48 protein-coding genes and 1 pseudogene (1 of these 49 running past the window's edge) are annotated in these 57,671 nt (G+C 44.6%); 28 read left to right on the forward strand and 21 right to left on the reverse strand.

What is annotated here, in order from left to right; genetic code table 11:
* Positions 1-190: 190 nt before the first annotated feature.
* From BCT49_RS22065 to xsc, 4 genes are all read right to left on the reverse strand, one after another.
* The gene (locus BCT49_RS22065; protein ID WP_102438189.1) at positions 191-1,657 is read right to left on the reverse strand and encodes an NAD(P)/FAD-dependent oxidoreductase; all 1,467 of its coding nucleotides are present in this window, start codon (positions 1,655-1,657) and stop codon (positions 191-193) included.
* A 48-nt stretch (positions 1,658-1,705) separates the two neighbouring features.
* A complete protein-coding gene (locus tag BCT49_RS22070; RefSeq protein ID WP_102313822.1) occupies positions 1,706-2,143 on the reverse strand; it encodes a nuclear transport factor 2 family protein in 438 nt (145 codons plus the stop codon).
* Between the two features lie 265 nt (positions 2,144-2,408).
* Positions 2,409-3,224, reverse strand: coding sequence for an FRG domain-containing protein (locus BCT49_RS22075; protein WP_102438191.1), 816 nt, complete (start codon positions 3,222-3,224; stop codon positions 2,409-2,411).
* 360 nt (positions 3,225-3,584) lie between these two features.
* Complete coding sequence (xsc, locus tag BCT49_RS22080; RefSeq protein ID WP_004731917.1) at positions 3,585-5,396, reverse strand: sulfoacetaldehyde acetyltransferase; 1,812 nt, start codon at positions 5,394-5,396, stop codon at positions 3,585-3,587.
* Between the two features lie 262 nt (positions 5,397-5,658).
* On the opposite strand from xsc, the gene BCT49_RS22085 reads away from it, so the two are divergent.
* Both BCT49_RS22085 and BCT49_RS22090 read left to right on the forward strand, forming a co-directional pair.
* Positions 5,659-6,642 (forward strand): AAA family ATPase, encoded by a 984-nt coding sequence (locus tag BCT49_RS22085; protein WP_198595892.1) that lies wholly within the window; start codon positions 5,659-5,661, stop codon positions 6,640-6,642.
* Positions 6,643-6,645: 3 nt separating this feature from the next.
* Complete coding sequence (locus tag BCT49_RS22090; RefSeq protein WP_102438193.1) at positions 6,646-8,367, forward strand: cobaltochelatase CobT-related protein; 1,722 nt, start codon at positions 6,646-6,648, stop codon at positions 8,365-8,367.
* A 51-nt stretch (positions 8,368-8,418) separates the two neighbouring features.
* Here the strand turns inward: BCT49_RS22090 and BCT49_RS22095 are convergent, their stop codons facing one another.
* Both BCT49_RS22095 and pta read right to left on the reverse strand, forming a co-directional pair.
* A complete protein-coding gene (locus BCT49_RS22095) occupies positions 8,419-9,186 on the reverse strand; it encodes a sulfite exporter TauE/SafE family protein (protein WP_102438195.1) in 768 nt (255 codons plus the stop codon).
* A 78-nt stretch (positions 9,187-9,264) separates the two neighbouring features.
* Complete coding sequence (pta, locus tag BCT49_RS22100) at positions 9,265-10,338, reverse strand: phosphate acetyltransferase (protein WP_102438197.1); 1,074 nt, start codon at positions 10,336-10,338, stop codon at positions 9,265-9,267.
* Positions 10,339-10,492: 154 nt separating this feature from the next.
* Between pta and BCT49_RS22105 the strand changes: the two genes are divergently transcribed.
* Both BCT49_RS22105 and BCT49_RS22110 read left to right on the forward strand, forming a co-directional pair.
* Positions 10,493-11,275, forward strand: a complete 783-nt coding sequence (locus BCT49_RS22105; protein ID WP_016790487.1) for an IclR family transcriptional regulator — start codon at positions 10,493-10,495, stop codon at positions 11,273-11,275.
* A gap of 147 nt (positions 11,276-11,422) precedes the next feature.
* On the forward strand, positions 11,423-12,850 hold the full coding sequence (locus tag BCT49_RS22110; protein ID WP_102438199.1) for an NAD-dependent succinate-semialdehyde dehydrogenase: 1,428 nt from the start codon (positions 11,423-11,425) through the stop codon (positions 12,848-12,850).
* 194 nt (positions 12,851-13,044) lie between these two features.
* Here BCT49_RS22110 and BCT49_RS22115 read toward each other — a convergent pair whose 3' ends face one another.
* Together BCT49_RS22115 and BCT49_RS22120 are read right to left on the reverse strand one after the other, a co-directional pair.
* Entirely contained in the window at positions 13,045-15,231 is a 2,187-nt protein-coding gene (locus BCT49_RS22115) for a malate synthase G (protein ID WP_102438201.1), read from the reverse strand.
* Between the two features lie 155 nt (positions 15,232-15,386).
* Entirely contained in the window at positions 15,387-16,340 is a 954-nt protein-coding gene (locus tag BCT49_RS22120; RefSeq protein ID WP_009845781.1) for a LysR family transcriptional regulator, read from the reverse strand.
* A 141-nt stretch (positions 16,341-16,481) separates the two neighbouring features.
* On the opposite strand from BCT49_RS22120, the gene BCT49_RS22125 reads away from it, so the two are divergent.
* Both BCT49_RS22125 and BCT49_RS22130 read left to right on the forward strand, forming a co-directional pair.
* Positions 16,482-18,080, forward strand: a complete 1,599-nt coding sequence (locus BCT49_RS22125; protein ID WP_102438203.1) for an isocitrate lyase — start codon at positions 16,482-16,484, stop codon at positions 18,078-18,080.
* Between the two features lie 222 nt (positions 18,081-18,302).
* Positions 18,303-18,896 carry a hypothetical protein gene (locus tag BCT49_RS22130; RefSeq protein WP_102438205.1) on the forward strand — a complete coding sequence of 198 codons (594 nt, stop codon included), beginning with the start codon at positions 18,303-18,305 and terminating at the stop codon, positions 18,894-18,896.
* Positions 18,897-19,013: 117 nt separating this feature from the next.
* Here the strand turns inward: BCT49_RS22130 and BCT49_RS22135 are convergent, their stop codons facing one another.
* Positions 19,014-19,415 (reverse strand): cystatin domain-containing protein, encoded by a 402-nt coding sequence (locus BCT49_RS22135; RefSeq protein ID WP_102438207.1) that lies wholly within the window; start codon positions 19,413-19,415, stop codon positions 19,014-19,016.
* 257 nt (positions 19,416-19,672) lie between these two features.
* Positions 19,673-22,132 (reverse strand): M9 family metallopeptidase, encoded by a 2,460-nt coding sequence (locus tag BCT49_RS22140; protein WP_102438209.1) that lies wholly within the window; start codon positions 22,130-22,132, stop codon positions 19,673-19,675.
* A 439-nt stretch (positions 22,133-22,571) separates the two neighbouring features.
* Here BCT49_RS22140 and BCT49_RS22145 point away from each other — a divergent pair, with 439 nt between their 5' ends.
* Together BCT49_RS22145 and luxN are read left to right on the forward strand one after the other, a co-directional pair.
* Positions 22,572-23,807, forward strand: a complete 1,236-nt coding sequence (locus BCT49_RS22145; RefSeq protein ID WP_102438211.1) for an acyl-homoserine-lactone synthase — start codon at positions 22,572-22,574, stop codon at positions 23,805-23,807.
* Entirely contained in the window at positions 23,800-26,445 is a 2,646-nt protein-coding gene (gene luxN, locus BCT49_RS22150) for a quorum-sensing autoinducer 1 sensor kinase/phosphatase LuxN (protein ID WP_102438213.1), read from the forward strand. The genes BCT49_RS22145 and luxN overlap by 8 nt, the downstream gene beginning before the upstream one ends.
* Positions 26,446-26,546: 101 nt before the next feature.
* On the opposite strand, the gene BCT49_RS22155 is transcribed toward luxN, so the two are convergent.
* A complete protein-coding gene (locus tag BCT49_RS22155) occupies positions 26,547-27,848 on the reverse strand; it encodes a serine hydrolase domain-containing protein (protein ID WP_102438215.1) in 1,302 nt (433 codons plus the stop codon).
* Positions 27,849-27,952: 104 nt separating this feature from the next.
* Here BCT49_RS22155 and BCT49_RS22160 point away from each other — a divergent pair, with 104 nt between their 5' ends.
* A complete protein-coding gene (locus BCT49_RS22160; RefSeq protein WP_102438217.1) occupies positions 27,953-28,861 on the forward strand; it encodes a LysR family transcriptional regulator in 909 nt (302 codons plus the stop codon).
* Between the two features lie 34 nt (positions 28,862-28,895).
* Here BCT49_RS22160 and BCT49_RS22165 read toward each other — a convergent pair whose 3' ends face one another.
* Together BCT49_RS22165 and BCT49_RS22170 are read right to left on the reverse strand one after the other, a co-directional pair.
* Positions 28,896-29,819 carry a LysR family transcriptional regulator gene (locus tag BCT49_RS22165; RefSeq protein WP_102438219.1) on the reverse strand — a complete coding sequence of 308 codons (924 nt, stop codon included), beginning with the start codon at positions 29,817-29,819 and terminating at the stop codon, positions 28,896-28,898.
* Between the two features lie 146 nt (positions 29,820-29,965).
* Complete coding sequence (locus BCT49_RS22170; protein WP_102438221.1) at positions 29,966-30,169, reverse strand: hypothetical protein; 204 nt, start codon at positions 30,167-30,169, stop codon at positions 29,966-29,968.
* Positions 30,170-30,410: 241 nt separating this feature from the next.
* Between BCT49_RS22170 and BCT49_RS22175 the strand changes: the two genes are divergently transcribed.
* Positions 30,411-31,568 carry a DUF1254 domain-containing protein gene (locus tag BCT49_RS22175; protein WP_102438223.1) on the forward strand — a complete coding sequence of 386 codons (1,158 nt, stop codon included), beginning with the start codon at positions 30,411-30,413 and terminating at the stop codon, positions 31,566-31,568.
* A 195-nt stretch (positions 31,569-31,763) separates the two neighbouring features.
* On the opposite strand, the gene BCT49_RS22180 is transcribed toward BCT49_RS22175, so the two are convergent.
* From BCT49_RS22180 to kduD, 4 genes are all read right to left on the reverse strand, one after another.
* On the reverse strand, positions 31,764-32,957 hold the full coding sequence (locus BCT49_RS22180) for an MFS transporter (RefSeq protein WP_198595893.1): 1,194 nt from the start codon (positions 32,955-32,957) through the stop codon (positions 31,764-31,766).
* 100 nt (positions 32,958-33,057) lie between these two features.
* Positions 33,058-33,780 (reverse strand): helix-turn-helix domain-containing protein, encoded by a 723-nt coding sequence (locus BCT49_RS22185; RefSeq protein WP_198595894.1) that lies wholly within the window; start codon positions 33,778-33,780, stop codon positions 33,058-33,060.
* A 375-nt stretch (positions 33,781-34,155) separates the two neighbouring features.
* On the reverse strand, positions 34,156-34,794 hold the full coding sequence (locus BCT49_RS22190) for an RpiB/LacA/LacB family sugar-phosphate isomerase (protein WP_102438230.1): 639 nt from the start codon (positions 34,792-34,794) through the stop codon (positions 34,156-34,158).
* A gap of 52 nt (positions 34,795-34,846) precedes the next feature.
* Positions 34,847-35,608, reverse strand: a complete 762-nt coding sequence (kduD, locus tag BCT49_RS22195) for a 2-dehydro-3-deoxy-D-gluconate 5-dehydrogenase KduD (protein ID WP_102438232.1) — start codon at positions 35,606-35,608, stop codon at positions 34,847-34,849.
* Between the two features lie 318 nt (positions 35,609-35,926).
* Between kduD and BCT49_RS22200 the strand changes: the two genes are divergently transcribed.
* From BCT49_RS22200 to BCT49_RS22240, 9 genes are all read left to right on the forward strand, one after another.
* Positions 35,927-37,258 carry an MFS transporter gene (locus BCT49_RS22200; protein ID WP_102438234.1) on the forward strand — a complete coding sequence of 444 codons (1,332 nt, stop codon included), beginning with the start codon at positions 35,927-35,929 and terminating at the stop codon, positions 37,256-37,258.
* A 143-nt stretch (positions 37,259-37,401) separates the two neighbouring features.
* A complete protein-coding gene (locus tag BCT49_RS22205) occupies positions 37,402-38,283 on the forward strand; it encodes a DMT family transporter (RefSeq protein ID WP_102438236.1) in 882 nt (293 codons plus the stop codon).
* A 199-nt stretch (positions 38,284-38,482) separates the two neighbouring features.
* Entirely contained in the window at positions 38,483-38,728 is a 246-nt protein-coding gene (locus BCT49_RS22210; RefSeq protein WP_102438238.1) for a hypothetical protein, read from the forward strand.
* 225 nt (positions 38,729-38,953) lie between these two features.
* Positions 38,954-39,853: a LysR family transcriptional regulator gene (locus BCT49_RS22215; RefSeq protein WP_102438240.1), complete on the forward strand. Its 900-nt coding sequence runs from the start codon at positions 38,954-38,956 to the stop codon at positions 39,851-39,853.
* 179 nt (positions 39,854-40,032) lie between these two features.
* A complete protein-coding gene (locus tag BCT49_RS22220; RefSeq protein ID WP_102438242.1) occupies positions 40,033-40,341 on the forward strand; it encodes a DUF3302 domain-containing protein in 309 nt (102 codons plus the stop codon).
* Positions 40,341-41,459, forward strand: coding sequence for an HlyD family secretion protein (locus BCT49_RS22225; protein WP_102438244.1), 1,119 nt, complete (start codon positions 40,341-40,343; stop codon positions 41,457-41,459). The genes BCT49_RS22220 and BCT49_RS22225 overlap by 1 nt, the downstream gene beginning before the upstream one ends.
* A 69-nt stretch (positions 41,460-41,528) precedes the next feature.
* Positions 41,529-41,771: a hypothetical protein gene (locus tag BCT49_RS22230; RefSeq protein ID WP_102438246.1), complete on the forward strand. Its 243-nt coding sequence runs from the start codon at positions 41,529-41,531 to the stop codon at positions 41,769-41,771.
* Between the two features lie 125 nt (positions 41,772-41,896).
* Entirely contained in the window at positions 41,897-42,685 is a 789-nt protein-coding gene (locus BCT49_RS22235) for a phytanoyl-CoA dioxygenase family protein (protein ID WP_102438248.1), read from the forward strand.
* Between the two features lie 119 nt (positions 42,686-42,804).
* Positions 42,805-43,146 (forward strand): hypothetical protein, encoded by a 342-nt coding sequence (locus BCT49_RS22240; protein WP_102438250.1) that lies wholly within the window; start codon positions 42,805-42,807, stop codon positions 43,144-43,146.
* 167 nt (positions 43,147-43,313) lie between these two features.
* Here BCT49_RS22240 and BCT49_RS22245 read toward each other — a convergent pair whose 3' ends face one another.
* Positions 43,314-44,525 (reverse strand): B12-binding domain-containing radical SAM protein, encoded by a 1,212-nt coding sequence (locus BCT49_RS22245; RefSeq protein WP_102438252.1) that lies wholly within the window; start codon positions 44,523-44,525, stop codon positions 43,314-43,316.
* A 30-nt stretch (positions 44,526-44,555) separates the two neighbouring features.
* Complete coding sequence (locus tag BCT49_RS22250; protein WP_102438254.1) at positions 44,556-44,831, reverse strand: hypothetical protein; 276 nt, start codon at positions 44,829-44,831, stop codon at positions 44,556-44,558.
* Between the two features lie 89 nt (positions 44,832-44,920).
* On the opposite strand from BCT49_RS22250, the pseudogene BCT49_RS26400 reads away from it, so the two are divergent.
* Positions 44,921-45,007 (forward strand): annotated as a pseudogene (locus tag BCT49_RS26400) (phytanoyl-CoA dioxygenase family protein); the annotation flags it as partial.
* 20 nt (positions 45,008-45,027) lie between these two features.
* A complete protein-coding gene (locus BCT49_RS22255; protein WP_102438256.1) occupies positions 45,028-46,017 on the forward strand; it encodes a zinc-dependent alcohol dehydrogenase family protein in 990 nt (329 codons plus the stop codon).
* 129 nt (positions 46,018-46,146) lie between these two features.
* Here BCT49_RS22255 and BCT49_RS22260 read toward each other — a convergent pair whose 3' ends face one another.
* Positions 46,147-46,368: a hypothetical protein gene (locus BCT49_RS22260; RefSeq protein ID WP_102438258.1), complete on the reverse strand. Its 222-nt coding sequence runs from the start codon at positions 46,366-46,368 to the stop codon at positions 46,147-46,149.
* A 477-nt stretch (positions 46,369-46,845) separates the two neighbouring features.
* Between BCT49_RS22260 and BCT49_RS22265 the strand changes: the two genes are divergently transcribed.
* The 4 genes from BCT49_RS22265 to BCT49_RS22280 all read left to right on the forward strand — a co-directional run bounded on the left by BCT49_RS22265 (position 46,846) and on the right by BCT49_RS22280 (position 52,587).
* Entirely contained in the window at positions 46,846-48,009 is a 1,164-nt protein-coding gene (locus BCT49_RS22265; protein WP_102438260.1) for an efflux RND transporter periplasmic adaptor subunit, read from the forward strand.
* 3 nt (positions 48,010-48,012) lie between these two features.
* On the forward strand, positions 48,013-51,150 hold the full coding sequence (locus tag BCT49_RS22270; RefSeq protein WP_102438262.1) for an efflux RND transporter permease subunit: 3,138 nt from the start codon (positions 48,013-48,015) through the stop codon (positions 51,148-51,150).
* Positions 51,151-51,240: 90 nt separating this feature from the next.
* The gene (locus BCT49_RS22275; protein ID WP_102438264.1) at positions 51,241-51,981 is read left to right on the forward strand and encodes a DUF1499 domain-containing protein; all 741 of its coding nucleotides are present in this window, start codon (positions 51,241-51,243) and stop codon (positions 51,979-51,981) included.
* A gap of 45 nt (positions 51,982-52,026) precedes the next feature.
* Complete coding sequence (locus BCT49_RS22280) at positions 52,027-52,587, forward strand: ricin-type beta-trefoil lectin domain protein (RefSeq protein WP_102438268.1); 561 nt, start codon at positions 52,027-52,029, stop codon at positions 52,585-52,587.
* 128 nt (positions 52,588-52,715) lie between these two features.
* On the opposite strand, the gene BCT49_RS22285 is transcribed toward BCT49_RS22280, so the two are convergent.
* A complete protein-coding gene (locus BCT49_RS22285; protein WP_102438383.1) occupies positions 52,716-53,222 on the reverse strand; it encodes an AAA family ATPase in 507 nt (168 codons plus the stop codon).
* A gap of 424 nt (positions 53,223-53,646) precedes the next feature.
* On the opposite strand from BCT49_RS22285, the gene BCT49_RS22290 reads away from it, so the two are divergent.
* The 3 genes in view from BCT49_RS22290 to BCT49_RS22300 are tightly spaced (each overlapping or abutting the next) and all read left to right on the forward strand, a layout consistent with a single transcriptional unit that may run on beyond the window.
* On the forward strand, positions 53,647-54,363 hold the full coding sequence (locus BCT49_RS22290) for an ABC transporter ATP-binding protein (protein ID WP_102438270.1): 717 nt from the start codon (positions 53,647-53,649) through the stop codon (positions 54,361-54,363).
* On the forward strand, positions 54,350-56,893 hold the full coding sequence (locus BCT49_RS22295) for an ABC transporter permease (protein ID WP_102438272.1): 2,544 nt from the start codon (positions 54,350-54,352) through the stop codon (positions 56,891-56,893). Before BCT49_RS22290 ends, BCT49_RS22295 begins: the two co-directional genes overlap by 14 nt.
* Positions 56,893-57,671 carry the 5' portion of a lipocalin-like domain-containing protein gene (locus tag BCT49_RS22300; RefSeq protein WP_102438274.1) on the forward strand. It continues 355 nt past the right edge of the window, so 779 of the gene's 1,134 nt are visible here — the first part of the coding sequence; it begins with the start codon at positions 56,893-56,895; its stop codon lies off the right edge, out of view. Before BCT49_RS22295 ends, BCT49_RS22300 begins: the two co-directional genes overlap by 1 nt.

Here is a 57,671-nt window from a genome sequence, read left to right on the forward strand (position 1 = left end):
GAATTACGCAACAAAGCCTCGCTGTTGCTACAATTGTGACGCCAGCAATAATTTTATTTTTAATAAATTTCATAGTCTTAACCTTTCATATCATACAGACGTCCTGCCTGTACTTTGCTCACAAGGTGACCTGGTACAACTTTCCTGGTCGTAGTTCTATTTCCCTATTTTGGAAACAATGTTCGAGTAGTTAAAGCACTTCATCCTTTAACGAATACCACTGATAAAGGAACTGTTGCCCTACTCTTCGAAATGGTGCAAACATCTCAGATTCCACCACTTCCCTCACGTTAGGGAACGGAAGTTTTGATTCAAATATTGGCAAGTCAAGCTTATGACCTTCACCTGCGATCCACTGGGCAAGGCGCTTGCCTGCTTGAGCGGAGTACATCACACCATTGCCGCCATACCCTAGTGCGTAGAATATGGATTGCTTTGGATTCGGCTGATAGATTCTTGGCATCATGTCGTGGCTAACATCCACCCACCCCCACCATGAATAATCAATTTTGATCTGATCGAGAGAAGGGAATTTTCGGGTTAAATCCGCTCTCAACATGTCTTCGTATTTCTTTTCAGGTGCATTCTTGCCACTGATAGCACTGCGTGTACCTATCTGCACTCGGTTATCGGGTAACAAACGGTAGTAATGACGCAGGATTCTGGTATCAGTAATCACCTGATTGGTTTTGAAGTTACACGCAGCAATTTCGTCTTGAGTTAACGGACGCGTCACCATCGAGTTAGAAAGTACTGGTAATAGGCGATTTTTAAGCTCTGAATGCAAACCTTGGCTGGTATACCCACCGGTACAAACACCAACAGAGCGAGCCTTTACAACACCACCTGGCGTTTTCAGGTAATGCACACCGTTACGTGTTTCCCAACCCATCACAGGGCTTGCTGGGTGAACTTTTACGCCGAGTGCTCTCGCCTTTCTTAGATAGCCAAACGCCAGTTTCCCTGCATGGATACCAATACCTTCTGGCTCATGCATTGCGCCTGCCGCTTCTTGATCACCAACGTAATCACGTTTTACGGTTTCCGCATCTAAGATCTGCGCATCGTAATCGAACGTGTCACGCAGCAACTTGGCTTCTTTCTCGAGTGTTGCCATCACTTTTGGACGATGAGCAACGTATAAGTGGCCACCCGGCTGCGGGTCACAATCAATGTCTTTGATTAGAGACTTAAATGTGTTCATGCCATCGACGCATTCGCGGTGCATTTTTAGCGCGGTTTCGAGTCCCCAGCGTTCAATCCACTGAGAACGCTTCAAACGTCCTGACGCACACTGAGCCTGACCACCATTTCGGGTACTGCAGCCCCAACTCATACGGTTAGCTTCAATCACAGTCGCTTTAATGCCGTACATTTCAGCAAGGTGTATCGCGGTACTTAGGCCTGTGTAGCCTGAACCGATTATCGCCACATCGACATCCATATCCGATGTAATTGGACCATCATCTTCAGGTGGTGCGCCTGCGGTATCTACCCAATAAGTCGGGGCGTATTCCTTACCGTGACCTGGGCTCTTGTCTTTAAGTGGATCGTATTTTGGATCGTATTTATCTTGTGCTTGGGTGCTTTCTTTTGCTTGGGTGCTTTTCACCTTTGGCGGCACATCGGCTGCCGGTTGTTCCATTACTAAACTCATAAGTCGACTCTCCTAGTCATAACACGTGGACTGATCTTGATTTCGTGTCTAGCTCTTGGGAGTATTGCTGGGAGTCAAAAGAGGTCGTGTTTTACGGAAGGCATTTTTTACGCTGATTTTTCCATCTTTCAGGGTAAACACATCAACCATACGAGCTTCGATGACAGTGCCATCAGGGTTAGTCGCAGAGAACGTTGATTCACTCACTGCGCGGTCACCACACACAAAGTGGACAGGGTCGCTCCAGGCTGCATCTGGAAAGTTCTGCCAAACCAATTCAAAGCTATTGCGAACGGCTTCGTACCCTTCGATAGTGTTTCCAAGTTCGCCTTCTCCTGCCACGGTGTGGAAGACACAGTCTTCGGTCATAAACGACATTAGCGCTTCAATATCATGGTTATTCCATGCATCACTAAAAGACTGTAAAAAGGCGGTGTCGACTTGGTTTTCCAGCACGAACGTCGCTGCATTGGTTTGCATATTCATATTCCAGAATCCTTTATGTTTTCGTTATTGGTTTAAATTTCAGTAGCTTTGCGCCACTTTTTTATTAGAGTGTTTAAACTAGATCTGTGAAAATTTAACAACTTGATAACAAGCTTCGCCACTCTAACTTCGAGTTACTTTATAAACAATCTTTAAGCTCACAGATTTCATCTTTTTATACATTAATTGGTGTTCTAATTTTATTTATCCTGTAACTCACTAGATTTATATGAGCTCTAAATAAAATCAGGAGAAATATTAGACTTTAGTCGAAATCAAAATCTTGATGATACTTTCGGCCATACTGCTCAAGCTGGCGATCATGAGTATTAACTTGTAATTCGATATTACCCTCACCTTTATTAATTGCTTGATTGCTATCTACATGGGCTTCATTTTTCAAATCAGCCAGTTTCTCTTCAATATATTCTGTCGGTTCATTTAAAACATTCATGGAGATTAATTCCTTTATCAGATTTACTTTCGCTGATGGAAGAATATGAACGGAGACTAGACCGTTTGAATATTCTTTCTCATCGTACAAAGGCTGAATGGCATCATTGCCACCTTCCTTAAATGGGTGAATGGAATACCACTTGTCTTTTCGTGGCTCTTGCTGATCACAATCAGCCACATTGAATATCTGAGTTCTATTGAGGTCACATGGTGAGTTAAAAACACTAACCTTATGATAATCAATAGCTTTGATAATATTGATACAGTCTTTACTTTGGCTGCGACATACAGACCACAGCGCATTAATCAGGTTATCTGTCCATTCAAGTAAACGGGTTGGAAACCCCTGTTTCTTTGCTAAACACATCAGTAACCAATCGTTTATCTCGTGTGCACTCAACGAATGCCCGCCATAAACTCTCACAGTCGATAGAAGCTCTTGTTCGACACGGCGAATGTTCTTTCGATTTGATCGACCTAAGCTTGGCATCAGGTTATTATTTTCATAATCACACACGTTATAAATCAAACCACGATGCCCACTACACTCAGCAATTAGCGAATCGATTATTTCATACAGTTCTTCTATTGAACTTATATAACGTTTATTTTTCACAACATGCATGTAATAGGTCACTTAATTTAAATTCGGTACAATCCAAGTATCAACACTTATGATTATAAAATTAACATCGTTAGCTATAACTTCCCAAAATGATAATAGGTATATATCTTCGTCAAAGAACTATTTGTGGATCCATTAGTTAATGGATCGATTAATAATAACGAGTGACAAAGTGTATATATCTAAAACCACTTATATACTTATGAGTCATTTAATTAGTGTTCTAATGTTTAACTAGAGATTATTGAACTAAACGTTTACGTTCTTCACCTAAGCACTTGCCAATACCCGTTAATATTGCCCGACCATGCGCTCGATAATATTCTCGATGATGCGCTGGCCGGACAAACTTCCTATGACTTATACGTAATCTTTGTATTTATCTAAGAAACGAACCGGTGTTGATAGTGCATCTCGGCGGAACGGGTCGCCCAATTCCTGAGTACACATGATTTCAATGATGGTTGTTTTGCCTTCGTTCATTTGCATGTCGATGGCTTTTTGCAAGGTTGGACCTACATCTTCTAGCTTATCAACTGTGATACCTTCAGCGCCCATCGCTCGTGCAATCTCTGCAAAGCTTTGGTTTTCAAGTTCACCGGCAACAAAGCGTCGGTTGTAGAAGTCGACTTGGTTCTTCTTCTCTGCACCCCATTGACGGTTGTGGAATACCACGGCTGTCACTGGAATGTTATGGCGAACACATGTCATGGTTTCCATCAAGCTCATGCCCCACGCACCGTCGCCTGCATATGAAATAGCTGGACGATGAGGTGCCGCTGCTTTTGCACCAATGATGGTCGGGAACGCGTAACCACAGTTACCGAAACTCATTGCAGCAAAGAAGCTACGTGGTTTTTCAAAGCGTAAGTAGCTGTTTGCCACTGAGTTGATGTTACCGATATCCGTCGAGACCATTACGTCTTCAGGCATCGCTTTTTCGAGCTCACGTAGAACTTGGCGTGGGTGTAGGTATTCACCACCAGAGAACGGAGTCTCGTGCGAGTTTTCCTCAATCATATCTAAGCTGAAAGAATCACGTTCGTGTGTCCACTCATCAAGCTCTTTTTCCCAAAGTGCTTTCTCTGTTGCGACTGTATCCTGACGAGCGCCTTTGTTGTCATCACACAACAGTGCGCGGCCTTCCAATCTTTCAGATAGAGCAACCGCAGCTGCTTTCGCATCACCACAGATACCAACAGAGATCTTCTTAACCAAACCTAGCATCTTGTTGTCTGCGTCAATCTGAATGATTTTCGCGTTCTTCGGCCAGTAGTCCATGCCATGTTGAGGCAAAGTACCAAATGGACCGAGACGTGTACCCAAAGCAATAACCACATCTGCTTGAGCCATCAACTTCATTGCTGCTTTCGAACCTTGGTAACCTAGAGGGCCACACCATAATGGGTGGCTCGCAGGGAAAGAGTCATTGTGCAGGTAGCTGTTCACTACAGGTGCACCTAGTCTTTCTGCTAATGCTGCACACTCTTGAACTGCATCTGCCATTACCACACCGCCACCAGAAATGATGACTGGGAATTTCGCTTCAGCAATTAGGTCTGCTGCTTCATTCAGAGATTTCTCGCCACCTGGACCACGGTCTAAACGCGCTGGCTTAGGGATCTCGGTTTGAGTTTCACCGTAGAAGTAGTCACGTGGAATATTCAGCTGAGTCGGACCCATTTCGCTCATCGCACGGTCGAAGCATCGGCCTGTGTATTCCGCCATACGGTCTGGGTGCGTTACGTGTCCTTGATACTTAGTAAACTCTTGGAACATTGGAAGCTGGTTACACTCTTGGAAACCACCTAAGCCCATTGTTTTTGTACCTGTCTCTGGCGTCACAATGACGACCGGGCTATGTGCCCAGAACGCCGCAGCAATCGCAGTCACACAGTTACTAATACCTGGGCCATTTTGCCCGATAACTACACCATGACGACCAGATACACGAGAGTAACCATCTGCCATGTGAGCAGCACCTTGCTCGTGAACCACTGGGACCAATCGAATGCCAGCAGGAGCAAAGATATCCATTGCGTCCATAAATGCTGACCCCATGATGCCGAACATATCGGTAACATCATTAGCAACCATAGTTTCAACGAACGCTTCTGATGGTGTCATTGTTACTGTGCCGGAAACAACCGTACGTTTTTCTTGCTCGCTCATTCTTCCATTCTCCTTGAGTTAACCAAAATTTCATTTTTCGGAATGAATTGTCTCTTTTTCGAATTCAATTTCACCTTAGTAGTAGAATTTTTGCACGTCAACTTTTTATATTAAATTGGAACAATTCATTCTAATTAATAAAACTGGATCACATTATTGGTAGTTTTTCGTACAAAAAGTGCCATTAACTTAAGAGGAGCTGTTAATAATCGATGACATATCGCGATAGCAGCGACAAGTGATGAGCTATATAGAGGGAAATATGATGAAAGAGGCGGAATTGATACCAACGCAACCGGTAAGTGTGAGAGAACGCTTTGGGATCGACAGCAACCTAACCGTAATGGCATTTGAACATGCGGGCGAATACGTTCCTAAAGTCGATCCTAACTACTGTTTTGACCCTGAAGTAACGCTAGCGATATTGGCGGGTTTCACCTCTAATCGACGCACGCTGATACAAGGTACACACGGGACGGGCAAGTCTTCTCACATTGAACAAATCGCCGCGAGATTGAACTGGCCATGCTTGAGGATCAACCTAGACGGGCACTTAAGTCGCTTGGATTTCATAGGTAAAGACAGCATCGTCATTAAAGACGGAATGCAGGTAACAGAGTTTAAAGAAGGCATTCTTCCTCAAAGCATTCAACAACCCATCGCACTGGTCTTAGACGAGTACGATGCAGGACGACCAGATGTGATGTTTGTGATTCAACAACTGTTAGAACAAGACGGCAAATACACCTCTTTAGAACAAAACCGAGTGATCACGCCTCACCCTTCTTTCCGCCTGTTTGCTACCTGCAACACGCTTGGCTTGGGTAACTTCTCCGGTTTGTATTCTGGCACTCAAGTGCTTAACCACAGTCAGTTAGATAGATGGAACATCATCGCTACGCTCAACTATTTAGATCCACAACATGAAACTAAGATCGTGTTATCCAAGCTTCCAAAGCTGAATAATGAAAGCGGCCGACAACTGGTCGAGAAAATGATCGCGACCGCAGGATTAACGCGTAACGGGTTTCGGGCTGGCGACCTTTCTACGGTGATGTCTCCACGAACGGTGCTCACTTGGGCTGAAAACATCCAAATATTCGACGATGTAGCGACAGCATTTAGACTGTCATTCTTGAATCGCTGTGAAGACGAAGAGAAAGAACTGGTTAGCGAATACTATTTCCGTTGCTTTGGTGAAGATTTAGAAACGCATACTCAAAACTATTCACACTCGGAGTCGTAAACCATGGCCAATGTTTCTTCTCAGCAGAAAAAGATCCTCGATCTTGGCGTGTCTGTCGCCAGAGCGATCAGCGGTGAGTTGAGTCTGAATTATCGGGGAGAGCGTCTCTATAAAGGCAATAGCCCCTGTTATTATCAGTCTGCGCATACTAACGATCTCACCTTTGTTTCTCGCCACGAGTTGAAAAACAGCAAGCTTTCAATGCAAGGCAAGATCGATTCATCGGCACTGCGACTCTTGCTTTCAGATGCAGATCTTCATTACTCATTGCGACCGAAAAACGAAGTCGAACGTCTGTTATATGATTTCTGCGAACAGGTACGAATTGAATCGCAAGTTCCATCTTATCTAAAAGGTGTAACCACAAGTATTCAGTTCAACTTTGCGTATTGGAGCGACCAATATCATCAGAATGGCTTCACCGAATCACGAATCGGCATGTTGTTGTTTACTCTGATGCATGTCATCCACACCCGCTTAACTGGTGTTCCCGTTTCGGAACCGATTGCTGAAACCATTGAATCGACTCGCGCCGGCATCGTGCCTATTTTTGGACACAGCCTAAAACGTTTGAAGGAACATCGAGCCGACCAAGAACAGTTTGCACATTGCGCCAATGAGCTTGCAGCCCTTGCACAAGAGTTAATCATCCAAGAACAAGAGAGTGATAACTCGCCCACGCCAACGGTCGAAGAAGACATTAAAGTCCTCGCGCAGCTTGCATTGATTGTTGATGGCGACATTCAAGATGAAGATGTCGATACTGACATCACGGGCAGTAGTAAGGTATTCGAGCTTTCGGGCGCGAATTATCAGGTCTTTAATTCAGAATTTGACCAAGTAGTCTCAGCAGATAAGCTCGTCAGGCGCGCCCTATTACTCGAACTGAGACAGAAACTCACCGATGACATCATGGCGAGACAAGTAAACATTCGCCGTTTAGCCGCTATGCTCACCAGCTTTGTCGCCACGCCACAAAGGAACCGACGTCAGGACCATTTAGAAGAAGGCATTGTTAACGCCACTACCATCACTAAGCTCATCACTTCGCCATTGGATCGCACTGTCTTTTATCAACCTGACATCGGCGCATCTCATCAATGTGCCATCACGTTTTTGATGGACTGCTCAGGTTCAATGCAAAAGCACAGTCACAAGTTAAGTTTGTTGATGGATACGATTCTCAAATCCGTTGGGCTGGCCAACATTCCTTTTGAGATTATTGGCTTCACCACCAATAACTGGAACGGTGGCAAAGTTTATCGACAGTGGCTCAAGCAAGGTCAACCAAAACACCCAGGCCGCTTAAACGAAGTTCGACATATTGTGTTTAAGGATTTTGATACCCATTGGAGACGCTCTCGCCTTGGCATTGCCAGCCTTCGGAAAGCAGACATCTTTAAAGAAGGGATTGATGGCGAAGCGGTGCAGTTCGCTAGCCAGCGGTTGCAACAGCACAATGCACAGAGAAAGGTTTTAATCGTGTTCTCAGACGGCTGTCCGATGGATACCGCCACCAGCACCGCCAACGATCAGTTCTATTTGGATAACCATCTCAAACAAGTCATTGAGCGTGAATCAACCAAAAACGGTATCGAAATTCATGGTGTGGGGATGGGTGTCGATTTGAGCCCATACTACCGCAGTAACATCACTTTAGATGTGCAGGAGAGCTGCTTGTTTGGGTTATCTAGGAACATCTTCGAGATGCTAAAGCGTGTTTAAACAGGGAAGCTTAGGCTAGCGAATCACTAGCCTCCTTTGTCGAGAATGGTTTTACGAAGAGCCAAACAACGACCATGCAGAGACAGCCATCAAATACCCACCAATCAACATCAGCACAATAAACACCAGCTTTCTGAGTTGATCATTGGACAACGGCGGTGGGAAGCGCCGAGCAAACATAGTGACAAGCGCCACCAAAGGGACAGCGATCGCAGATAACCACAATATGCTCGGTTCCATGTCGCCTGCAGCGTAGACATTGACAGTACGGGACATCGACGTACAAGCGAAAACCATCAGCAGTGTGCTTCGCACCAGATCAAGCGTAAAAGGTTGTCGATAGAGATGATAAACAATCGGTGGACCTGCCATCCCAAACAACCCTCCCGCTAACCCAGAGCTAAAACCAGACAACAAAAACGATACGGTTGCCGAGCGATCCTTTCTGGTTTTAGGTTTGAACATAAAACTCACACCGGCGAACAACACCATCGCACCCAATAGTCCTCGGAGAATATGCGTTGCCGAATCGCTCAACTCATCCAGCAAGAACACCCCCATCGATACGCCGGGGATAATACCGATCACTAACACCACCAGTATCTTGAGTTCACCAAGCAGTGGCTTACCCATCAACGCAACCAAGCAATTGAACAAGGTCACAATACTGACCACAGCGGCTATGACGGGTAAAGAAACCAGATTAAGGCTGACCGTCAAACCAATCACGATGATACCAAGCCCAAAACCCGTGACGGTTTGGAAATAAGTACCTACCGCGATGGTGGCAAGAATGGCGAGTAAAACAGGTAACTCCATTAGCTATCCTAATTAGGTTGTTTTGGGTTTGATTTGAATGTGAGTGCGAATTTGAGTACTAGATACTAGAGTGAGATGTTAATACCGGAACTCAAATGCCGACTCTTCTTTTTCTTCAACATTAGCTTCAGTATCAGCCATAGAGCTAGACACTTTCCCTTGCTGAGCTTGTACGGCAGTCACCGCAATTACATTAAAGATATCCTCTGCGCTACACCCTCTGGATAAGTCATTGGCTGGCTGATTCAATCCTTGCAGTAACGGGCCAATCGCCACCGCGCCACCTAGCCTTTCTGCGAGTTTGTAGCCTATGTTCCCCGCTTCTAAGTTAGGGAATATCAACACATTCGATTGGCCTTTCACTTCGGAATCGGGCAGCTTTTTTGCGGCAATTTCAGTCACAATCGCGGCATCGAGTTGAACGTCCTGATCGACGGCGATTCCGGGACAGCGTTGCTTCACTAACTGAGCGGCATTACGAACCTTATCGACCGATTCGTGTTTAGCGCTGCCGTTGGTAGAAAATGACAACATTGCGACTTTAGGTTCTTCCATCAGCAGCGTTTGAGCACTGTTTGAGGCGGCTACTGCAATGGAGGCCAGCTCGGTTTCATTGGGGTTAATCACCAAACCACAATCACTGAAAATCATGCCACCTTTAAGGTTATGGAAAGGCTCACACAACATCATCAGAAAGAAGCTGGATACTAATTCACTGTCTGGTGCTGGCCCAATAATCTGCAGCGCCGCTCGTACTACATCAGACGTAGTGTAAACCGCACCATTCACGGTGCCATCTACTAACCCTTCCCTTACCATCAAGTTGGCAAAAACAAGCGGGTCTTTGACCATTTCTAAAGCATCGTCGTACGACATGCCTTTGGCTTTCCTTAACTGATGAAGCCGCTCGGCTAACACTTCTTTAAGTGCGGATGCCTCAGGTGAAACAATGTGAATGCCGGCGAGATTAATGTGGTTCAACTGCGCTGCTTCGATAATCGCCTTTTCATCACCGACCAGCGTGATGTAAGCGAGCTGTTTATCTATCGCCAATCGCGCCGCTTTGAGTACACGAGGGTCTTCTGCTTCGCTCAAAACCACTCGCTTACGATCTAGGTGAGCCTTATCAATAATCCGTTCAATCGCCTTCATTTTAAAATTCCATTTATTGAGATTAATTGTTCCATAATTTATATTTATATTATTGAAATAATAAAAAAGGTCAAATTTTATTCAGATAATTGAAGATTTTTAATTTGCTATGTACACTCTTATACATAGACATATCGCAAGGATGAATCACTGTATGCAAACAGAAACACCACAAGTTCAAGGAGATACGCCCACGCTCCGACTTTTTGCACTATTAGAGGTGATAGCGCAAAAAGATGAGTTTATTTCTCTTCAAGGGCTCGTCGAAGAAACCGGACTACCGAAACCCACTCTGCACCGCATGCTGCAACAATTGGAAGCCGCGGGCATCATTCAAAGAGATGGTGACGAAAAGCATTACAGCTCTGGTATTCGACTCAGAAAGCTTGCTGAAAATCTGCTGTTCAATAGCACCATGCACAGTGCACGACGCACTATTCTTGAAAACCTTCGAGCAGAAGTCGGCGAAAGCTGCAACCTAACGGCACTGTCGAGCGGTGAAATCATCTATCTTGATCGCGCAGAAACCGAAGCCCCGCTGCGCTTCCATCTACAGCCCGGCTCTCGCGTACCCGTGCATTGCTCAGCCACAGGCAAACTGTTTTTGGCACACATGTCGAAATCACAACGCAGAAGACTGATCGAAAGTGTGCCACTCACTCAATACACAGTGAAAACCATTACCGACTATTCGACATTAGAGAAAGACATCGAAGAAGCGAAGATCCAAGGTTTTGCGATTGATGATGAAGAGTTCTTACCAGGGCTAGTCTGTATCGCCGTATTGATACCGTCTTCTACTGGCCAATCCAATCTTGGCTTAGCAATACAAGCACCAGTGATTCGAGTAAAACCAGACGAAGCGATCAAGTTTCTGCCAGCTCTTCAAAAAGCAGCCAAAGCGCTCGCGAAGATAGAGTCTGATAACTGGGGCTAGTGAGAAGATTTATCTCAGAGAATAGCCAAGATTAGAGAATTAACATCCATGCCCTTCGACCAATGAACATTTGGTCGAAGTCATTTGAACACTCGCCAACCCGCACATAAGCAACACGTCTAAAGTAATCACAACAAAGGAATCACGATGCTAAACATTAAGAACCAGCACTTACTCTCTTTTATGGTGACAGAAGCGAACAACGCAGTTGCAGTCACAAACCCAGCAACGGGTGAGCTTATTGGGCATGCGCCAATCTCATCCGAGGCGGAGTTAGAGAGCGCTATCGAGCGCGCTCATGTTGCGCAGAAAGAGTGGGCAAAAATTCCCGCGAAATCCCGTGCTGCATTGCTAAGTGGTTGGCATCAACTGATCCTTGAAAACAAGGAGGATCTTGCTCGCCTAATGACCATTGAACAAGGTAAGCCGTTAGCAGAAGCAACGGGCGAAGTGGTGTATGGTGCGAGCTTTATTGAATGGTTTGCAGAAGAAGCCAAGCGCACCTATGGTGACTCCATTCCTAGCACAGTCGCTGGCAAACGCTTAGTGACCATCAAGCAGCCGATTGGAGTCGCGTGTGCGATTACGCCATGGAACTTTCCGATTGCGATGATCACTCGTAAGGCCGCTCCAGCCCTTGCTGCTGGCTGTAGTTTTATAGTGAAGCCCTCAGACGAGACGCCGCTTTCTGCATTTGCTGTGGTTGAACTGGCTTATCAAGCGGGCATTCCTAAAGATCTACTTCAAGTGGTGCTAGGTGATAGCCCAGAACAGATCGGTGAGCTTTTCACATCACACCCACTGATCAAAAAGATCTCTTTTACTGGTTCGACTCGAGTCGGTAGTATCTTGATGGCTCAAGCTGCAAAAGGCATTAAGCGCACTTCAATGGAACTGGGTGGCAACGCACCGTTTATCGTGTTTGACGATGCGGATATCGACGCTGCCGTTCAAGGCGCAATGGCTTCAAAATTCCGTAATGCAGGCCAAACCTGTGTTTGTGCGAACCGTTTCTACGTTCATAGCAAGGTGCATGACGAGTTTGTAGCAAAATTCGACCAAGCCGTTCAGCAGCTCAAAATTGGCAACGGCTTAGATGAAGGTGTCACTATTGGCCCTGTTATCAGTGAAAGAGCGAAACAGAACATTCAAGGTTTGATTGACCGAGCGATTGAACAAGGTGCGCAGCCTGTCACCCCAACTCAAGCGCTTAATGGCTTGTTCATTCAGCCTGTGGTTCTTAAAGATGCGAAACACAGCATGGACATCGTTCAACAGGAAATCTTTGGCCCAGTCGCGCCTGTGATGAAATTTGAGACTGATGAAGAACTCATCGAGATGGCGAACGACACCATTTATGGTTTGGCGTCTTACTTCTACAGCCAAAATATCCACCGCGTATGGCAGGTCGCAGAAGCACTTGAATACGGCATGGTTGGCATTAATGACGGCATGATCTCAACTGAGGTTGCACCTTTTGGTGGGGTTAAGCAGTCAGGTATTGGCCGTGAAGGCGCTAAAGAAGGCATCGATGAGTACATGGATATCAAGTACCTGTGCTTTGGTAGTAACTAGGTCTCGGAAATAGTTAGGCTTGGTCGTAACTAAGCCTGACTCTTAAACATCAGCAAGCTTAAACATCGAATATCCCAACTAACACCTTTCTTCTGAGCTTCGCCCACACACCCAAAAAAGCCAAAAAAAAGCCGCGCTAAATTAGCGCGGCACCTTGGGCTCGGTTCAAATAGGGGTACTTCTTTTTTTATTATTTATTGTGCGGTTCCTTTCAGCTTCAGTCGCATCGCATGCAACACAGGCTCGGTGTAACCACTTGGCTGAACACAGCCTTCAAATACCAGCTGGCAAGCCGCTGAAAAAGCGATGCTGTTTTCAAAATCTGGCGCCATATTACGGTAGCTAGAATCACCTGCATTCTGTCCATCAACCACTGCCGCCATACGTTTCATGGTTTTCATTACTTGGGCTTCATCGCAAATGCCATGGCGTAACCAGTTAGCGATGTGTTGGCTCGAAATACGCAATGTCGCGCGGTCTTCCATTAAGCCTACATCGTTAATATCTGGCACTTTTGAACAACCGACTCCTTGGTCAATCCAACGAACTACGTAGCCAAGAATACCTTGAGTATTGTTGTCCAATTCATTTTGGATATCTTTCGCAATCAGCTTTTGATTGCCTAGTAGTGGGATAGTCAGAATATCGTCAACGTTCGCTCTCACACGCTCGCGAAGCTCTTTCTGACGGCTTGGTACACTCACCTTGTGATAATGAAGAGCATGCAAAGTCGCGGCAGTTGGAGAAGGAACCCAAGCAGTATTTGCGCCCGCTTGAGGATGTCCGATTTTCGCGTCCATCATCTTGGCCATGTTGTCCGGCTCTGGCCACATACCTTTACCTATCTGGGCTTTACCTTGCAAGCCACAAGCCAAACCAAGATCAACGTTTTGATCTTCGTAAGCGCCAATCCAAGTCATGGTTTTCAGCTGTGTTTTCGGAGCAAATGGTCCTGCTTCCATGCTGGTGTGAATTTCATCACCGGTTCGGTCTAAGAAACCGGTGTTGATAAACACGACACGGTCTTTAGCCGCGCGGATACATTCTTTAAGGTTGACTGAAGTACGACGCTCTTCGTCCATGATGCCGACTTTGATCGTGAATCGGTCTAAGCCTAATGCATCTTCAATGCGACCAAACAGTTCATTGGTGAAGGCGACTTCTTCAGGACCATGCATCTTAGGTTTTACAATATTGATGCTGTTCGCGGTCGAGTTTTGGTACGCGCTGTTGCCTTTTAAATCATGCATCGCGATTAGCGAAGTGATCATGCCATCCATAATACCTTCAGGCACTTCATTGCCTTGAGCATCAATAATGGCAGGGTTGGTCATGAGGTGACCCACGTTGCGGATGAACAACATGCTGCGACCTTTCAGCGAGATCTCGCCACCCGTCACACTGGTGTATTGGCGATCTGGATTGAGGTTACGAACGATGATTTTGCCGTTTTTCTCTAGCGACTCTTGTAAGTCACCTTTCATTAAGCCTAACCAGTTACGGTAAGCCAATGCTTTGTCTTCACCATCGACCGCAGCTACTGAGTCTTCGCAATCCATAATGGTGGTGAGAGCCGATTCCACCAGCACATCTTTAATACCAGCCACATCAACGCTGCCAATTGGTGCGCTCGGGTCAATTTGAATTTCGATATGTAGATTATTGTGCTTAAGCAAAATGCTTGAAGGCGCACTTGCATCACCTTGGTAACCAATGAACTGGTTGCGATCAATGAGAGTGACTTCTTCGCCGTTATCTAAGGTCGCTGTCAGTGTATTGCCAATGCTGACGTTGCTGATGCTGTATTTGGTTACGTCTTTGTGGGAGACACCGTTGAGAGGTGCCGCGTCATCAAGGAAACCTCGAGCGTAGCTCACTACTTTAGCGCCACGAACAGGGTTAAAGCTGCCACCTTTTTCTGCACCATCACTTTCGCTGATGACATCGGTTCCGTAGAGCGCATCGTATAAACTGCCCCAACGCGCATTAGCCGCGTTAAGTGCAAAACGTGCATTCATAATAGGTACAACAAGCTGCGGGCCCGCTTGTGTTGCAATTTCAGGCTCAACGCTTGCGGTGGTTACTTGAAAGTCTTCACCCTCAGGGACTAAGTAGCCAATCTGTTGTAAGAATTGTTTGTACTCGGCCGCATCTAGCGTTTGTCCAGCACGCTCTTGGTGCCAAACGTCAATTTGATGTTGAAGATCGTCGCGCTTAATAAGCAATGCGCGGTTCTTTGGAGCCAAATCTTCAAGGATGGTTGCAAATGATTGCCAAAAGTCTTCAGCGACAATGCCTGTTCCAGGAATGACCTGATCATTAATTAATTGGTAGAGGGTGCTATCAATGTTCAAGCTTCCCTGTTGAATACGACTGCTCATAAAATCTCTCTCAAGCTAACTGATGACTACTCAATATATTTACTTAACTGACTTAAATTTAAATAACTAGTTTAAACTTACTTAACGGGCGTAAATTTAGCTAATTTATGCCAGTTATACTGGATATTCATACAAAAAATACCCTACAAACTGTGTTATTCCGTCACGCCACTCTCTATTTCATTGGCGACACTTTTAATCAATCGACGCATCCACTGATGGTCAGGATTGGTTTGTAATAATGGACTCCACGCCATTTTCACCTCAAAGGGTTCAATAGCGAATGGCGCAGGTTTGATTAACAACCTAGGGTTATTGCGCTGTAATTGCGCGGCTTTGGTTGGGATGGTCAGGATCAGGTTCTTCTGTTGAGCGAAAAGAATCGCCGACAAATAGTGTCGTGTGAACACCGTGATATTACGTGTTTTACCAATGCGCATTAGTGCTTCATCAATCCACCCGAGCTTTTGTGCTTCGCTTGGGTTGATCCCAACACCGGTCCCCATACCCGTCTTACTTACCCAGATATGTTGCGCCTTTAAATAAGACAAAATATCGAAGTTATCGGCTATCGGGTTATCACAACTAAATAAGCAAGAGAACCCGTCGTGCCAAAGGCTCATTTGGTGGAACGACTGTGGAATGTCGTCAAATCGGTTAATAATAATATCAACAGTGCCTTGCTCCACATCCTGATAACTCACGTCACTTGGCGTCATGATATCCAGGCGTATTTTCGGTGCTATCTCGCTCAACTTTTTCAATAACGGCTGAATAATGGTCGACTCAGCATAGTCGCTCGCCATGATACGAAACACACGCTCGCTGTCTTCAGCATTAAACTCCGTGGTCGGCTGCAATGTCTTTTCTACATTCGCCAAGATGTTTCGAATCAGTGGCTGCAGTTTATGTGCTCGCTCGGTCGGTATCATCCCTTCACTGGTTCTCACCAATAGCGGATCTTCAAACAGATCACGCAATCGACGCAGGCCATTACTCATGGCGGGCTGAGTTATTCCTAATTGATTTGCTGCTCGTGTAACGTTTCTTTCACGTAGCAACATGTCTAAATACACAAGTAAATTAAGGTCTATACGAGCAATATTCATAAGAAAAATACCGAATATAATAACTATAAATTAACAAAATTATCACATACATGGTTATTCTTTGTCCATGGTTAGATTTAATCCAAATCGAATGACCTCGCCAAATTGGCCAACATGTCCACGTGAAACTAAGGAATAGTTATGTCGCAAATTACACAAGATATCGAAAAGATTGAAGTTGCAAAAAGCGCTGCTGGTGCTCCATGGGATGCAATCAACCCTGAATCTGCAGCTCGTATGCGAGCTCAAAACAAATTCAAAACAGGTCTGGATATTGCGCAATACACGGCAGATATCATGCGTGCAGACATGGCGGCTTACGACGAAGACAGCTCTCAATACACTCAGTCACTGGGTTGCTGGCATGGTTTCATCGGCCAACAAAAGCTGATTTCTATTAAGAAGCACTTTGATGGCAAGACAGACCGTCGTTACCTATACCTTTCAGGTTGGATGGTTGCAGCACTTCGCTCTGACTTCGGTCCACTTCCAGACCAATCTATGCATGAGAAAACGTCAGTTGCTGGCCTAGTGGAAGAGCTATACACCTTCCTACGCCAAGCGGATGCTCGTGAACTAGGTGGCCTATTCCGTCAACTAGATGCGGCACGTGAAGCGGGTGATGTTAATCAACAAGACCTTATCCAAGACAAAATCGACAATCACGTAACACACGTAGTACCAATCATTGCCGATATCGATGCAGGTTTCGGTAACGCAGAAGCGACTTACCTAATGGCTAAGCAGATGATTGAAGCGGGTGCATGTTGTCTACAAATCGAAAACCAAGTAGCCGATGAGAAGCAATGTGGTCACCAAGACGGCAAAGTGACGGTTCCTCACGCTGATTTCCACGCAAAACTTCGCGCACTTCGTTACGCTTTCCTTGAACTAGGCATCGACAACGGCGTTATTGTTGCTCGTACCGATTCACAAGGTGCTGGTCTAACAAAAGAAATCGCAGTAGTGAAAGAACCTGGCGACCAAGGTGATATCTACAACTCATACCTAGATGTTGAAGAAATCGATGTTGCAGATATGGCTGAAGGTGATGTTTGCTTCAACCGTGACGGTAAACTAGTTCGTCCTAAGCGTCTGCCTTCAGGCTTATACCAATTCCGCGAAGGTACAGGTGAAGACCGCTGTGTATTTGACTGTATCGAAGCAATCAACGCAGGTGCTGACCTTCTTTGGATTGAGACTGAGAAACCACACATCGGTCAAATCAAAGAGATGATGGACGGCGTACGCGAAGTACACCCTAATGCGAAACTGGTTTACAACAACTCTCCATCATTCAACTGGACGCTAAACTTCCGTCAACAAGCATACGATGCGTTGGCAGCAGAAGGTAAAGATGTATCAGCATACGACCGTGCAAGCCTAATGAGTGCGGAATACGATGAAACTGAACTGTCTGCAAGCGCTGACGAGAAGATTCGTACATTCCAAGCGGATGCATCTCGCGAAGCGGGTATCTTCCACCACTTGATTACTCTGCCGACTTACCACACAGCAGCACTGTCTACCGACAACCTTGCAAAAGAATACTTCGGTGACCAAGGCATGTTGGGCTACGTTGCTAATGTTCAACGTAAAGAGATCCGCCAAGGTATTGCATGTGTTAAACACCAAAACATGTCTGGTTCAGACATGGGTGATGACCACAAAGAGTACTTTGCTGGTGAAAATGCACTAAAAGCAGCGGGTGAAGCGAATACGTCTAATCAATTTGATTAATCGTTAACAGCGTTTCCCCCTCTAGAATCTCCCCTTCCCTTTTCCCTGTTAGGTGCTGGGAGGGAGGAGGTTTTGGGATGAAGCTTGTACTGCCGGCTTCATCTCAAAGCCTCAAATTTGTGTTCCACACCACTGTGACCCTGAAAAATTCTGTTTAAACTGATCACATTCCTATTTGTTGATTTTCCTATTTATTGATATGCCTATTTATTGAGAGTGCCTATGACTTCAATACCGACACACCTACAAGATGCTAAAACACTGCTGTCAGAAAATGGTTTCGCTACTGGTGATACTTGGTATCACGGCACATCTTCAGCCTTGCTCGCTTCAATCCAAGGCCAAGGGCTGAAACGCTCAGGAGACAAAGCACTCAATGAAGCCGCGTCAAAAACCATGGCAACGATTGGCAATAATTACACAGAATCCGTTGAGCCAGTCTTCTTAACTCAGAGCAAAGAACTGGCCTACTACTGGGCTCAGCAAACTATTCGTGAGCGCAGCACTCGTTTTGAGGGTGAAGAGCGCCCTATCGTATTAGCAGTCAATCTATCTGAAAAACAACAAGCCAAAGTAAGACCGGATGTTGGTGCAATGAGCCTATTAATGATGAGTGTTGGCGAGCAATTCATGGCCCACTTAACTGGGATCTACCAAGAGAACAACATCGCAGGCCCAGACATCGAACTGCGCACTGCGGATCGTATGGACTATCTCAATAAGCTTGGAATGGCCTACATTGATGAAGACATCAGCCGTGCTTGTGTGCAAGAGCTTTATGAACCAGAGCTGTCAGAGCCGGAACTAACCAGTTAATAAAGTTAATTACTTAAGCAATATTCAGAATAAAAAATGGCTCCTAAGTAGGAGCCATTTTTATGTGTGCGATGTTATTTACATGCTCGTTGATCAATAGACAAATAAATCAACGGACTAGTTGACCAATGGGCACAGGCGACCTTGTTGCGCTTCTTGCGTCATTATCATCTCACCCTGCAACGAACGATACACAATGGTGTTCCAAACTTCGCCATTATCCATCTCAAAATCGATAGCATAGTTCAAACCACTGACAACCTGAGTTCGAACACTCAAGATTTTATCAAGCTTCGCAGCGGTATTCATTTGTCCCAGAACCACATCTAAAGCTTGTTTTGCTTCTGGCGTGATATCACTTTGTGACCAACCACCTGTTAGGTTTTTAGTACTACAGATCGGATTCGCTTTCTCTTTCGGTTGAGCAGGAACATCAGATTCCTGACTACATCCAGCTAACGCAGCGACACTAAACACGGCTGCTAATCCAAGTAATGATGTTAATCGTACTTTTTTCATGAATCCTCTCTACATCGTTCATTCAGTCATTTACGAGAGATTACTCGTAATGATGTTTCATATGCAGGCAAGCATAGACCTTAAATGTCATTACTTCATCAGAGATTATGGTGTAACTACTCTATAAATACAGAGCACTGTCAGAAAAACAAAGCCGGACACTGCTGCCGACTTTTTACCCATCTATTCAATTGATATTTAGGTCATTTAGATTGGGTGGCGTTATCGTTAGTGCTTTTTAATTGCTGCCTGTTTTGCTAGTGAAAGAACACCAACATCTCGACATCATCCCCTTGCTGTTCTGCACTCAGTAAAAAGTGCAAATAGCCTTCTTCTGTTACAGGAATTTGCAGATACTCGTTGCTGCCTCGATAATCCGATGCATAGTCATGTTGTCCTGCTGTTGGCCAATATACATGGCTGGCGAACAGATCAACGTTGCCTCGATTTGGTTGCTCAGTACTCTTATCATTCAGCCACACTCGCACCTCTTGCACGCCCTGTGGAACATAAACCGCCGCATAACGGCGTTGGTGCACAGTCAATACTTGAGCCTGACCGGATTCCAATACTATTGGCGTTAAGTCATCTTGTTCTTGTGATGGAGGTGTCGGCGTTTCTGTCTCTAGTGATGCCAACAGTGTCACGTCATTAAAATCGGTGCGTCCTGCAATACTCATGTAATAGCGACCCGGCTTGATGTAGCCCGATGCCTCTGGCTCAAACGTCACCATCTCATTGCTTCCATCACCGTATTGGCTGAATTCAAAATCATAGTAATGCGCCTCTTTGTTGTAGCTCATATAAAGATCTGCATCACCTTGGCTTTTGCCTAAAGCATGACCTTCAACTTCTCCTTCAATCGAAACCTCAAAATACGTGGTGTTCTCTGGTACATCGACGTAGAACAACTGCTCGCTGTACGCCTTGCCGCTCAGCACCACACTTTCGTTCACTGTAAGCACCATGGCTTGGTCTGTCGGATTTGTAGGGTCGGTCGGTTCTGTGGGATCAGTAGGCTCTGTTGATTCACTTGAAACGGTGTCTAGCCAACGCTCAAACTCACCATTGTATTGCTGGCCAAGCACTTTCACTTGTTGCGCCCATTCGGAAAACTGACCAGTACGAGACAGTGCCAACAAGCTCTGCACCTCTTGAGGATGTTCTTCCATCATAAAACGCACAGCCAAGTAGCCCCATCGATAGATACAATTAGAATCATGAGAGTAAGTAGTTGCAAGCACATCCGATAGGCTCATCTTCCCGCTGTTAATCAAGCTTACCGCAGCATCGTAGCCTTGCTTGTAATGCATGAATTCGGCAAAACCTTCTAACCACCACACCACATAACCGTGTGCCAAGTTGTCGCTATAGGAACCGTATTGGTTAAAGCGCGCATCGAGATAGTGAGTGTACTCATGCTCTAAATTGAGAATTGAAAGGTCATCGCCATTGGCGTAACGGTAAGCTACGAAACGCGCCACGTTCCCCACCTCTGCAGGGTTGCCCTCTAAGTACTGACCGCCGTTATCTGTGGTATTACCAAACAGGAACGACGAGTAATCGATATAACTGCCTTTGCTGCCGAACACCGCCACTTCAACTCGGTTATTGTTATCGTCGGCGACAGGTTGTTGACCCGTGTTCGCGACTTGGTGGAATTCGGCCTCTTTGTCGGCCAGCACATTACAAGCTTCCATCGCTTGTGCTTGCGTTAAATCTTGTGAGCGAATAATCGCTGGCCCTTGGCATTCATGACGATTGGGAAGTACACGCATTGCTAAATCACGTTTTGCTTGCTCTAGATCTAGCCCATTTAGGCCTTCCGGTGCGAAATAACTCATCATCTCGACCGCCGCTAACCATAGCTTATCGTGCTCGCTGCCCAATGGATTTTGCACCATCACTTGCTGCATGACTTGCAGAGCTTTGTTTTTGGTGGCTTTGTCTGGGCTTGCCAACAAACGACCTGTTTCGTGCACGGCGTTATAAACAAGGAAGCTCGCATCAGTATCTAAAGCCCACGAGTTATCACGAGCGAATGCAGCCAGCGTATCAATGTGTTGAGTATGACTGGCCATGTAATCGTAGAAGTCATCTCTAGCCGCGTGTCCTGCCATTGCTCGGAACAGATTATTTAGCCCGTCTACCCATTGTGAGTCTTGCGCTGTTTCACGGTTAAAGTGATTCAATGCCGCAAGTTGCGCATCCATGGTCAGTGGTAGTTGCTTTACGTTATCGACCATCAGCGTCAGGCTTTTCATTACCCCAACTTGCTCTCGCCCTTGGTCCAGCGCATTAGGGGTCGCTAGAAAAGCATTGGTAGATTGAGCAAATCGTTGGCTTAACGCCTCAGAGAAATCCTGCGCTTGCGCGTTATAGCGAACGTAATAAGCCGCGCGAACAAACTCACCAAGGTTTTCAAGTTTACGTGCTTGTTCAGCCTCACCTCGATAACGGGTGATCTCTAAGTTCAGCGCCACTTGAATACGGCTTAGGCTTGCTTCGCTATAGATACTGTCTAGTGAATTATCCGATGCAGAGAACCAAGAACTGTAGCAACGGTTGTCTGCCGAAGAGACAGCGAGTGCAAGATCGGACGCCTGTTGAAGATCAAGCACCTCACACTGATTTTGAGCAAAAGAGAAATTGGACACACTGGCAAGCATGCAAGCGAGCGCCAAACGATGACGTGGAAATAAACGGGTATGAGACATACAACACTCATTAGTTAATTATATATTTTGGCTCGCCGTTATATTCCTTACAATTAGCAAGGTGAATGCAGTTGCGTATGATTTATGAGCTTGGTTCAGAAAATAGATATTTTACGTTAATTTATAAACCTAAAGGATTATGCTCGGATTGAATAAATAGAACTCGATTCATGAGCAAAGCATATAAGTGATTGAGAGGGCTCTAATTTAGGGATTCATTAATTAATTCGTACATGACTAACCCATATTGTTAAGGGTAAGCACAAGTAGTAAACTTGCGCTCGATTATGCAACTTGTTTTTAAAAACAATAGACACAATTAGAGTTATGATTGTTCACCAAAGTAACTTTATATCAAATACTTACTATAAATCCGTGTCGAGTTGACTGGTGCAAATCAAATAAAAATAATTATATAAACCTAGGCTAGGTTCACACCATGAAATTAACGTCGTCTTTAGACTCACTGTTGGCTAGCAGTCTGTCTATCGAAAAGAAACAACAAGCGCTGATCGAGCTCATGATCAACTCTTATCAGCCACAAGAACGTACCGCTTTGTTTCAAACCGTCACAGACTATCGTAGACGACTATTGGAATCGTTCTTCCCAGAACACCAAAACAAAAGCCTCTCCGTTTTATTTGAATTGATGGACTATCGCGATCTCATTCAACGCTATCCAAGTTCTCTATCGACAGAGATGGCATTGTTAGAGGAAGCAGCAGGCCAATGTTACATGCATTGGTTGGACTTTTGGTGCGAGTGCGAGATTGCCGCCATCAAAGCAAAATCTCCGTTGGATATTAGCTCGCTCCTTTATATCGATCTGCCTATCAAAGACAGCGCTTACTATGGTGCAATCATTGAACAGATTGAAGATGATCCGCTTGTAGTGCAAACACCCAGTCACCCACAAGGAATGCCAATCGGTGATGCCATCGCTTTGAGCAACCTTGAGGTTTTCATCAAGGGTGAGAAATGGTTTGAGATGTTGCCTTTACTGCACCTTTCACAAACCGGTAAGCACTTCATTCTACTTAAACATCCAATTGATGAAGCCTTCCCGACTCTGGTTTCTTCAGCGTTGATTCAAGGTTGGTCAAAGAATGAAACATGGTTAAGCTATGCGCCGCCGTTTAGCAATGAGCAATGGCAATACTGTTTACCCAAGCACGGTTACGATGAACTCGCTGGACTGCAGCTTTTCACACCGTCGGCACTGTCAAAATGTTACTCTCTCCCAGAATTCGATAATCAATTCCAGTTACAATTGTCTGATACACAAGCCATTTGTGAAGTGTTGCGATTAACAGTCAGCGGTAACACCCAACAAAAACTCTACTTCCTTTATCTTGCTCAAAAAGAGCTGATGAGCGTATTACATCAAGTTGGGTATAAGATCGGCTTCACTATTATCGAGCAACCTTTCATGCTTCAGTTTTATCAAGCCATTGACCCCAAAGCATATTTCCACTCTGGATATTGCGAACTAAACGATGATGGCACCACCATTTATCGTGGATTCTGGAATTTTGAATTGATGGTCAAGGTATTCAACGACACCGATTTTCGCCGCTACAAACACGCAGTGCGCGCGATCAGAAAGCTAGACTCAGCAGAAAACACAAGCTCGGTAGAAAAACCAAGTTCAGTAAAAAAGGATGAACATGTTTGATTTCGGCCTAGAGGCAATCGTCTATGCCAAAGCAATAACACTGCTGGCAACGGTGGCCATCGTCGTGATGTGGTTACTCTACTATTGCTATCGCCTTAAACTCAAAAATGAAGCGATCGCGGGCACACACCATGTCGCGTACATCGCCTATTCTGTCTGTATTGTTGCGTGGATCAGCAGTAATGCTTACTTCCATACCGACTTACTGCCAGAACTTGGGGCATCAACGGCTGTGTTGGCTGCGAAATTTGCCAACCTCGCCTCTTTCTTTGCATTTGCCTTTGCTTATTACTTCTCGTGCCAGCTCGCCGCAGAGCAACGCAATGGTAAAGTGCATGTGTGGCAACAAGCTATTTTCGTCACCCTAACTGTCTACTCCTTCTTTATTAATTTAAGCCCGGGGTTAACCGTTGAAGACGTTACCATTGTAGGCCCAAGCCAGTTCATCATTGAGTTCGGCCCGCACACGTCATACTTCTTCATTGGTATGATTAGCTTTGTTGTTCTGACTCTCGTCAATCTAGTCGCGATGCGTGCCAACAGCAACAAGCTAACACTCACCAAAACCAGTTACATGATTGCGGGTATCTTGGTGTTCATGCTGTCGACGGCAACGATTCACCTTGGCATGACCTTCTTCTTACGTGATTTCTCACTCACTTGGCTACCACCCGCCTTGTCTATTAGTGAGATGTTGTTCGTAGGCTATGCTCTGCTGACGTCTCGTTTTTACAGCGTGAAATATCTGGCGTACATGAGCCTCAATGCACTTCTGGTGTGTGCTATTTTGGTGATACCTTTCGGCGCGATTTTTATCCCGCTGACTGACGACAACCAATGGTTAATCGCAATCCCCATCTGTGCACTGATTGGGGTGACTTGGCACGTACTCTATAAACGTGTGAGCCGCTATGCCTCGTTCTTTGTGTACGGAAACAAGAAAACACCCGTCCAACAAATCCTTGCATTGGAAGAAGATTTCAAACTATCAATTGATGATGCAATGCGTCGTTTGGGTAGCCTACTGCAAATCCCAGAAGACAAGCTGCGCCTCGTGAATAGTAACTACAACGAGACCTTCTACGAAGATTACCTGTCGACGAACAAGTCTGTTTTGGTGTTCGACGAACTGTCTGAAGAGTTAGATTACACCGCGCCTGCGAAAAGCTCGATCAAGGCTCTGTATGAAAAGATGAGTTCGAACAACACCGCCTTAGTGATGCCTTTGTTTGGTCAGGGTAAGTCCGTTACGCACTTATTGGTTTCATCGCACAAGAGTAACGACCAGATGTTCTCTAACGAAGAGATCTCTGCGCTGCAAACCTTGTTAACGCGTGTACAAAGCACGATTGAAGCAGATAGACGCATACGTCAAAGCCGTGCATTGGCTAACTCAATTGCCCATGAAATGCGTAACCCGCTAGCTCAAGTACAATTGCACTTTGAAATTTTGAAGCAGCATATTGATAATCAGGCACCAGCGAAGCAGATCCTACTTGATATTGAGAACGGCCAAGCTGCGATTCAACGCGGTCGACAGCTGATTGATATCATCTTGCGAGAAGTCAGTGACAGCTCACCTGAGCACGGGCCAATCACCATGACCTCGATTCACAAGGCCGTGGATCAGGCCGTCAGCCACTATGGCTTTGAGAACGAGAAGATCATTGAGCGAATTCGTCTACCACAACACGCTGATTTTGTGGCAAAACTGAATGAGACCTTATTCAACTTCGTTATTTTCAACCTGATCCGTAACGCGATCTACTACTTTGATTCCTATCCAGATAGCCAAATCGAGATCAGTACTAAAGCCGGCTCTTACGAGAATGTGCTCGTTTTCCGAGATACCGGACCAGGCATTGATGAAGCCATTGCTCACAAGATCTTCGATGACTTCTTCTCTTATCAAAAGAGCGGCGGTAGTGGTTTAGGTTTAGGTTATTGCCAACGTGTAATGCGTTCATTTGGTGGTCGAGTTGAATGTAAATCTAAGCTTGGTGAGTTTACAGAATTCCATCTGTACTTCCCAGTTGTGCCAAATGCTCCGAAAGCAGATGCTCTACGTACGCCTTATTTCAACGATTGGAAACACAACCAACCGACAGAAGATAAAGCCGAAGCTGAAACAAAGTCAGAGAAGCAAACGCCAAGTGCTGATAACGATCCTGAGCCAGCACCTGCACCTGCACCTGAGCCAGAAAAGGCGCAAACAGTAACTCCACCAGCATCAAATCATCTCGCACCCACCGTGCTGATCGTTGATGACAAAGAGGTACAACGCACACTGGTTCAGATGTACTTGAGCCGACTCGGTGTTAACAGCCTACAAGCAAAGAACGGTGAGAATGCCGTTGAGCTGTTTAGAACGCACCAAGTCGACTTGATTTTGATGGACGTGCAAATGCCAGTCATGAACGGCTTTGACGCAAGCCAGATCATCAAGGCACGCTCGCCGAATACGCCGATCATTGCTTTGTCTGGTGAATCAGGACAACGTGAGCTAGACATGATCAGCAAGCTGATGGATGGCCGCCTAGAGAAACCAACCTCATTGGATGCGCTGCAACACGTACTTGATAACTGGTTGAAGACAGAAACGACACCCAACGCTTCTAAAGAAGCTGAAAGTGAATAGTTGGTCGCTAATTTTCGATGGCTGACAACCGCATCAATGGTTAATAAAAAATCCCCTAAAGAGGTTATCTTGAGGGGATTTTTATATTCAGCAACCTATAGCTAAAGCGACTTAGCTAACGACTCAAAAGCTTCCACTCTCGCTTTTGATTCTTCACGTGCAGCATTCGAAGCACTCTCTGCTGAAGAGAACGTAGCAATGACGACATTCTTGTCTTGGTTGATATACAAGAACTGACCAAACACCCCTCGATACGTCGCAATATTTTTGTCTGAGTCATGTACCCAAAGGAAGTTTTTGTAGCCCTCTAAGTGCGAATCAAAGACTTGAGCCTCAGTATCTTTGTAGACACTGTTCATCATGTGTCGATTTTCTTCCGGCGTAATATTGAAGCTATCTTTGACCCACTTTTCAGAGAAGACTTGTTGGCCGTTGTATTCGCCATTGTTAACCATCGCCAGCCCAACACGTGCAAAATCTCGAAGCGTCGTATTGAAACCACCAGTTGCGACTGGGTTGTAGTTCATGTCCGTCATGAAGAAGGCATCATGCTCTGTGCCAAGTTTGTTCCAAATGTTGTCAGCAATAAATTGGTCAAGCGTTTGACCGGAAACGCGAGCGACAACCCAACCAATAACATCAACGTTCGGGCTGTGGTATTCAAACTTATCGTTCACCTTTAAATTTTCATTCTGCTCAAACATCGCAGAGAAGCTCAGCAAATCACGAGGCTTATCTGTCTTTGTTGGGTCCAATGCCAGCAAGTCGTACGCTGGAATAAAACCTAATCGGCGGAAGTATTCGAAATGCACATCCCCCGGAGCCATGTTTACATAATCTTCGCTGTAATCAATCGCAGAGGTCATGTTCAGCAAAGTACGCAGAGTCTGCTCACCAAAGTGTGTTCCTTTAAGCTCTTCGATGTATGTGCTGACCTTTTTCTCAACATCAACCTTACCTTGCTCAACCAACAAACCTAAAGCCTGACCAACCAAAGATTTGGTACTTGAAGCCCACAGGTGGTGATCTCTTGCTGTGAAGTCACCAAAGTATTCTTCATGCAATATCTTTCCGTCTTGGATAATAATGTAGCCATCGGTGTGATCATTAATCATCGCATCACGAAAAGTCAGCTCTTCTCCGTCATAGGTAAATTTGTGTTGAGCGACTTCAGCGTTTAACGCTTGTGGTATCTCGTTGATCGCACCATCTCGAGAAACCATAACCGTTGGGTGAATGCCTATGTTCTGGAAAGCCCATTTATTGAATGGCGCATGTGTCCAGTTCTCCAGTGTGACTTGCTCATTCGCTTTTGCTGGCACTGTAGACATAGGCTTGATATCCGCCATTGCGGTTGTCGAAAATAAGCCCGCAGTGACCAATGAAATAATCGACTTTCTCATCTGAAATCTCCGTTAACAATCTTGTGTGTACGGATGTAGAGTACTTTGCTAAGTTCAAACATATAAATCCAAAATGTACGTCCAAACAGTACAAAGGTAATCAGATGATGATTTCGAATGAACAGGTGGCATGCTTCACCAGTGTCTATGAGCTTCAAAGCTACAGTGCTGCCAGTAAAAGATTAAATAAAGCTCGCTCTACGGTGCGAGAGAGAATCAATGCATTGGAAGATTTGATGGGAATGGAGCTGTTTTCTATAGAAGGAAAAAAGGCAGTTGCAACGGACATTGCTCATCGTCTTTACCCAAGAGCACGGTTACTAGCGAGACAATCGTTAGAGTTCGAAAACATAGCCTTATCTGCTTACAAAGGCGAGCTCAACAACATTACCGTTTATCACGATAGCTCGATCCCTTGTCAGCTTTTGCTTAGCATTGAGTCTGAGATCAAGGCTCTTCATCCTCACATGCTTATCAATTGGCTGCAACGAGACAGAAACCACTGTTTACAGCAGATAGAAGATGGAGATGCCCTGTTTGCCATTATGCCTGGGATGGGCAACTTACACCCAAGTGCGGGTATCGGTAATATCAACCTTGGATCTTTTCAGCTGAGCCTATTCACGTCTGTTCACTCCAGCATTCCAAACCGGTCGATTTCGATTGCTGAACTGGCCACCTTTCGTCAATTAATCACTGAGAATGACATTGCAAACGAGCTTAGGCACACCAAGATCAGTAGCGAGTTTGAAGTAGTCACATCACAAAGCCTGCTCATCGAAAAGCTAAAGCAAGACGGATGGGTTGTGTGTCCTAAGGAGAACCTAGCCCAATACATCAAAAGTGGTGAGGTACGTGAAATCGAGCTCCAAGAAGCGCCAAATATGATTCAGCAAGATTGCATTATGTTTTACAACCTATCCTCTAAAGCGTCTGAACAAGAATCTCAAATCATCGAAGTGGCCGCTAAAGTAATTAAGAATCAAGTACTTCGTAAAAATCAGTCATTCTGATGACAGGGCGATACAGTGCGGTATTAGCCGAGACTTAAAACGACTCGCTGAGCAACTCAGCACTAGAACACTTCTTGATGGTCTCGTTTAACCATTGTTGAAGCGGGTGTCGCCGAGCTTGGTTTGAAACAACGGTAGCAAAGTCTCCACCGGGAATCGTTATCTCGTCATTAATTGGGAAATATTTAAATTCTGATGGTAGGTGAACCGCTAGCGATTTCGAGCACGGGAACAACAGGTCGGTGACTAACATGGTATCTAAAATGATATTGAGGTGGCTACTGCGTAGCTGCACTTTCGGAACGATTGCAAAAGGCCTAAGCGCCTCTGTTGTAAGGTTACTGACCTCATTCCAACTTGGAATTAACTGTGATGCGATTGGATAAGTTATAAAGTGTTCCGCGGTAATGTCTTTAGCTGCTAATGGATGATTTTTGCGTGTAACGACCACAAAACTGTCCGTTCCCATTTTTTGCTGCACAAGCTGTTTAGACAAATTAAGTGGGAAGTAATTAACTCCTATATCTATATTGCCTTGAGTAATCTGACTCGGAGTATTGGCTTCCCAATTAGTAATATGGAGTTCGATATTAGGAGCAGCATTAACGATAGACTTAATAAGTTTTGGTGCCAACCATTGTGCTAAAAAGCCATTTATCGCGATAGACACCTTCTCATTGATCTGTGCTGGGTCAAACTCATCGTCTCCTTCAATTGCAAACATCAAATTGTCTAAAGCTGTTGGTAACCGAGCACCAATTTCTAGTGCTTTGCTTGTTGGCGCTAAACCATGAGCGGTGCGAACAAAAAGTTCATCTTCAAAGTAATCTCGTAACCGACTCAATGCTCGACTTACTGCGGGTTGGCTGATGTGTAGCAATTCGCTCGCTTTACGAGTGTTCTTCACTTCAATCAGTACACGTAACACTTTTAATAAATTAAGATCTAACTGACTCATTTACCAACCCCATCAACAATGCGTATCAATGAGCCTACCATGCTGTTTAGCAATAAGGAATATTGGTGCTCGTCATAGGGTAACCGTGTGCTTGAGTTAACAAGTTAGTTTTAAAATTCCTTTTCCGACGGTGTTAATACTGGTAATTAGGACTGGTAGTTAAATTCCAAGCTCTTAAAGCATTCTTCTATACGTTCTCCTTTCACAATCTCAGTAACCTGGGACAGGTCAGCAATTTCAAGACTTAAATAGTTATCTAAGCTCGCCTCATTGGCTTCAACCAATGCAGGTAGAATCAATAACGTAGCAAAGCTAGTAATTATAAGAGCAGCAGCGGTGGTTTTTTTCATCTTAGAATCTCCTGTTGGGATACATCACCATCCTATTTCCCAAAAGAATACTTTTGAAATGAGTTGTTGATATTCGCGTTATACACCTAGCGAATATCTAGGAGAACCAATGAAATTACAATTTGGTATATCTTATTTTCATTTAATTCATTATTTGCAAATCGCTAGTCGAGATAAGATCTGAGCCATCAACAAACAGGTTTGTGACTAAACCTAACTTTCTGACCTTAAGGTGGACACAATGAAATCATCTCTCGTTGCAGTAGCGTTAGCTGGACTTTTCTCAGGCAGTGTTTTTGCTAATAACTTCCCAGTGGAACCCAGCTTAGCCGAACTTCATGCATATAAAGCGTATCACCATGCGGAGTACATGAAAGAGACAGCAAAGCAGGCGGGCGGAACCAACGTTCTACTCCATACCACAACACTACCAACGGAAGGTACAGACCCGGTTGTTACCCCTGCCCTTGACCATCTCTATACAAAAGCCGTCATTGATCTTACCAGTGGCCCAGTTATTCTTGAGGTGCCTAAAGTCGAGGAGAATCGTTACTTTTCAATAATGGTTACCGACCAAGAGCACTACGTAACCTTTGATGAAATACGCCCTGAAGGCCAATATGTTTTCGTTCGTCATGACTATCAAGGCCCAATTTCTGATGGGAAGGTGATAGAGAGCCGCAGTGATTACCCACATCTCTTTATACGAACTCAGGTGAAAACCCAAGATGATCTAAAGAATACATTAGCGATCCAAAAAGAAATCAAGCTAACAGGTAAAGTCGGTGAATTGGAATACGAGAATGCTATCCAGTTTACTTTGGATACCCACGATGTTTATCCGCAAAATGAAGGAATTCTGGCGGAAGCCGTGAACTACGACAGCGAAGACCATCAAGCCATGTTCCAATGGGCTGGTCAGTATTTCGCACAAAAGATCACTGACAATACCGGGATGTTTGGCCCAATCGACAGCGTTGAGCCCAAATCACAAGATCCTCGCGTTCGCGCCGCTGCCATCGTGGGTCACTTGGGCTTGCCTGTGGATCACGCCTATTACACTGGGATTTTCAATCAATGTAATGGCGATAGCCTCAACGGTGACACGCCTTATGTCGTCACAATGCCATACTCAAATAACGTCTCAGAGTTTTGGTCTATTACTCGCTACAGCGCGGCGACTCGTAACACCTTGCCAAACTCGAATGATGTCTATAACGCGTATAACACTAAACCAAACGCAGATGGCAATATCCAAATCACATTCAGTGTAGAAGATCCGAAAGATGGCAGCTACTGGATGCCAGTCAATACAGGTGAACCCTATTACTATGTAGAACGTTTTTATGGGCCAGAAGTCGGCAAGGTAATCACGACACAAGATTTTTGTAACCAGTGATTCGATAAATCATTAACCACGAATAAAACCATGCTTTCAGCGTAAAGCATGGTTTTATCATTATGTATGGCTAACGGATAAGTTTATCTAGTTAAGACGGTGCTGTACCTCACTTTCTATTACACCAGACACAACACCTTCGTTTAGCGCGGCAGCCGACTAGACGTACTTAGAGCGTCTAATTACGCCCTGCGACTAAGCGACAGGCATTTCAAACGTTTTTCGCTGGCACATGTACATGATAATAATTGCGGCACTGCTCATCAGTGACAATATCCAGCTGCTCAGAACCATCACTTCGTGAGTGGCCGGAACGAGCGATAAACAAAACGTAAAGCCAAATGCTCCAACCATCTGCAGAGCACCGTAGATAGCACCAACCTGCCCCTTGTGATTAGGAAACAAATACAATGCCGAGACGCCAGCTATCGCAAGTAAAAATGCAGAGCCAAACGCCATCAATGAAAAGCCGAATAACATTAATGAGTAGCTATGCACGAAAAGGCTTAGAGTAATAACAGCACAGCCTACAATTTGAATCAGGCTCCCATAAACTAGAGTCATATTTTCGCTGATACGATTCTTCAGAAACTGGTTCCAAATTAATCTTGATGCAACGCTACTCGCTATCAAAACCATTGATCCAATTCCGTAATCTGTGGCCGTTAAATCAAATTGATTCTGAGCAACAAAAGAACCCGTTACTTGGAAAAGCAGTAGGCAACTAGTCCCGCTAAACATCATTGCCAAATAACACAGAAACGTTACGTTCGATGTGATGAAAGCATAGTCTTTTAGTATCTGTTTAGGCTTAATTGCATCAGGGTTCTTCTGACTGATCGTTTCACGTTTCATGAATGTGATAATCAATAGTGTTGCGATCGATAAACACGCCATGAAGACAAAATTACCTTGCCAACCAAAGTGTTGAGTCAGGTATCCCCCTAAAATGAGCGTTAAACCGGGTAGGCTCATAAAAAGAATCCCATACCAAGCAAGTATCCCCATGAGTTCCGCTTTTTCGAAGGCGTCTTGGAGTATTGTTCGGCAAAGCAGATAAAGGCCACCAACCCCTAAGCCTTGGATGATCCTACCAAGTAACAGAATATCTATGTTATCAGCCATCAGACAAGTCATTGAACCAATGACAAAAATCGAAGATGAAAGAATAGCGACGGGCTTTCGCCCATACCGCTCGGACAACGGCCCACAGATAAGTTGACTGCATGCTAAAGCGATAAAAAACAGACTCAACGTCTGTTGTACTAGCGCCTCGGAGGTGTGGAGTTCACTTTGTATATCTGGAAAGCTTGGCGTATACATGCTCGACGCAAAAAAATAGCTCGATGCCATTAAAATGCTGATAAATATATTGGTTATTTTAGACACTCGTTTTCCCATAAACGTTAAGAACAGAGCATCATGTTAAATAGATTCTCACGTTAAGGTTTTGGGTAAAACGACACTGTGTTTACAAATTGCGCCAAGTTTAATTCTGGGGTGCTTTTTTCTGATATTCTTTAAATGCAGTGGAGAATGAAGACAGGCTTGAGTACTCAAGTTCGAATGCAATGTCAGTTGCGCTAATGCCTTTTGCCATCATTTTTTCAGCACGCTCCATAACCACCTTTTGTCGGATATCTCGAAAAGAGGCTTTGAAACTAGACAAAAAAAGTCGGTTTAAGGTACGAACTGAAGCCCCAGTTTGCTTAGATAAATCTGAGATAGACATTTTGATGTTAGGTTTGTTTGATAGTGCTTCAATTACCAGTAACAGTCGTCTGTCCATCCCTCCCTTTGCGATTAGGGGGTTATTGGTTGGTTTACAAAGGATGCTTTGGTCGACTAGAACGTGCACATAGTGAGTCACGAGCTTTTGTTCTGGGCCGCCATTTTCCCAAACACTGAATAACTGAGCGACTATGGGGGATACGTCCAATATGCATATATCAGTGATATTAGGAGTTGAATCTTGGGGCAGGCGAAGTAAGGAAACATGTGATTGTTTTAGAAAGTCAGCACGATGTGGTACGCCCGCTGGAATATAAATTAAAGAGCCCGGCATAGAGAGTAAACTATGCTGGTCAGTCGATAGAATTTGGCAGCCTTGGTGTATAAAAGCTAAGTGCGCATAATCATGAGTATGTACCTCACCTGAGTAGTGCGACTCATGATGCTTAACAATGACTTGATAGTCGTCCAAATTAATCATTTCATCCATTATCTTATTGATAAGCTTTAAGTATAGCCTCTATCTTAAGTAGATATTCCATCTATCTCTTTAAGCTTTCTAATTCCTGTTGCCTCATTCTATCTCTTAATAAACAGAACCATTTTGGGTTTCACGCCAATAGCTGTCGATTACGCGACAATGATTGAGCACCAAGGACTCAACAGTTTCTCGCAAAACCAGCAACCTTGTTGCCTAACTTCAAACGTGTGAACTGATCATCTAAAGCGAGCCACATATGATCTGTTCACGCCAAAAATAACCATCAGGTTCACGAGCAAAACAAAAGAGGAGCCTCAGGGCTCCTCTTTTTTATCTTCTATCTTCATCTAGCAGCCAAATAAGCTCTTGCTAGAGTTAATCTAAAAGTGAACGAACATAATCTGCAATGTCTGGGTTTTGGCAATGATCAAAGAAGCACTGTTGGAAACGTTCACTGCCAACCGCTGTTTTCACGAGTTCTTGATCGATTGCTCTTAGTGAATCAATAAAGTTATCTTTTACCACCGCCGCTTTCACTTCATTCAAAATAGCCGCATTACGCTGCTGTGGTTCTGCTCGCTCTAATGGGTAACCTTGGCCACGCTCACCTGTGAAAGCCTTTTCGAATATGTAACGGATATTCAGCTCACCAGCCCAGCCAAAACCTTTAGCAAAAGCAAGAGCGATAGCATTGCCGTTGTTGATTTGGTTAAACAAGAACGCATCAGATGGCTCTAGGCAGTAACCACAAACCACACCCGGATGCAGGTTCAGTGACATCAAAGCTCCTTGACCTGTACCGCAACCTGTCACAACAAAGTCCACAGCCTTTGAGTTGATCAGAATGCTCGCCATGATACCGAGATGAATATACGTTAAGTGGTGATCGTTCTCGTCTGTCATGCCTAAGTTGAAAACATCGTGACCAATGCCACCAGCCACTGACTCTAGCTCAGCTGCAACCATGGCATTTTTACCTGCCTGACTGTTTTCCATCATTAAAGCGATTTTCATTTATCTTCTCCTGCAAGATTGCTGCAAACTCAATATTTAGAATAGAAACCAATTAGCGTGCTAACCAACCACCGTCAACAGCGATGGTGTAGCCGTTAATGTAGTCCGATGCTGATGATGCTAAGAACACACAAGGACCTGCAATGTCTTGCGGTTTGCCCCAACGTTCAGCCGGAATGCGCTCAAGGATCGCTTGATTGCGCACGGCATCTTCACGCAGAGCTTGAGTATTGTTCGTTTCCATATAACCGGGTGCTATCGCATTCACATTGATTTTGTCGCGCGCCCATTCGTTCGCCATCGCACGTGTCACTCCCATCACAGCACTTTTTGAAGCCGTATAGGAAGGAACTCGAATGCCACCTTGGAATGAGAGCATCGATGCAATGTTAATGATCTTTCCGCCAGTGCCTTGAGCCTTAAACTGCTTTGCAGCCGCCTGAGACATAAAGAACACAGTCTTGGTATTCACATTCATTACGTCATCCCAATCTTGCTCTGAGAACTCAATAGCATCTTGGCGACGAATAATTCCGGCATTGTTCACGAGAATGTCGACTTGACCAAACTCAGCCAAAGTGCGCTCTATAATCCCAGGAATGCACGCTTGATCGAGAAGGTCTGCACTAACGTTCAGGAACGTATGGCCTGCTGCATTCATTTTCTCAATAGTATCTTCAGGCTCTGTACGGTTAACACCGACAACTTTACAACCGGCTTCCGCTAGGCCTAATGCAATACCTTGCCCAAGCCCCGTGTTGCAGCCTGTCACTACCGCTACTTTCCCTTCCAGGTTGAATGACTCTAAGATCATGCTCGCTTCCTCAACTACATTGGATTCATTGCGTATCGTTATTACCAATAATTAAATCATACAATAAGATGTAAATACGAGATCGACGTTGTAGAAGTTCGATCTTGAACCAAAATCAGTCTTACAAGTTGAAACGAGAACAACAAAATAAATAGATGGAATGGTGATTTAAAGAGGAGTGAATCTGCAACCGATTAGGAATAGAACGCCAGAGCATTCTATAAATCAGTTAACTTAGGATTATGGCAACAATTCCATGATTTATAAGGCAAAACGGTTTATACATAATAATGTGTTATTTAAAGTACTGAAATTATCATGACGCTCAGAGAAATCCTGAAAATTCCCAATGTCCGCTACTTCTTGATGTTCAGAAGTAGTTACTTTGCGCGTTTTTATTACCCTATTTTCACCCTACTCTATTTAGACTACGGCTTAACCCTTTCTCAATTTGCCATGCTCAACGTAGTTTGGGCGGCGACCATCGTGCTTGCAGAAGTTCCATCTGGGGCGTTCGCCGATACCTTAGGTCGCAAAAAGCTTGTGGTGTTGTCTTCGATTGTGATGTTCATTGAGATCGCGATGATCGCGCTCGTGCCGACCGGAGACGCTAACTTGGTGTTCATGGTCTTCTTGGTCAACCGGATACTCAGCGGGCTAGCAATGGCACTGGCAAGTGGAGCCGACGAGGCACTGGCTTACGACACTTTGAAAGAGCAAGGTAACGAAGAATTATGGCCGCGAGTGTTACAAATCCAGCTTCGTGTCGCCTCTAGTGTGGGTATCTTTGTCACCTTGATTGGTGCTGCGATGTACGACGTGAATTTTATGGCGAACATCTTTCATGCCCTCGGATTAGCAGAGCCAGAAAGCACCAAAGACCTCATGCGCATCCCTGTTTTCGCTACTCTGTTTGTCGCTATGATCGCCATTTATGCCGCAGTTAACATGCGCGAAGAGAAAAAGGTGATGCCAAGCGACCAAACCAAATTAGCAACCACCATCGCCAGCCTTAAATTAACGGCTGACACAGGTAAGTGGGTACTTGCTACGCCTTACGTGCTGTTCATCTTGCTGTACTACAGTCTGTTCGAACACACTTCACGCATGTTCTTAACCATGAACAGCCAATATTATCTCGCCATCGATATTCCTATTATCTACTTCGGTTTTATTGGCGCAGGAATCAGTTTGCTCAAAATCATATTGGCGGGACAAAGCCGTAGATTGGCAGAAAGCATCGAGCCTAAAACCTTCATTGTGGTCATGGGGTTAGCGAGCATGGCGACCTACTATTGGATCAGTTTAGGTTGGTCGATTTATGGCGTAATTCCTGCGCTGGTGCTGATCTTTATCATCATGACGATGAACATATTCATTAGCTACCATCTGAACAAAAAGACCGAGTCACACAACCGAGCGACCGTCCTCAGCTTCAAAGGCCTGATGTTTAACCTTGGGTATGGCTTGATCGGTATTTTGTATGCCTACTACTATAAGTTGGTCTCTAATAATTACACCGAGCAAGAGATAGAACAGAACCTCGCCTTCCTAGCATCGCTATCTTCGTTCTGCTACTACTTCGCCTTATTGTTCGTTTTGATTAGCGCGTTGTTCTATTTCAAAAACAAGAAACAGCCGATCTTTTGAAAAAAGCGTCGATCTTTTCAAGAACGTACTGATACCGAATAGAGAGTAAAAGTGAGCCTCTGGCTATAAATAGACCATGTCGCTTCTTATCATGTGATTTTTTGTTAAGATAATCATCAAATTACATTACACATGGAAGCGTCATGTCTTTTAGTTGGATAGCCTTTACTCTTCTCGCAGCCTTCAGCCAATCTTGGCGCAATGCATTTCAAAGTAAATTAGCGGGCACAATGAGTGTGGCTGGCGTGACGTTAGCTCGCTTTATTTGGGCAGGCCCAATCGCGCTTATTTATCTCTATTCGCTGTACCAATGGCAACCAGTCTCAGTGCCTAATTTTTCCGGTGAGTTTGTTTTCTACATTGTTGCTGCTGCGATTATGCAGATCCTCGCGACAGGCTTGATGGTGATGCTGTTTAAACTAGAGAACTATGCAATAGGTGCAGGGCTAGCCAAATGTGAGGCTCCGGTTTCAGCGGTATTGTCCGTACTGTTTTTTGGCACCGCTCTGACTATTACTGGGTGGGTTGGTGTACTTGTTGGTACCTTGGGCGTGTTGATCATGAGCAGCTCTTCCGGCTGGCGAAGCCTCTCTCCCAAAGTCTTTCTCTTAGGTATGGCTTGCAGCACCGCCTTTGCTTTAACGTCTCTTTGGGTTCGAGAAGCCAGCTTAAGCATCGGCCTACCCTTCCCTCATAGCGCTGCATGGGTGCTGTTCCTCGTCATTTCCCTTCAGACAGTGATTATCTGTACGTATCTCTTTTTCAGAGAACGCGACACATTGCGCCAGATATTTACCAAGTCGAAACTGGTGGTGATGACAAGTCTAGCAAGTGTGATTGGTTCTCTTGGCTGGTTTAGCGCGATGTCACTTCAAGCCGTGCCTTATGTAAAAACATTAGGGCAAATCGAAGTGGTCTTTATGGTATTAATCTCTTACTTCTGGTTAGGGCAAAGCATTGCTCGCAAAGACATTCTTGCGCTGATCTTGCTTTCTATCGCCGCTGTGTTGGTAATGTGGCAGTAGTTTGACCGACGCTACCAAGGTAAGTATTGGCCGAACAAAAGTGAGCAAACTGACCTTTAATCCATACTCATGATAAATACATCACGCCGCCATATAAGTTTTACGGTGGCGTAAAATGATAAGAACCACTTCCACATAGTTTCTATAGTGCACGTATCAGCTATTTGTAATCTCCACTTACCCAATAGGATACAGCCAAATGAAAACACTCGCTCAAATCGCACTAGCAACAATCGTATTTACAACCTCACTAATGGCATTCGCAGAACCTGTGACCACAAACGAAGCCCAATCAGAAGCGTCGACCATAACAGTGAAGCATGAAGCAATGACAGTGACGCTAACAGATAAGCATTTTGTGCCTGTAGATGAAGAAGAAACCGCTGAGACTCAGAAGCTAACGCAAAATCACAATACCGACTCATCACCACAACCAGCAATATAGTGTTAGCACCAATAAAGACTGATCACGGATTTACTCATCATCGAGAACGTTCACACTGGCTTAGGTGTGGACAGCATCGATGAAAAAGCAACAACAAACAAGCAGCTCAGCACTACAGTTAATTTCTTGTCAGAAAATCGATAAGCACGGCATCGATGACTAGTATTAAGCTTAGATTCAACCATAATCTAATTATTATTAACGGTAGCTTAAATGGTTTGTTTAATGGATCTCAACCTTCTCAAAACTCTAGATGCGGTAATGAAAGCTCGTAGTGTGAACGTTGCAGCGGAAGCATTAGGGATTTCAGCCCCTGCAGTAAGCCAATCCCTCAACCGGTTAAGAGAACAATACAACGACCCTTTATTCATACGCGAAGGACGTGGTATTACTCCGACAAACTTTGCTGTTGAGTTGCACGCGGAAGTGCAAGAGCCTTTGAATTTACTCTTAAATGGGTCTAAATCTCGCCAACACTTTGATGCCCAAAATAGTCGCCGTACCTTCCGAATATCCAGCCACAAAGACATCGATATATTGGTCGTTCCCACATTAACCAAGTATCGAACCGAGCATGCGCCCAACACCAATATTGAAGCTGACATTGAGCACCTTGATGAGCAATCACGACAAGCCGATTTAAGACAACGAAAAGTCGATGTTATTTTGTCGACGGTTCCCTTAGAGGAGCATGGTTACTACAACGAGAAACTGTTTGAACAACGCCTTGTGGTGGTTCTGAATGCGAGTCACTCTCGAATTCAAGACAGTATGACGATGGAGCAGTTTTTTGCCGAAGAACACATCATTTGGCAAACACAAAGAATGAATAACTACACCCTTGATTCAGTCAGTAACGTACCGCTACCTGTACGTAAAATTGCTTACAGAACAAGTTCCGCACTCACTGGATTGGTATTGGCTAGCCAGACAGACTGGCTGTGTGTAACAGCGAATTCCATTGCAGAGAAAGTATCCAAAAATGATAAATATCGAATTGTTGAGTTACCATTTTCAACTGAGCCAGTGCCCATTTATATGACTTGGCATCATTCTCAGCGTAATGACAATGGACATAAGTGGTTTCGTGATGCGTTAATTTCCGCCACTCAATCCCTCACTTAAGCCCACTCCTTCTCTAATTAAGCCCCTTATCTCTTTAATTAAGCCAAACCGCACTCTGGATTAAGTAATACTTAAATGTCATTTAACCTTTACCCTATCGATTGGGTAAGGGTTAACTTTTATGCTCTCTGATTCTGCTGAAATTAATGGTCGATTTCATCTGTAATAGAGAGAACATTATGAACCTTACTTTAGATTACTTATCTTTGGGTATTCTGATCCTCGTACTACTGATTTTGGTGTACGGACTCATTGTTATTCACGATATTCCTTATGAAATTGCTGTAAAACGCAATCACCCCCATCAAGATGCCATCCACGTAGCCGGCTGGGTCAGCCTCTTTTTCTTACACGTCATGTGGCCACTACTTTGGGTTTGGGCCATGTTGAGTGAGCCTTTGAGAACAACGAATACAGAACAATCAAAGCTCGATGAGCTGGAAAAACGTATCGATGCGCTGCAAGCAAAAAGCGAAGGGGAACAGTAATGGAAACGTTGATAATTTTAAGCTATGTCGCACTGTGTGTGATTGTATTTCGTGTATTGAAGCTGCCTAAAAACAAATGGACAATTACCACCGCGACTGTCATCGGGGCTTTTTTAGTCGGTTGGATATTCTTATACATGGCGATGTATCAACCAGTAGCAAGAGTGGCCGGTGTATATAGTGTTACCACCCCAATCACCTCAGAAGTTTCGGGTGAAGTCACCGACGTTTTTGTGCGAGGCAATGTTGCTTTGAAGAAAGGCGCTCCTCTGTACCAAATTGACCCAACTCCATTTCAAGCAACAGTAGACAGAGCCAAAGCAGAAGTCACTGCGGCGAACGCCACCATTGATGAATTGCTTCTATCTAAACAAAACATCCGCGAATCAATCAAGAAAACACAAGCTCAACTTGTCTTCAATGAAAAGGAATTGAGCCGTTTTATCGAGCTGGCAAAAAGTGATTTCGCCTCTCAAACAAAAGTAGACAAATTTACTGACTCCATTGCAGAGCTCAAAGCAGTTCAGGCACAAAACCACATTCAATTGAACGTGGCTGACTCGAAGATTGCACAACAATTGGCCGCAAAAAAGGTTCACCTTGCCGAGCTCGATAAAGCTCAGTTCGACCTCAATAAAACGTTGGTGGTTGCGCCGACAGATGGCTATGTCACACAGGTAGCGTTGCGCCCAGGCATGAAAAGCCGTGTCGTCCCTTTCCAAGGAAACCTAACTTTTGTACATGACGAATCTAAAACCATTGTCGCTGCATTCAAACAAAACCCAGCGCGTTATATCAAACCCGGCTACGAAGCAGAAGTGACCTTCAAAACCATTCCCGGTCATGCTTACCGAGCAAAAGTCGTCGATGTATTAGACATCTTCAAACAAGGTGCCGTCACACCATCGGGTAATCTAAATGATCCTCTTCAAAGAGTCGGTGGTCGCGTATTAGTGAAAGTTGAGCTTGTTCAACCTGAGCTATTGGATGGTCAACCTATCCCTGCCGGTACAGACGCGCATGTCGCCGTGTATTCACCGAAGTGGGAAATGTTCTCTATCGTACGCAAAGTAATTCTACGCATGCAAAGTTGGCAAAACTGGGTTTTTGAAGGTTAGCGTTTAGCACTCAAAAACAATAACTTATGAATTTAATGCCATTGAATTCAAACCAGTAGAGAAACCAGAATGAACTCAATTCACATCACTAATACAACCGTAAAGAGCGTGCTTGTCGCGCTCTTATTGCTCTTCACGAGTATGACGTTTGCTGGATACATAGTGTTTTACGATAACGAAGCACAACTTTCAGCTGACAACGCTATCGACAAAGGAGACGCCGTGTTAATCATTGACGAAGACGATGTAATCCAAAGCAAAGACCTTTATTACTGCGATATCACTATCATCCAACAACGATTACTAAAATAGCCCTGAAGTATGGCGGTAAGGTACATAGACGCGCTTAAGTTACTTGGTTGAATGGCACCTGTCTGGCATTATGCGCCCAAGAAATACGTGGTTATTACACGGTACAGAATGAACGAAGGTAATCAGTGGTAGAAAACGGCCAACAACTAAGTAACCAATACGACGAACATGGTTACTTTGTTATCAGAAATTATTTCGATGAAGCTCAGATTGCATCGCTTAGAGAAGTCGTGCTCAAATTCCATGAATCATGGAAAGCAGACAACGAAGAGTTCTATCAAGAAGAGGCATTTAACTCATCTTTGATTACAGGCAGCGAGTATCTACCCGCCGACGATAGAACCGTACTGTTTGACTTCATCAGCTCAAAAAAAGTCATGGAAGTGGTCGATGCGGTCATACCGAACAAACCTGCATTCATGAACACGCAGCTGTTCTTCAACCCTGTGAACCCTCAACAAAAAGACTTCTGGCATCGCGACTGTCAATACGACTATGACATTGATGACCAAATGAAAGTCATCATGGAAACCCAAGTATTACACCTCCGTGTACCAATATTTGATGAGCCTGGGATGGAACTTGTCCCCGGAACACACAAGCGCTGGGACAACGAAGAAGAATACAACGTTCGCCAGGAAGAGAATGGAAAGGTAAGCAGCGATGACATCTCTGGCGGCAAGCAGATACCGTTAGCAGCCGGCGACTTGTTGGTGTTTTCAGCGGATATGATCCACAGAGGTCGATACGGATTAGATCGTTTAGCATTGGATATTTTAATCTTTGATTCAGCAGCAGACTATGTCGACTACGTTGATGACGACTGTTTACCAACGTCAGCAATGCTAAGCAATATTACTGATCCAAGACTGTTTATGAACACGCTACACTTAAAGTCGATGCAGTGCTCGTAAGCGATTAACACAGTTACACCGAAGGTCACGTGACTTAAAAATAATAACAAATATGTTCACATTTAATTCATAGCGCTCGCAATAAGATAGCTTCATATTCAATATTCGAGATAAGCCATATGAAAAAATCAATTACTAGTATTTCACTACTTACAGCACTTGTTTCGGGTACTGCTTTAGCTGAAGTGAATGGCGAAGATTTTAACGAGTTCCCTAAACAAGATGCTGCGCACTGCTTTGGTTGGGCGGCAGGCTTAGATAAAGACCAAGACTACGCCAAGTTTATTGTAGAACTATCGAAAGATCGCACAGTGAGTGTCAAAGAAGACCCTTATATAATGGAAGAGTTCGGCACTGCAATGGGTTATTCAGAAGCGATGTTAGAATTTGCTGGGAAAGAAGCTGCGGACGCAAAATATAAACTAGTCTGCGAACCAATCAAACAAAGCTATGGTTTTTAATCGCGGAGTTTCACAGCTACGCCAAGTAAGTTTGGTGAAAACTTTATTTAAAGGCTCCACATGGAGCCTTTAAAATGAGCTAATTCAGTCATGAATCCGGATAGCCAAATTTATTTATAGCCCTCGCGATTTTCATTCCATGTATTCAGCTCAATAAAGAACAAATTTTAACTGAACCAAGCAACAACTCTTTCTTTCAAGCTCACATTCTTCCGCCAAATCCAATACAAGCCTTCCTCTAACTCTTCAACGCTCATACGACTTGGTTGATACACCGGGTGGCTACCATCGTACTTGGACCAATCTTTAGTAAGGAGTCGCCCCTCTCGCTCTAACTGATTAAAAGACTCAGAACCGGGAAACGGAATCATGTAGTGTGGGATCACCTTATCAACCTTGATATCTTCAACGAACTTCTGTGTTTGTTTGAAGATAGAAGTGTCATGTTCATCAAAACCGAACAAGAAATCTCCCCATACTTCAATGCCATGTGATCTTATCTCAGCAATGTACTCTTTCATCTTAGAGGGTTTCACAAAGCCTTTCTTTTGTGCCTTTAATGCCTCTTCAGATGGTGTTTCGATACCTAACAATACCGCTTTGAACCCTGACTTCACCGCTGCACTAAGCAACTCTGTGTCGCGAGCAATCAAAACTGTTGTTTCCCCGTAAAAGCTCATCTTAAGCGGCTTAATGGCTTTAAATAGAGCCATAGCATATTCACGGTCATGAGTGAGGTTGTCAGAGTGCAGCTCAACCCACTCAACACCTAATGTCTTGAGATACTCTAATTCACTGACGATATTTTCAATTGGCCTTTTCTGGAACTTATCAAAGAACCTTGGCACCAAACAGAAGTTACATTTGAATGGACAACCTCTTGTCACAACTACTGACCATGTATAATTGTACGCTTCTGGATTGATGATATCTGTTGGATATGGGTTGAGCATACTGAGCTCGACAGGCTCAGAGCTTTCATAAATAGGTTGTAATGAACCAAACTCTGCGTCGCGTAGTAGCTGAACCCAGTAGTTCTCAACTTCTCCCATCACCAAACAATCCGCATACACTGCCGCTTCTGTAGGATTAAACTTAGTATGTAACCCACCGAGTATGACTTGCTTGCCTTTTTTCTTATATTTGGAAGCGAGTTCGTAAGCCCGATAAGCATCAGGCGTCGACATAAATATCACCACCAAATCGGCATCAGTATAAAGATCGGCTTTTGCACCTATGGTTTCATCAACCATATCTAATTCGTACCATTTTGGTGTTGCAGCAGCGGCTGAAAATATGTTTTGTGGAGGGCCACCAGTCGAGGCTTTGTATTTTGAGTAATCGCTGCCAGCAGACGCTTTAATTAAATAGATTTTCATAACGTGTCCTAATCATTCACTTATGCCTAGCTACAAAGAACTAAAGAACTCAAAGACCCTATTGTCCATATAGAAATATATCCCTCCCATCACAAACCAACTGATGATGATCAAGGTAAACAAAACTGGATGATCTTTTAGCTCAATACGTTCAACAAAAAAGGCTTCTTTAGCACGAAGGTTTTCCCACCCCCAAAACCAGCAAAATAACCCCCAAATCAGAAGTAGATGAAACTTAAGAGCAAAAAAACACATGGTCAGAGCCAGCAATGTTTTCCACTTAGACATTACTTTAGGCATGTTCATCTTTCTTAACTCCTAGTCATCAAACTAGGAATCATTGTAGATAGGTGTTGGTCAACTTTTGGTTAACTATTTTCAATTTGAACAATAGATTGCCAACAGCATCAATGTTGATCAATATTATCGACTCAAGACTGTTTATGAACACGCTACACTTAAAATCAATGCAGTACTCATAATCCATGAAGGTACCCGAACCATGACTGACACTAAGCAAAATACCCGAATTAGCCAGTTTCGTTTCGGTCAGCCGAAAGAGTCTCTCAAGCTAGAGCATGTCGCTTTAAGAGCGCTTGATAAAGATAAGGTTCGAGTACGAATTGAAGCGACCAACATCAATCCTAGTGATCTGTTGTCGATTTACGGTGTGGGGCAATACAAACACAGCCACCAGCCACCGAGAGTTCCGGGGTTTGAAGCGGTAGGAACGGTTATGGAGTCTGGCCATTCTGAGTTTCTTCTGAACCAGCGAGTGCTTATAGCAACAAGCGGCACATGGCAAAGCTATATCGATGTGTCACCAGACAACCTCTTCCACATTCCTCAGCACCTAGATAATGGCTACGCCTGTCAGTTGTACATTAATGCGCTCACCGCGTGGGTACTGACGACGGAAGTGGCGAAGTTGACCAAAGAAGATGTGTTGATCATCAATGCTGGCAGTTCGGCCATCGGCAAGATTTTCTCTCAGTTGTCGGAATCACTTGGGTTTCAAATCATTGCCGTGACGTCACAACCTGAGCGCACTCAAACGACTTCATGTTATGTGCTGGATGCCAAAAGTGATTTGGTTGCACAGATTCAACAGTTAGGTTTACCTCGACCGACTGTTGCCTTTGATGCGATTGGCGGAACGCCCGGAACCGAACTTATTCGTACCCTTGGCAGCCAAGGGCGTTTGATCAACTATGGCACGCTTTCGCTCGACTTTTATGAACCGCGATTCTTCGAGCACGCAAAAAAACAAGCTATCGATTTCAGTACTTTCTTCTTACGTTATTGGGAAGAGGCTGAGGGGAAAGATGTCCGTCGTAACAAGTTCACTACTATGCTGGACCATTTCATCACCAACGACATACAGCTCGACGTCGACCGCTGTATTCCACTAAGTGAAGTTCAGACTGCTATTGATCTTATTGAATCAAAAACCACACAGCTGAATGGCAAGATCATCTTACTTCCGGTTTAGGTAAAAGAGGCACTTTTATATCAGAAGTGTCGCCGGAGAAAGATTGGGGGGTAACGTTTTTGGACAGCAATGAGTCAACAACCCAAAGAACAAACGCGAGATCTACTGATTCTCGCGTAACCTTTCCACTTACTGGTGCACTTTCTTGCTTACCGGCTTTAAAGCTTTCATAACTGACGACTGTTTCCACATACCCACACCTGTTAAAGCAAGCGCTGGTATTAGCCCCCATAACGTAGCTGTAATATATGCTTCATAGTTTCCTAAGGGTGAATAGAAAGCCGCACCAACTAATAGTGCTAACGCGATGTGTACCCATCTCAAAATTATTCTTATGTTCTTACCATTCATGATGCTTTCTTTCTGCTGTTATTTTAAGTTCTATGATAAAGCTGCTTTAGCTATAGTTCTTATAATTGCGACAGACGGTATTTACAGAGCGTGAGTTGCTGCACCTTACGATAAATGGGGGAATTCATTACAAGTGCCAATATAGACACTCGAACACTCAATGATGCAGCAGCTTGTCGGTGATGGAGGAAATCCTACGAAATTGGGTTTCTTTCTACTTACAATCAATGTCTTATAAAAACAACAGTGCGTCTTCTAATTCCAGACCAAAGTAACGGATAGTTGTGAGTCCGTACTTTACTGAATTAGTATTCAATACATTTTCGTAATACCAAGTTTTTGTTCAGTAAACGAAGCGACTCTTCCAGAACCCCAAATTATTAATAATAACAATCCTCGGTCTTAACCCTGCCTTAACCATGTAGCTGCTATTCTTTTTTTATGTTTGTAATTATGCTTCTAGGATAAGGTTTCATTATGTCTCTACCCCACGCGTTAAGATTGCCTTTGGGTTTACTTCTCTCCAGTTCTCTATTATTAGGCTGTGGCGAACAAGCTATGGAACAACGACCAGCTCCAGGTCCTATTCATGTTGATGTTTTAGATTTGACCCCAACAACACTGCGTTTAACTACCGAGTTGCCAGGGCGAATTACTGCGTTTAAGCAAGCCGAAGTGAGACCTCAGGTAACGGGTATTCTCAAAAGCCGTCTATACAAAGAGGGTTCTCAGGTAGAAGCCGATGCAGTACTTTATGAAATTGACCCAACCACTTATCAATCCAACGTTAATAGCGCACAAGCCCAATTAGCGAAAGCACTCACGAGCGAAGATACCGCTCGAAAAACGGCACTTCGTTATAAAGAACTATTAAGAAAAAAACTGACCAGTCAGCAAGATTTTGATGATGCCGATGCGCTTTACAAAGAAGCTCAAGCTGAAGTCGCGATCCGCCAAGCGGAATTGGATTATGCCAACATTGAACTGTCTTACACCAAAATCAAAGCACCTATCTCAGGTCAAGCTGGCCTCTCTTTGGTATCTGAAGGTTCTTTGTTGACCTCTGAACAGTCTTCTTACCTGACGACAATTGTGCAAACCGCAAATGTTTACGTGGATATGCAGCAATCTTCGTTAGCGATTACCAAAATCAAAAAAGAGTTTGCGACCTTCACCGACAAAGATGCGGAGATCCCAGTAACCATCACGTTAGAAGACGGCAGTGCGTATGATGAAGTAGGCCATTTAGAGTTTTCCGACACGCTAGTCTCGGACTCAACAGGTACAGTAACGCTACGTGCCATCATTCCAAACCCTGACAATACTTTACTCGCAGGTATGTACGTTCGCGCCCATATTTCAATGCCAGAAGCACGAGGCTACCTTGTCGTTCCTCAATCTGCAGTGGTAAGAAGTCAGTCTGGTGAGCCTTCCGTTTTTGTGGTCAACCAAGACAAAAAGACAGTAAAAAAATCAGTGGTTCTCAGTAATGAAGTTGGCAACGGTTGGGTAGTTAAAGAAGGACTATCTAGCGGTGAGCAAATCGTCATCACTAATATTATCAACATGAAAAATGATATTGCAGTTGTTGTCGATAGCAGTACAAGCAGCGCTGTTCCTGCTTTGGCGAGCGAGGAATAAACCATGTCCTTATCGAACTTTTTTATTAACAGACCGATCTTTGCTTGGGTGATATCCATTGTCATTATGCTTTCAGGCATTGCGGCTATCGTCTCTTTGCCAGTCGCACAATACCCAACAATTGCACCGCCAGCCGTGACCATTTCAACGTCTTACCCTGGTGCTTCAGCAAAAACAATTGAAGACAGCGTTACTCAGGTCATCGAACAAGGCATGACAGGGTTAGATAACTTGTTATACATGGCGTCTAAAAGTGACTCTTCTGGTAGTGCGAGTGTTACCTTGACGTTTAGTGCAGATACCGACCCCGATATCGCTCAGGTACAGGTGCAGAACAGCTTACAGCAAGTGAGTAATCGCCTGCCGACAGCGGTACAAAATCAAGGTACTTCTGTCACCAAGAGTACGTCAGGTTTTATGTCGGTAACCAACTTATATTCTCCTGACGGCAGCATGAGTGCGGGAGATATTCAAGATTACGCTAACTCAAACATTAAGGACATCCTAAGCCGTGTGAACGGTGTGGGCGAAGTGACTATTTTCGGCCCATCTTATGCGATGCGTATCTGGTTAGACCCTGCAAAATTGAACAGCTATAGCCTTACGCCTGTTGATGTTTCGAATGCAGTATCGGTTCAAAACAGCCAAGTTACCGTTGGGCAATTAGGCGGAACGCCTGCTGTTGATTCTCAGTTAATTAATGCCAGTATCACGGCGCAAAGCCTACTAACCAGCGTTGAAGAGTTTGAAGATATCTTAATCAAAGTCGACAGTGACGGCTCTCAAATTAAGCTCAAAGACGTCGCACGTGTCGAGTTAGCCAGTGAAGAATCTTCATCTATTCCTGCTTACATGGGTAAGGACTCTTCTGGTATTGCTATCACCCTTGCTACCGGCGCGAACTCGTTAGACACACAAAATGCGGTTGATGCAAAACTTGAACAACTTTCAAAAGGTTTTCCGGATGGACTAGAACTGGTTAAAACCACCGACAATAACTTATTTATCCGTTTATCCATCAGTGAAGTGGTCAAAACCCTTTTTGAAGCGGTTGGGCTTGTATTTGTCGTAATGTTGCTGTTTTTGCAAAACTTACGAGCAACTTTAATCCCAACCATCGCCGTACCAGTCGTACTGCTTGGCACCTTCGGTGTTATGGCCATGCTGGGGTTCTCGATCAATACACTCACCATGTTTGGTTTAGTCTTGGCTATCGGCCTTCTGGTTGATGACGCCATTGTTGTTGTGGAAAACGTTGAACGTTTAATGCATGAAGAGAACCTATCTCCTCTTGAAGCAACCAAAAAATCAATGGGACAAATTACCAGTGCCTTAATCGGTATTACGATGGTGTTGTCGGTTGTATTTATTCCTATGGCCTTCATGTCAGGGTCAACGGGCGTTATCTACCAACAATTCTCTTTGACGATTGTTTCAGCAATGGTGTTATCTGTTGTTGTGGCATTGATTCTGACTCCCGTATTGTGCGCAACGCTTCTAAAGCCTGTCGATAAAACATCGAGCAATAAATTTTTTGCACTGTTTAACCGAGGGTTCGACAAGCTCTCCAGCCAATACCGAGGTTCAGTTAAACACGCTTTACAACGTCCACTGCGCTTCGTTTTTGTTTATCTAATGCTTTTTGCCGGCACGGCTTACCTATACAACGTGCTACCAAGTTCATTTTTGCCAAATGAAGACCAAGGTGACTTCATGGTGATGGTCACCACACCAACAGGGACCACATTACAAAAAACGCAAGAAGTGATGTTGGATATCAAAGATTATTTTGAAGAGAACGAATCACATACTGTCGATCACGTGTTTACCGTGTCTGGATTCAACTTTTCAGGCTCTGGGCAAAATGCAGCGATGGCATTTATTGGCATGAAAGATTGGTCAGAAAGGACTAAACCCGGAACCGATGTTGATTCCATTATCGGCCGTGTAATGGGTGAGTTTTCAAATTACAAACATGCACAAATCTTTGCTTTTAGTAGCCCAGCAATTCGAGAACTTGGTACTTCAACGGGTTTTAACTTCTACCTAGAAGACGTGGGGGCTGTTGGCCATGACAAACTGATTGAGTTCAGAAACCAGTTACTGGCGGCGGTGGCTCAAAGTCCATTATTGCAAAGTACACGACCAAACGGCCTTGAGGATACCGCGCAACTATTCCTTGATGTCGACTATGAAAAAGCCAAAGTGCTAGGTCTAGAAATTGATGACATCAACCAATCATTGTCAATTGCTTGGGCATCGTCATACGTGAATGACTTCATCGATCGTGGTCGCTCTAAGAAGGTTTACATTCAAGCCGATGCTGAATATCGCATGACACCAGAAGACCTGAACTTATGGTTTGTGCGTAACAACAACGGTGAGATGGTGCCAATCTCAGCTTTCAGTACTTATCACTGGGGTCAAGGCTCACCACAGTTACAACGTTATAACGGCAACCCTGCAGTAGAAATCGTCGGTGAAGCAGCTTCTGGTTACAGTACTGGTGAAGCGATGGATGAAATCGATAGATTAGCCGCAGAGATTTCAAACGATGTACAGGTGAGCTGGACGGGAATGTCCTATCAAGAGATCGAAGCTGGAAACCAAGCGCCAATTCTGTACGCGATCTCCATCTTGATGGTTTTCCTCTGCTTAGCCGCTTTGTATGAAAGCTGGAGCATTCCAATTGCGATTATTCTGGTGGTTCCATTAGGGATACTCGGCGCACTGGCTGCGATCATGTTGCGAGGTTTAGAAAACGATGTGTACTTCCAAGTAGGCGTTCTAACTACCATTGGTTTGACCGCCAAGAACGCAATTTTGATTGTTGAGTTTGCAAAAGAGCTTTATGAAAAAGGCGTCAACATTATTGATGCAACGGTACAAGCCTGTGAAATGCGTCTGCGCCCGATAATCATGACATCACTGGCGTTTGGACTCGGCGTGTTGCCTTTGGTGCTGAGTACGGGAGCGGGTGCTAATGCTCGTAACGCGATTGGTACGTCTGTTCTTGGCGGCATGATGGGAGCGACGTTATTGGTCATTTACTTCGCGCCATTGTTTTTTGTCTTGATCTGCAAACTGTTCAAGTCAGATGACAAGGCAGAAATCGCAAACAAAGCCGAACAACCAAACTGAGCAATCACAAAATCAAGTACTAACAAAATGAGACATGGTGAGCCTAGGAGTGGCTCATCATTACTCTCTAAACATTTTCAAAGGATAGAAATGACAAACAAACGTACCTCTCGTATTGGAACACTATTATTAGTCATCGCTTTTGCTGCTGTGCTAGTGGTTGCGCTAATGATCTTTGGAGCTCGCATGGGCTTATGGGATCCTATTGTTGGCTTTGGTTATATTCGCAATTATCTCAACCCAATCGGCCTCTCTTTGCTCGCGTTAAGTACCCTCGGGATCATCTACCAATGTGTTACTCGTAATCGTACTGGGGCTATCAAATCTCTGGTTGCGGCATTCATAGGGCTTGGCCTCGTCGCGCCAATGATCCATGGCATGATTCACCCCATGAAACGTGGGCCTGCAATTCATGACATCACAACCGATACCACAAACCCACCTAAATTTTTGGTGCTGGATGATACGCGTGCCGGTGCCAAAAACTCTCTGATTTATGCAGGGGAGGAAGTTGCAGCAGTACAGAGGAAGTTGTACCCATACATTAAGCCAATTCAGTCTAACCTCTCTGCTGAAGATGCATACGAAAAAGCTCTGGATGTTGCGCAGAAGAAAGGTTGGGAAATTGTTGCAAGATTCCCTGAAGCATTACGCTTTGAAGCGACAGCTCAAACGACGTTCTTTGGCTTTATGGACGATGTGGTCGTTCAAGTTACCCCAATAAACAACAAAAGCCGCATCGATATTCGTAGTGTGTCTCGAATTGGTCGCAGTGATAAAGGTGCCAATGCAGGCCGAATTGTTAAGTTCACCGAAAGTTTTAACCAGTAATCTGTTTTCGTAACAACAACGGAATTCATTAAAGGATGAATGTATATGAACCTGAAAAATATAACCAAAATCATTGTTGCATCTAGCTTAATTGCTGCCCCTTCATTTCTCTTTGCAGCAGAGCCAAATGTGCCGACAGAACCTCCGTACATTGTATTAAGTGATAATTTAGATGAGCCAAACGGTTATGGATTTTGTATTGATACCTACGGCCCTGGTCAATCCGAATTAATGCAGACCCACACCTGTAAGCCCAAAGCGCCCGAAGGTTCTCCTCGTAACTATTCTGGTCATGATGTGAGATTTGAATACGACAGCGAAACGCACAAGATTCAATCCTATGCGTTTGAGGGACTGTGCATGCAAGGGCTTCTTGCGAAAGGGAAAAGTGAACTCGCGTTACTAAAGTGTAGCGACGCAAAAAGCCAAGGTTTTGTGTATAGCGAAAATGATCAAACCATTCGATTAAAAGCGGACTCTAGCTACTGTTTGGCAGTGACATCAGAAACTCAAGAAGCGGGCCCATGGGTGAAACCTCCACTTGAACTGATTCAGTGTGAGGAAGCAAAACCGGTTCTAATGAAGTGGACTGTTGTTTCTAAGTAACAAGTACTCATTGGTTAATCTATTTGTTTCACAACCCAATGCTTTATAGGTGACATTGCATATATGTAACGTCACATTTATTGTTGAATGAAAGATTGAGATTTTCAATACGTCACTCTACCTGAGTATTAAACACCTAACTTTTCCGTCAATTCTATAAATGATGTTTCGGTATTTTTACCTGACGTGTCGATTTTAATAACTTCAGTTTTCCATTCCTCATAGTGACGATTCTTTACTTGTTGCCAATCAGGTAGCTTTAGGTTTTCGACTTCACTTTGTCGAGTGATGACCCTTCTTTCATGTTCCTCACGATCAGAGCAGCTAACTTCAATATTGACAAACCTAGCACCAACACTTTCCGCTACCTCTTGCCACTCGTTTCGAGTTAGCTCAATTGGATTACAAGAGTCAGAAATGCAGCTAATACCTAACGCCAAATTGTCTTTAACAATACGGTAACTTAAACGATAACCCTCACCTTCAACTTTGAAGCAACAAAGATCTCTAAGCCCTTGCTCTACAGTATCAATGCGAACATACATCGCTCCCGTTTTCTCTGCTAACAACTTCGCTAATGTCGATTTCCCAGAAGCTGGGAGACCCGAAAATATATATAAAACAGGTTGATTCAATTGATTTTCGCCTTTTGCATAAACTTCATTCAGTACAGATCTTATCTGCATTCTACATCCAGATAATTTCGTCTTCTATGCAACACCTTTAACGGAGCATGTGTGATTAAAAACACTAACAAGCTATGGGAAAAAAATATGTTAGGGATACAGCTTTCGCTCGCCTTATCCTCACACAAAATAATCTTCATCCAGATACCAAGCGTTGGAATTGGCTACCCTTAGATGCCGTAAAAAACCTTCTAATAAATAACCCAAGGCGATGTGATAATTCAAAGACCCAACGAGAGTCCGAATTCCACCTCTCACTGATCTATTTCTCTCTTATCAAAGTACAAGTTATTAATAATTCGATATAAATCGCTCTCTTATTTGAAATTGTTGTCTACAGTTTGATAGTCATTGTTGGATACAAGGAGAGTAAATGGAAAACCCAGTTGTCACACTTAAACAGGCCAGCAAAAGCTTTGTTGACGGCAAAGACACTCATAACGTGTTAGAGAGCGTCGACTTCACTTTAGCGACGGGCGCTAGTGTGGCTTTGACAGGAGCAAGTGGCAGCGGGAAAAGTACTCTACTCAACCTAATAGCAGGCTTTGAACCACTTTCAGGAGGTGAGTTGTGGCTCGATGGTAAAAACACATCAGCTTGGAAAGACCCACATTGGAGTCGCTACCGCCATCAAAAACTGGGGGTTATCTTCCAGCAGTTCAACTTGTTAACCCCACTCAACGTAAAACAAAACATCGCCTTTCCGTTGCATTTGAATCAACAAAAATGGGGCGACTGGTGTGATTATTTAGTGGAAGCGCTAGGCATCAGTGAACTGCTCGATAGACATGTATCAGCACTCTCTGGCGGCCAGCAACAACGAGTGGCGATCGCACGTGCATTAGCCCATAAACCGAAACTGCTGCTTGCCGATGAACCCACAGGCAACCTCGACCACAAAGCCGGTTTAGAGGTAATGAGGCTATTGAACGAAATCACCACACAAGGCAACACCGCCGTATTACTGGTTACACACAGCCCTGAATGTGCCAATTTTATGCAGACTCAACTGGTGTTAGATGATGGAGAGTTAAAGCGTGTAGAGCTAAACCAAAATCAAGCCAGTGAGAAGCCTCATGCTGCAATCTAACTTAACTCACTGTAGGTTAAATCACGCCTGGCTGACTCACACAAAACTTACGCTAAACCTATTCGCTGCGCACTATCGCCAATCGCCCTTACAAGCGGCGGCCATCTTGATTGGTATCGTGTTGGCGGTCACCCTGTTTGTCGCGGTGCAAGCCATCAATCTGAATGCCAAACGTAGCTACGCTGAATCCACCGAACAACTGAGCGCTCAAGCGCAAAACCTGATCATTCCACCAGCAGGGCAAAACTACTTACCAGAATCGCTCTACTTCAAGCTAAGACAAAATGGCTTGAGCGCAATATTGCCTGTGATTGAAGGGCGAGTGAGAGACGATCAAGGTCGTCGTTGGTCTGTACAAGGCAGTGAATTGATCGCTGCTCTCACCTCACGATCTCGCTATTCTACCGACAAGCCAGCCGAAAACGATGGAACCTCAGAAGACAGTCAAAACATATCCCTATTCGACAACGCCTTACCGCTTCCTCAATTGTTAGCTGGCAAGCCCATCGTGATGATGAGCCAGTCGCAACACCAAAGCTTAGACGAAGTAGAAACACTCACTTTGGATGAAGTAGTCACCCAAGTGGTAGTGCTGCCCGATGAATGGCAACTGGGTAGTCGTATGTTGATGGACATTGGATTCGCCCAACAACTGCTGAATAAGCAAGGTCAGCTGAGCTACATCGCTGTTTTTGATACCAAGAGCCACGCGCAAGACAAATGGCAGAATCTGATCGCAGAGCAAGGGCAATGGATCACCAATAATCAAAGTACCGATCTCGGATCTATTACCGACAGCTTTCACCTCAACCTCACTGCCATGAGCTTACTGGCGTTCTTGGTTGGTTTGTTCATCGCTTACAACGGCGTGAAGTACAGCTTGCTCAAACGTAATCGGCTGTTAGTACAAATTCAGCAAGCCGGAGTTTCACCAAGCATCGTGTTCTCTGCTCTGCTAATCGAGCTCACTGTTTTAGTCACACTAGGCGCATCACTCGGTTTCATTTTGGGTATTCAGGTGAGCCATTGGCTACACCCAACCGTAGCGATAACCCTTGAACAGCTTTATGGCGCAACGCTATTGCCCGGTACATGGCAGTGGCAATGGTTAGCACAAGCCTTATTGCTTACGTTGGCGGCTACGTTAATCGCATGTTGGCAACACTTTAAGCAGCGCATTCGACAACCGCTCTCTTCTTATGGTGGTTTTTACCAAGCGCCAGAGGCTTCAAACGAAAACCAATTGTTTACCATCGGCGTAGTGCTGACCGTTATCGCATTGGTGGGCTTATGGCTCAGTGAGCATCATCGCTTCACCATGGCGTGGCTTGGTCTATTAGTGGTGTCGATTCCTTTGTATCTCCCCAAAACGCTCAGCGTGTTAGCAAATTGGAGCGAACAGCGCACTCAGTCAGGATTGATGCAGTACCTGTTTGCTGAACTGCGAGAGCTGATATCTCCACTATCCCTCGCGATGATGGCGCTGCTGCTTGCGGTTACCGCCAACATGGGAATGAATACCTTAGTCGGAAGCTTTGAATCCACCCTAAAGCAATGGTTAGAGCAACGACTGCATGCCGACATTTACGTTAGCCCTGCTCAGGGTGAAATCGCTAATGTCGAGCGCGCATTAGAACAGTTTGAGAACGTTGAAACCGTTTATAAACAATACTATGTCGATGATAACTTGCAGGGCCTGCCCACGTTACTCGGCACCAAAGACAAAGATACATTAGAGCAAACCATGGTGTTCCAATCGCAGCTTGATAACTTCTGGTCACGCTTTTACCAAGGTGAGTTAGTGGCGATCAGCGAACCCACGGCGGTGAAGCTCGGATTATCATTGAACAGCAAACTTGAACTCGACTCTATTCCAGACATATCACTGGTGGTTGGTGCGATCTTTCACGATTACGGCTCCCCTAATGGCGAAGTGTTGCTTGCCCCTAATTTATGGCTTGAAAGCGGCTTTACGGACTTACCCACCAGCTTGGGAGTCAAAGTCTCTGGCGACCCACAAGTGGTATACGAGCAACTTCGCCAACAACTCAATTTGCACCCAAGTCAGCTTTACGACCAAGCACAGATCAAATCACTCGCGTTGGATATCTTTTCACAAACCTTCGCCATCACTCGTGCGCTTAATGGCGTTACATTAATGGTCGCCGTCATTGGCTTGTTCTGTGCGTGTTTCATGTTGCTTGATGCTCGTAAGGCCGCCATCGCAAGGTTGTATGCACTAGGTGTCAACCGTAAGAAGCTGATGGCGATGGTGCTCGGGCAAATCGTTGTGCTTGTGGCTTTTACTCTGGTTATCGCCATACCGCTCGGTGCTATGGTCGGTTATGTGTTGACGGACATCGTTACCCTGCGCGCCTTTGGTTGGAGTCTAAATTACGTATGGAACTGGAGTGATGCCCTCGGTATTGCCGCCATCACGATTCTAGTGGCGGTGATTGCGACCTTAATTCCACTGTGGCGTTTAGTCAGTAAACCCGTGGTATCCAGTTTGCAGAGCGAGGTGTTGTGATGACTATTAACGCGAAGAGTAAGCTAATCAAAATATCCGCAGTCTTGCTTAACCTGTTATTTCTGTGGGGTTGTGAGAGAGCCGATCCAAAATTAGCTCAAAATATGGGGGCAATACTCGGTGGTAACAATGAGAAAAAGCAGAATGAGCAATTCACACCGGTAGTTAAAGGCGTAGAGATCACTTTCCCTGCCGACCACCAAGCACACCCAAGATTTCGTCATGAATGGTGGTATTTAACCGCCAACCTCATTGATGAAAATGGCAATACTCTGGGGGTGCAATGGACACAGTTCCGCTTTGCCTCAACTCCAGAAAATAGCACCGAACAAACAAAGCAAACCGCATGGCAAAGCCAACAGATCTACATGGCGCACAGTGCGGTCACAACCGAAGACAAACATTATGCCGATGAAAAATGGTCTCGTGACCAAGCAGAACTGGCAGGCGTGGATGCTTCACCATTTCGTGTCTACCTTGATGATTGGCAGTGGAACTCTTCTACCGATGATCTCTTCCCTACGACACTGAATGCCAATTCAGAACAATTTGGCTACTCGCTAATACTCACCAGTAACTCGCCATATCAGAAACAAGGCGAGCAAGGCTACAGCACCAAAAGTGGCGATGGCAAAGTGGCTTCCTATTACTACAGCCAGCCATTCATCGATGTATCAGGCGAAGTAACGATTGATGGCGTGACACATCAGGTTTCGGGCGAAGGTTGGATAGACAGAGAGTGGAGCTCGCAGTTCTTACTCGACTCGCAACAAGGCTG

Source organism: Vibrio lentus (genome assembly GCF_002875945.1).
Classification (GTDB): domain Bacteria; phylum Pseudomonadota; class Gammaproteobacteria; order Enterobacterales; family Vibrionaceae; genus Vibrio; species Vibrio apostichopi.

Excerpts from the sequence above, each read along its gene's own strand:
- BCT49_RS22065 (WP_102438189.1), bottom strand. The coding sequence starts at position 1,657 with ATGAGTTTAGTAATGGAACAACCGGCAGCCGATGTGCCGCCAAAGGTG.
- BCT49_RS22070 (WP_102313822.1), bottom strand. The coding sequence starts at position 2,143 with ATGAATATGCAAACCAATGCAGCGACGTTCGTGCTGGAAAACCAAGTC.
- BCT49_RS22075 (WP_102438191.1), bottom strand. The coding sequence starts at position 3,224 with ATGCATGTTGTGAAAAATAAACGTTATATAAGTTCAATAGAAGAACTG.
- xsc (WP_004731917.1), bottom strand. The coding sequence starts at position 5,396 with ATGAGCGAGCAAGAAAAACGTACGGTTGTTTCCGGCACAGTAACAATG.
- BCT49_RS22085 (WP_198595892.1), top strand. The coding sequence starts at position 5,659 with ATGATGAAAGAGGCGGAATTGATACCAACGCAACCGGTAAGTGTGAGA.
- BCT49_RS22090 (WP_102438193.1), top strand. The coding sequence starts at position 6,646 with ATGGCCAATGTTTCTTCTCAGCAGAAAAAGATCCTCGATCTTGGCGTG.
- BCT49_RS22095 (WP_102438195.1), bottom strand. The coding sequence starts at position 9,186 with ATGGAGTTACCTGTTTTACTCGCCATTCTTGCCACCATCGCGGTAGGT.
- pta (WP_102438197.1), bottom strand. The coding sequence starts at position 10,338 with ATGAAGGCGATTGAACGGATTATTGATAAGGCTCACCTAGATCGTAAG.
- BCT49_RS22105 (WP_016790487.1), top strand. The coding sequence starts at position 10,493 with ATGCAAACAGAAACACCACAAGTTCAAGGAGATACGCCCACGCTCCGA.
- BCT49_RS22110 (WP_102438199.1), top strand. The coding sequence starts at position 11,423 with ATGCTAAACATTAAGAACCAGCACTTACTCTCTTTTATGGTGACAGAA.
- BCT49_RS22115 (WP_102438201.1), bottom strand. The coding sequence starts at position 15,231 with ATGAGCAGTCGTATTCAACAGGGAAGCTTGAACATTGATAGCACCCTC.
- BCT49_RS22120 (WP_009845781.1), bottom strand. The coding sequence starts at position 16,340 with ATGAATATTGCTCGTATAGACCTTAATTTACTTGTGTATTTAGACATG.
- BCT49_RS22125 (WP_102438203.1), top strand. The coding sequence starts at position 16,482 with ATGTCGCAAATTACACAAGATATCGAAAAGATTGAAGTTGCAAAAAGC.
- BCT49_RS22130 (WP_102438205.1), top strand. The coding sequence starts at position 18,303 with ATGACTTCAATACCGACACACCTACAAGATGCTAAAACACTGCTGTCA.
- BCT49_RS22135 (WP_102438207.1), bottom strand. The coding sequence starts at position 19,415 with ATGAAAAAAGTACGATTAACATCATTACTTGGATTAGCAGCCGTGTTT.
- BCT49_RS22140 (WP_102438209.1), bottom strand. The coding sequence starts at position 22,132 with ATGTCTCATACCCGTTTATTTCCACGTCATCGTTTGGCGCTCGCTTGC.
- BCT49_RS22145 (WP_102438211.1), top strand. The coding sequence starts at position 22,572 with ATGAAATTAACGTCGTCTTTAGACTCACTGTTGGCTAGCAGTCTGTCT.
- luxN (WP_102438213.1), top strand. The coding sequence starts at position 23,800 with ATGTTTGATTTCGGCCTAGAGGCAATCGTCTATGCCAAAGCAATAACA.
- BCT49_RS22155 (WP_102438215.1), bottom strand. The coding sequence starts at position 27,848 with ATGAGAAAGTCGATTATTTCATTGGTCACTGCGGGCTTATTTTCGACA.
- BCT49_RS22160 (WP_102438217.1), top strand. The coding sequence starts at position 27,953 with ATGATGATTTCGAATGAACAGGTGGCATGCTTCACCAGTGTCTATGAG.
- BCT49_RS22165 (WP_102438219.1), bottom strand. The coding sequence starts at position 29,819 with ATGAGTCAGTTAGATCTTAATTTATTAAAAGTGTTACGTGTACTGATT.
- BCT49_RS22170 (WP_102438221.1), bottom strand. The coding sequence starts at position 30,169 with ATGAAAAAAACCACCGCTGCTGCTCTTATAATTACTAGCTTTGCTACG.
- BCT49_RS22175 (WP_102438223.1), top strand. The coding sequence starts at position 30,411 with ATGAAATCATCTCTCGTTGCAGTAGCGTTAGCTGGACTTTTCTCAGGC.
- BCT49_RS22185 (WP_198595894.1), bottom strand. The coding sequence starts at position 33,780 with ATGATTAATTTGGACGACTATCAAGTCATTGTTAAGCATCATGAGTCG.
- BCT49_RS22190 (WP_102438230.1), bottom strand. The coding sequence starts at position 34,794 with ATGAAAATCGCTTTAATGATGGAAAACAGTCAGGCAGGTAAAAATGCC.
- kduD (WP_102438232.1), bottom strand. The coding sequence starts at position 35,608 with ATGATCTTAGAGTCATTCAACCTGGAAGGGAAAGTAGCGGTAGTGACA.
- BCT49_RS22200 (WP_102438234.1), top strand. The coding sequence starts at position 35,927 with ATGACGCTCAGAGAAATCCTGAAAATTCCCAATGTCCGCTACTTCTTG.
- BCT49_RS22205 (WP_102438236.1), top strand. The coding sequence starts at position 37,402 with ATGTCTTTTAGTTGGATAGCCTTTACTCTTCTCGCAGCCTTCAGCCAA.
- BCT49_RS22210 (WP_102438238.1), top strand. The coding sequence starts at position 38,483 with ATGAAAACACTCGCTCAAATCGCACTAGCAACAATCGTATTTACAACC.
- BCT49_RS22215 (WP_102438240.1), top strand. The coding sequence starts at position 38,954 with ATGGATCTCAACCTTCTCAAAACTCTAGATGCGGTAATGAAAGCTCGT.
- BCT49_RS22220 (WP_102438242.1), top strand. The coding sequence starts at position 40,033 with ATGAACCTTACTTTAGATTACTTATCTTTGGGTATTCTGATCCTCGTA.
- BCT49_RS22225 (WP_102438244.1), top strand. The coding sequence starts at position 40,341 with ATGGAAACGTTGATAATTTTAAGCTATGTCGCACTGTGTGTGATTGTA.
- BCT49_RS22230 (WP_102438246.1), top strand. The coding sequence starts at position 41,529 with ATGAACTCAATTCACATCACTAATACAACCGTAAAGAGCGTGCTTGTC.
- BCT49_RS22240 (WP_102438250.1), top strand. The coding sequence starts at position 42,805 with ATGAAAAAATCAATTACTAGTATTTCACTACTTACAGCACTTGTTTCG.
- BCT49_RS22245 (WP_102438252.1), bottom strand. The coding sequence starts at position 44,525 with ATGAAAATCTATTTAATTAAAGCGTCTGCTGGCAGCGATTACTCAAAA.
- BCT49_RS22250 (WP_102438254.1), bottom strand. The coding sequence starts at position 44,831 with ATGAACATGCCTAAAGTAATGTCTAAGTGGAAAACATTGCTGGCTCTG.
- BCT49_RS22255 (WP_102438256.1), top strand. The coding sequence starts at position 45,028 with ATGACTGACACTAAGCAAAATACCCGAATTAGCCAGTTTCGTTTCGGT.
- BCT49_RS22260 (WP_102438258.1), bottom strand. The coding sequence starts at position 46,368 with ATGAATGGTAAGAACATAAGAATAATTTTGAGATGGGTACACATCGCG.
- BCT49_RS22265 (WP_102438260.1), top strand. The coding sequence starts at position 46,846 with ATGTCTCTACCCCACGCGTTAAGATTGCCTTTGGGTTTACTTCTCTCC.
- BCT49_RS22270 (WP_102438262.1), top strand. The coding sequence starts at position 48,013 with ATGTCCTTATCGAACTTTTTTATTAACAGACCGATCTTTGCTTGGGTG.
- BCT49_RS22275 (WP_102438264.1), top strand. The coding sequence starts at position 51,241 with ATGACAAACAAACGTACCTCTCGTATTGGAACACTATTATTAGTCATC.
- BCT49_RS22280 (WP_102438268.1), top strand. The coding sequence starts at position 52,027 with ATGAACCTGAAAAATATAACCAAAATCATTGTTGCATCTAGCTTAATT.
- BCT49_RS22290 (WP_102438270.1), top strand. The coding sequence starts at position 53,647 with ATGGAAAACCCAGTTGTCACACTTAAACAGGCCAGCAAAAGCTTTGTT.
- BCT49_RS22295 (WP_102438272.1), top strand. The coding sequence starts at position 54,350 with ATGCTGCAATCTAACTTAACTCACTGTAGGTTAAATCACGCCTGGCTG.